Genomic DNA, 49,625 nt, shown 5'->3' with positions numbered 1-49,625 from the left:
AAAACATAAAACTTGTTGCGAAACCGCTAGGTCGTCCATCCGCAACGGCAGTGAAAAATCACATAAGACCGGGCGAAAGAAATCCAATAGAGGGAAAATTTGGCCAAGCAAAGACCAGATATGGCATGGACAATATAAAAGCCAAGCTGGCCAATACAAGTACTTCATGGATATCTACTATAGCCCTGGTGCTAAACCTGGTCCGGATGACCAGGCAGGCACCTGTATCCCTACTATTAAGGATACAAAATTGGCTAGCCTATCATGTAGTCAGGCTAGCCGGAAATTTCAGAATTAAAAATTATTATAATGTGTTAATGATCACCTAGCGGTGAGTTATTGAGCAGACTTTATTTATACAATAGTGTTAAAACCAGAAGTCGGTGCTGCGAAAAGCTGTAAATGATGTCCCTTAAGATTTTAGCAGCTCTGATGTACGGCCTCACTGAGCGCCTGCATCAGGTGAATATCTTTTTCAATGGCATTGCCCACCACAATCACATCAGCCCCCGCCTTACAGTTCGCCGCTGCTTTTTCCGGTGTCCGGATGCCGCCGCCTACGATCAGGGGTACCGCAATGCTGCCGGCCACGCGTCTGATCATATTTTCCTGAATCGGATTTTTAGCGCCGCTGCCGGCGTCCATATAAATTAATCTGAGCCCCAGCATTTCGCCGGCCATGGCCGTACAAAGCGCAATATTGTCCTTATCTGCCGGGATAGGCGCGGTATTGGCAATATAAGAAACGGAAGTGGGAGCCCCGCCATCTATGACCATATATCCCGTAGGCATTATTTCCAGGCCGCTGGAGCGGACCATGGCTGCACTGATGACATGCTGCCCTATTAACAGTTCCGGATTTCTTCCGGAAATAAGGGAAAGATAAAATAAAGCGTCCGCATATTTAGAGACCTGAGAAGGGGAACCAGGGAAAAGCACGACCGGGATATCACATCTGGATTTAATGCGCTGAATATTCTGATCCACCGTATTGACGACCACCAGACTGCCGCCAACAAAAAAATAATCCACACGGGCCTGCAGGGCATGATCCACAATCCGGTCAATATCAGCATCACTCATTTTATCCGGATCAATTAAAACGGCAAATGCTTTTTTGCCTGTTTTTTTCTGGTCCATAAATTTCTGGTATATCCCTGCCATATATGCTACTGAATTAATCGTTTAATAGGAAACTCCTGCAAAAATGCAGAAAAAATGCCAGAATTCACGCAAAAGCGCTGGTTTTCACCGGCAGAAGGATAAAACTAATCCATTGATATCCAATAAAGAGTAGTACACCCCAGGGTTCTTCGGATCAAAAAACGGGGTTTAATGTATCCTTATAAATTGGCCGGGTTAAAAAATTAAGCCCTCAATCTGGCAGTCGGCTATCCATATTCAATCCCAAATCCGTAATTTTGGCGCTCCCTTACCCTTTTTCGCAGACTATTCAATCATTTAAAAAGGGGGCAAAAGGCAATCATCTTAAATAGCGCTATGCAAAAAATCGGAATACTCGGAGGCGGTCAGCTGGGACGCATGTTACTACAGGCAGCCGCAGACTTTGTAGTTGAAACCTATGTACTGGAAAACGACCCCGGGTGCCCTGCCGCCCATCTGTGCCATCACTTTGTGAAAGGAGATATCCAGAGTTTTGACGATGTCTATCATTTTGGCAAAGGACTGGACGCCCTCACCATAGAAATCGAGGCGGTGAATGTAGATGCCCTGGAAGCCCTGGAAAAAGAAGGAGTCCGGGTCTATCCTAAACCTTCCGCCATCCGTACCATTAAAAACAAGATTCTTCAGAAGACTTTCTATAAAGAAAACGAGATTCCCTCTCCCGCCTTTATTATCACACAAAATAAGGCTGAGGCGCAGTCCAGAACCGATTTACTGCCCGCAGTGCATAAACTGGGGGAAGGCGGCTATGATGGCAGAGGCGTAGAAGTACTCCATAAGCAGAGCGATTTAGAAAGAGCTTTTGACCAGCCGGCCGTTATGGAGACCATGGTGGAAATAGAAAAAGAAATCGCTATTACCGTGGCTAAAAACGACGCCGGACAGCTGACTTTATTCCCTGCCGTAGAGATGCTTTTTGATCCTAAACTGAATTTACTGGATTTTCAGCTCTCTCCCGCCCGTATCGACAAACAGATCCTCTGGAAGGCAGAAGCCATGGCTCAGAAAGTAGTTGAAAAGCTGGACAGTCCGGGACTTTTTGCCGTAGAGCTCTTTATTGACCGCAAAGGGAATGTCTGGGTCAATGAAACAGCTCCCAGAGTGCACAACAGCGGACATCATACCATTGAGGCCAATTATTGCAGTCAGTACCATATGTTATTAAGGATTCTGATGCAATTGCCACTGGGTAACACCCAGCCCATTATCCCTTCCTCCATTGTCAATATTCTGGGTGCACCGGGTTATACCGGTGATGCCATTTATGAGGGGCTGGAAGAAGTGCTGAAAATGGACAACGTCTTTATTCATCTGTATGGCAAAAAAACGACAAAGCCCGGCCGAAAAATGGGCCATGTGACCATATTAAGCCAGGAGCCGCAGGAGCTGATTTTTAAAGCCAATAAAATCAAAAACACTTTAAAAGTTATTGCATAACTACGCTTAAGGCGTATGCGCCAGCTTAAATCAGAATGCCGCCTCTTATCCGCAACTTGCGAAAAGGGCGGCATTTTTATTCATGGGTTGTTTAAAACTGATAGGCGACCGCCAGCAGTCCGTATAACTGACTGCTATAAGAGCTGCCATAGGGCTTAGCAAATTTATCCCATCTGAATTCAGGGAAAACGCTAAAATCCCCTTCTGTAAATTTAAGGGTAGCAGTACCCGACCAAACGTGGGTACCCAGCATGGCGGGGCTCAGCGCCTTGGTGTCGGTAAAATACTCTTCCCTTAATGCCAGCTGTAGATGATCCGTTAAGTGGTAATTCAGATAGAGCGCCTGTCCCCACCAGTTTTTCCAACCGGTGTCCCCGCCCGGCAACACCTCCGACTCTTTTTTCCTGAAACAGACGGAGCCGTTCCAGCCAAGGCTGATGTTATAAATGGCCGGAAGACAGATCACTGCGTCTAGCTGCTGAATCTTTGAACTGTCTATCTGCTTACCTCCTGAATAGTTGAGCGCCAGGATCAGCCCATTTTCCTTTTCAAAACTGTAGCGTGCAATCAAGGTCTTTGCATGCGTAGCCTGATCAGGGGTGACCCGGTAATCGGTTGGATTACTGATGCCCGCCATCAGGTGGTGATTGCCGGCGCTGTACTCCGCCTTCAGGCCGGTGTTGGAAAAAGGCCCGGTGGAAAACAGATAAGACATACTATAGTTGGCATTCAGGGCAGGATCCAGCACCTCATAACCAATATGTGTGGCCCAGGTACCTGCCGAAAACCTAAGGCCTGTCACCGGTTCATAATAGACATAGGCCTGTTTGATGGCGGCTCTCGCGCCCTGGTCCGTATAAGAGAAGTCCTCCGCCCTGGGTCCGAAGCCCAGGTCCACCACTACTCCTGACTTTTTATACTGATAGGCCAGTTGCACGCTGGCCATGCCCAACTGAAAGCTTTGATTTTTGGACGTAAAACTTGTGGTCGCATTTTTAGTCCCCCTGAATACATTTTTGTAATAAACATCCAGGTTTCCGTTCAGCGTTAAAGACTGATACCGGTCCTTGTAAATCTGACCATTGGGATGACCTTCCGTCAGGCTGTCTATTACGCTATCCTGGGCATTCACCCAGCTGGAGCAAAACATTGCGGCCGCTAAGAACAGTGGCTTGATCTTCATAAGATAAACGATTTAAAAGTTATAAATAATGTCAATCCCTATTTATCCTTCCCCTCAAAAATTATCTTATAACACAAAATAGTATTGAAATGAGATGTAGATACCAGGCGCTCAGGCAATCTGAAAATTTAAATCAAAAAAGGCCTTTTCATGTCCAAGTAGAAAAGGCCTTATGGTAGAAATATTAGTACGAAGAATCTTTAAATAAATCCGTTCAGACTAGGCAGTAAACGCTTCCTGCTCGTAAGTATAATTAGCGGCAGCCACTGGAAGGTCCAGGTATTTTTCATTATGCTGCGATGCATCCAGACCTAATTCTTCCTCTTCTTCACTGACGCGCAAGGGCAGGATGAAGTTGATGAATTTAAAAATGCCATAAGACATACCAAAGCTGAAGACCACCACGATGGCCATACCCGCCAGCTGGGTCATAAAAAAAGAAGCGTTACCAAAGAAAAGTCCGTTGGCGCCGGCCGGGTTTACCGCCTTAGAGGCAAAAACACCGGTCAGCAGCATCCCCACGATGCCACCGATACCATGGCAAGGAAACACATCCAGCACATCATCCAGCGTGGATTTTGTTTTATAATACACGGCCACATTAGAAACCACGGCCGATAATACACCGATAAATATGGAGCTGGCAATAGACACAAAACCAGCCCCAGGAGTAATTGCCACCAGTCCCACAACGGCACCGATGCAAAAACCAAGTACAGAAGGTTTTTTACCTTTTAATACATCAAAGAACATCCAGGAAAGTCCGGCAGCGGCAGCAGCCGTATTGGTGGTTGCAAATGCGGATACCGCAAGACCGTTAGCGGCCAGGGCGGATCCCGCGTTAAATCCGAACCACCCGAACCATAACAGACTGGTTCCTATGAGCACATAAGGAATATTGGCCGGAGCGGTCTCAATATTTTCCAGATGAGATTTTCTGCGTTTCAAAACGATGGCACCTGCCAGTGCTGCGCAACCGGCTGAGATATGTACCACGGTACCGCCGGCAAAGTCCAGCACACCCATTTTGGCCAGAAAGCCATCCGGATTCCAGCACCAGTGCGCCAGCGGACAGTAAACCAAAAGGCTGAATAATACGATAAATAAGATATAAGCCGTAAAACGGATCCTTTCTGCAACGGCTCCTACCACCAGACCCGGGGTAATGATGGCGAACATCAGCTGAAACAAGGCAAAAAGCATCAGTGGGATGGTGGGTGCACCGACCCAGGGTGCGCCGGAAGCCACATGATCAAAAAAGAGAAAAGTCGTCGGATCGCCGATTACCCCGCCCATGGAATGACCAAAAGCCAGGCTGAACCCAACAACAATCCACAGAACACCGACTACTCCGGCAGCCACCACACTTTTAATCATGGTGGACAAAATATTTTTGCGGTTCACCATTCCGCCGTAAAAAAGAGACAGTCCGGGTGTCATTAAAAAGACCAGTGCGGTTGCGACCAGTATCCAGGCTATATCAGCAGCGTTATAAACAGAGGTTCCGTCAAACATAGAAGATTCCGGAACAAATAAGGAAAGCAGGGCCACAATGGCCAGCACCGTAAAAGGCGCCCATTTTTTAAAATTAAAATTTGTAATCATTGGTGTCTATTTTAAATTATATTTTTATATATCTGTTTAGATAAAACAAATTTATATAGTTTTTTCAATACAATTTTATATTTAAAGTATATATTTTTTATTACTATTTATATACAATTATCCTGCAAAGCCGCTGCTATTCAGCGTTTGACCAATACTTAACGTTCGTTAATAGCTTTATTACCAATTATAATCTATTTTTTATCATATAAAAATATCCGCCAAAAAGGGATTTTTGTCGAAGAAACCGGAATATTTTTATCATATTTGTTTTTATTTAATATTCATAAAATATGTCTCCAAGTTCGAAAAATGACCCCATTTTGAGGGCAACTTTGCAAACCTGACCCTAAATTCACCCTCCAGTCGGAGGGGCAAACCGCCCAAAATCCGGCGCTCCCGATTTTTGGGCCGCCCTTAGCAATTAATTTAAAAAGGAGCAGGCCAGCATTCAAAAACGAATCTTATCTTTACGCCCATAAATTCATCCGGCACATAAGCACATAAAACGGCATCCCTTGAGTATCACTATCTATACAAATAAACTGGTCAAATCCTATCGCAACAGAACGGTGGTGGATCAGGTATCTGTTCAGGTCACCCAGGGAGAAATCGTGGGGCTGCTGGGACCTAATGGAGCCGGCAAGACCACCTCTTTTTATATGGTCGTCGGCTTGATTAAACCCGATGAAGGAACTGTTTTCCTTAATGATCAGGAGATTACAAAGCTTCCCATGTATAAAAGGGCTCAGATGGGCATCGGCTACCTCCCTCAGGAAGCTTCTGTCTTCAGAAAACTCAGTGTGGAGGATAATATCATGGCCGTGCTCGAGATGACCAGACTCTCCAAGGCAGAAAGAGCCGCCAAACTTGAGGACTTATTAGATGAGTTCAACCTGCATCATGTGCGTAAAAACAACGGAGACAGCCTGAGCGGCGGAGAGAGAAGACGGACGGAAATTGCCCGCGCTCTGGCGGTGGACCCTAAATTTATCTTATTGGATGAGCCCTTTGCCGGGGTTGACCCCATTGCGGTGGAAGATATTCAGGCAGTGGTGGCCAAGCTTAAATATAAAAACATCGGTATTCTGATTACTGACCACAACGTAAATGAGACGCTCTCTATCTGTGACCGGGCCTATTTACTGATTGAGGGTAAGATATATAAGCACGGAACAGCGGAAGAACTGGCTGATGATGAAAAGGTTAGAAGCCTTTACCTGGGAACCAACTTTGAACTCAAAAGAAAAGACTGGATTCTGGATATGGGTAAACAGGCAAAAAAAGATGCCCGGGACAAGCTCCAGACGCCGGCTTCGCAATCAGATATGGCAGAGTAGTCCCGCGGCAGAAAATCCGGTCTGCCTCCCTTGCAATGCAAACAAAGCGCAGGACACCCCTGCTGCTTTATATTATATATACATTAATTATTGGATAGCCGGACAGCCGGCCTCCTTTCAGAATCCCTCAGGATAGATCCGGATAAATTAATATTTGGATTGAATCCCAATATTATACTACCTTTGCGGTGTAAAGAACGGAGGATGAAGGGAACGGCTAACGTTCCCTTCTGTTATTTTCAAAATAAACGTTATGTCAGAAGGACTTATATTTGATCAGGTGGAGGCTTTTCTGGATGAGATTTTAGCAGCAGAAACCACTTATTTTAAAGTAAGATTCAAAGTAAAACCCACCAATAATTATAAGATTTATATTGACGGCGACCAGGGCATTACCATTGATCAGTGTATTAAATTTAACCGGGCCCTGTATAAGAAAATAGAGGAAGCGGGACTTTATCCGGAAGGAGATTTCTCTTTAGAGGTATCTTCACCGGGTGTAGATGAACCGCTGGCAGATATCCGGCAGTATAAAAAGAATATAGGACGCAAAGTAGAAGTTACTTTGCTGGATGAAAGAAAGCTGGAAGGTATTTTGAAAGAGGTTGGAGAGGACAGCTTTTCTATAGAAGAAACAAAAGGAAAAGGCAAAAAAGCTGTAACGGAAGTTATAGCCCTGCCGTTTAAAGATATAAAAACAACAATTGTTCAAATTCAGTTTTAAAAAGCGGGGGTATTCCCGGCTTAAAATGGTATAATATGGCAAGTATTAATCTGATCGAAGCGTTTCAGGAATTTAAGGACGCGGAAAACATTGACCGTCCGACCATGATGAAAGTGGTTGAGGATGTCTTTAAAACACTGCTTCGAAAAAAATATGTAAGTGATGAGAACTTTGACGTGATCGTCAATGCAGAACAGGGTGACCTGGAAATCTTCAGAAGACGTATGATCGTTGAAGACGGAGAGGTGGAAGATCCCCTGGCAGAAATTGCTTACAGTGAAGCCATTAAAATTGAACCGGACTTTGAAGTCGGTGAAGAACTGATTGAATCCGTGGATTTATTTGACTTTGGTCGCCGGGCTATTCTGGCCGCTAAGCAGACCCTGGCCAGCCGTATCGGTGATTTAAAGAAAAATCTGCTGGTACAGCAATACGAAGGCCGTCTGGGAGAAATGATTAACGCAGAAGTGTATCAGGTGTGGAGAAAGGAGGTATTACTGCTGGATGATGATGGCAATGAACTGATTTTGCCAAAATCCGAACAGATACCGCAGGATTTCTTTAAGAAAGGCGAAAACACCCGCGCCGTCATCAGCCGCGTGGACGTTAAAAACAATACACCGGTTATTATCTTAAGCCGTACCAATCCGGTTTTCCTGGAAAAACTCATGGAAATGGAAGTTCCGGAAATCGCTGAAGGACTGATTACCATTAAAAAGATTGTCAGAGAACCCGGCGAAAGAGCGAAAGTAGCCGTTGAAAGCTATGATGACAGAATCGATCCGGTAGGTGCCTGCGTCGGTATGAAAGGCAGCCGTATCCACGGGATCGTCCGCGAACTGAAAAATGAAAATATTGATGTGATTAATTTCACCACCAATACCCAGTTACTGATTCAGCGTTCACTTACGCCCGCTAAAATCAGTTATATGGAGCTGGACAATGAGAAAAAGCGTGCAGAAGTATATCTGCAGGCAGACCAGGTATCCCTGGCCATTGGCCGCCGTGGAGTGAACATCAAACTGGCCTGTGAACTCACAGGATATAATATAGATGTATACCGTGAAAACGAAGAAACCGAAGAATTTGATATTGACCTTGTTGAATTCTCCGATGAAATCGATATGTGGATCATCGATGAATTAAAACGTGTAGGTTGTGATACTGCCCGCAGTGTACTGGCCCTTACACCGGAAGAGCTTGAAAGAAGAACCGACCTGGAAAAAGAAACCATCCAGGACATCAGGCGAATCCTCGAAGAAGAATTTGAAAAAGAGTAGATAGGGCTACCCACTGGTAAGCGCCAGCCGTCAACTTCCTTATCTACGACTAAAAGAAAATATGGCAGAATTGAAATTACCAAGATTATTGGCAGCCGCCAAGGAGTTTAACATTGGGCAGGAAACGCTCATAGAATTTCTTGACAGCAAAGGATTTAACAAGGACGAACTCAAACCCACGGCCAAATTGACCGAGGAGCAATATGCTGCCCTTCAGCGTGAGTTTCAGAGTGATAAACTGGCTAAAGACAAAGCTGATAAAATTGAGATTCCTAAAAGTACAGTAGCTACCCAGGCAGAAAAAGAAAAGAAGAAAAAGGAAGAAGCAGAAGCAACGCAGCCTGCGGCTGAGCAAAAAGAAGTACCCCACACAACCGGACCGGTTGCACCGCCTGCACCTGAAGTGCAGCCAGAGACTGCTGCCCCTGAAATCAGCGCACCGGAACCTCCGGCGACTCCGTCACAACCTGCCCCGGAAGCATTACCGGCAGCCGAGCCTAAGGCTACGCCTGCTGCTGCGGCTCCTGAAGCGGAAGCAAAAGCGCCGCAGACGCCTGAACCGGCCCCTGAGACCAGTGAAGCCACTTCTGCTGCGGTCAGCCCGCAGCCAGAACCGGAAAACGAACCGCCGGCTAAAGCAAAGACCCCGGAAATCGAAGGTCTTAAAATTATAGATAAAATAGATCTTTCTGCCATCGACTCTTCTACCCGCCCTAAAAAGGCGGCTCCTAAAAAGGAAGAGAAACATAAAAAACCAGAGCAGAAAGTGGAGCCTAAACAGGCCCCTAAAACGGAACATAAAACAGAAAAACCGGCAGCAGCAGCCTTCGCACCCAAAGCGCCTATAGCAGCGCCTCAGCCGGCACCGCAGCCGGCACCGCAGCCTAAACCGGAAGCAGAGGAAAACAAAGCCCCTGTCATTGAAAATATCCGTGCAGCTAAACTGGAAGGGCCTAAAATCTTAGGGAAGATCCAGCTGCCGGTAGATTCTGACACTCGTCCTAAACCCAATAAGGATAGTGGCCGTAAACGCAAGCGTATCCCTCTGGAAAACAAAAGACCTGCCAGTGCAGGTGATACCAACCAGGGTGGCGGTCATAACCGCGGCGGACAGGGTAACCGCCCGGGGCAGGGACATAACAATAACCGTCCGGGTCAGCATGGAGCGCCTCATGGCGGTAATAATAAACCCGGCAACCGCCCCAGATATACACCTCATACAGAGGCTGAAAAAGAAATCGACCAGAAACGTATCCAGGAGAAAATCAAGGAAACACAGGCTAAACTGGCCGGTTCCGGAGGTTCTAAGGCTAAAAGCAAGGCAAAACACCGCAGAGAAAAACGCCAGGAAATGGCCGAAGCGATGGAAGCCGCTGCAGCCAGACAGGATACCCGCTTACAGGTAACAGAATTTATTACCGTGAGCGACCTGGCCAATCTGATGGATGTCAGCTTTACCGATATCATCAGTAAATGTATGGGCCTGGGCATCATGGTATCTATCAACCAGCGTCTGGACGCGGAAGTCATTGAACTGGTAGCGGAAGAATTTGGTTTTGAAGTAGACTTTATCGGTCTGGATGATGTCAATGAGGAAGAGCAGCAGCAGGATACGGACGCACCGGAAGATCTGTTGCCGCGTAATCCGATTGTGACCATCATGGGTCACGTTGACCATGGTAAGACCTCACTGCTGGATTATATCAGAAGAACCAAAGTGGCCAGCGGCGAAGCCGGTGGTATCACGCAGCATATCGGAGCCTACGTCGTTAATGTAGGAGACAACAAAATTACCTTCCTGGATACTCCGGGTCACGAGGCCTTTACCGCCATGCGTGCCAGAGGTGCCAAGGTAACGGATATCGCGGTTATTGTGGTCGCTGCCGATGACGCAGTAATGCCACAGACCAAGGAAGCCATCAGCCATGCGCAGGCAGCTGGTGTGCCGATGATCTTTGCGATCAACAAAATCGATAAAGACGGCGCCAATCCGCAGAAAATCTATGAACAACTCTCCCAGATGAATATCCTGGTTGAGGAATGGGGCGGTAAGTTCCAGAGTCAGGAGATTTCTGCCAAACAGGGATTAAACGTGGACGCTTTACTGGAAAAAATCCTGCTGGAAGCGGAAGTACTGGAACTCAAGGCCAATCCAAACAGAGAAGCCAGCGGTTCTATCGTGGAAGCTTCCCTGGATAAAGGCCGCGGTTATGTAGCCACCTTACTGGTACAGAACGGAACCCTGCGTCAGGGAGACCTGGTGGTGGCCGGTCAGTATTACGGAAGAATGAAAGCCATGTTCAATGAGCTGAACCAGCGTATTGAAGAAGCCGGACCTTCCACACCGGTACAGGTCTTAGGTCTGAACGGCGCACCGCAGGCCGGTGAAAAAATCAAGGTGTATCAGGATGAGTCCGAGGCCAAGGATATTGCCAATAAAAGAGCACAGATCATGCGTGAACAGGGACTCAGAACCCGTAAGCATATCACGCTCGATGAAATTGGTCGTCGTCTGGCACTGGGTAACTTTAAAGAACTCAACATTATCATCAAAGGTGACGTGGACGGTTCCGTGGAAGCCCTCAGTGACTCCCTGCAAAAACTCTCTACGGAAGAAATCGTGGTTACCGTGGTACACAAGGCCGTGGGTCAGATTTCTGAGAGCGACGTACTGCTGGCAACAGCTTCTGATGCCATCGTACTTGGCTTTAATGTCCGTGCCTCTTCTCAGGCAGCCCGCCTTGCAGATGAGGAAGGCGTGGAAATCAAGACCTACTCCATTATCTATAACGCGATTGAAGAAATCAAGAGCGCCATGGAAGGGATGCTTGAACCCAAGATTCAGGAAAAAGAAGTCGCCACCGTTGAAATCAGAGAAGTTTATAAGTTCGACAAAGCCACCGTTGCCGGTTGTTATGTGCTGGAAGGAAAGATCAAAAGAGACCACAAAATCCGGTTATTCCGCGACGGGATCCTCGTTTATCCCAGACAGGAAGGAGCTTACTCCGAACTGGGCAGCTTAAAACGCTTCAAAGACGATGTCAAAGAAGTGGCACAGGGTTACGAGTGCGGTCTGACCATGAAGAACTTTACCGATATTCAGGTAGGCGACAATATCGTAGCCTACGAACAAGAGGAAATCAAGCGTACACTCTAATAACCACCGCTTTATAATTATTTAAAGCACTGCGGTTATCCGGAAGTAAACCTTATATTTTTCAAGGGCTAAATTGTTTTTAATTAAAATAATTTAGCCCTTTTATTTATCCTCATTTCAAATTAAATACATTTTGTTAAAACCCGCTACCACTGGTTTTAACTGCCTTCAAATCACTATTTTTGAGACCGCGGTAGCCATCTCTGGCCTGCGAAACTTTTAGATAATCATTGGTAATGCAAAAAAAAATGATCAAAAAGGGATTGACCCTGGCTGCTATGGCGCTTAGCCTTGCGGGCATCACAAAGGCCCAGCAAGCCCCTTCCAATAAAGTAGTAGCAGATAAGATTATCGCACAGGTAGGCGACGATATCGTCCTGCAGTCTGATATTCAGGAAGGTGTCAACCAATACAGGAGCAACCCGGAATTTACAAACCTGCCACCGGATCTGGAATGTCATATCCTTAAAACGCAGGTGATGATGAAGGCCCTGGCTATCCAGGCACAAAGAGACTCCCTGCCTTTCTCTGATGACGAGGTCACGCAGGCCTTTCAGAGTAAGATCCAGATGTACCTGCAGCAGTTCGGTTCCAGAGAAAGACTCGAACAGGCAGCCGGTAAAACCATTGAACAGATGCGGCAGGAATGGACCCCGGATTTAAAACAGACCTTGCTGGCGCAGAAGATGCAGCGCTCTATTGCCCAGGACGTTACCATTACCCCGGTTGAAGTAGAAGCCTACTATAATCAGATTCCTAAAGACAGCTTAAAATTCTATGAGAGCCAGTTTGAGGCCAGCCAGATCATCATCTATCCTCAACCCAATGAAGATGTAATCGCTTATATAAAAAATGAACTGGAAGACTGGAAAAAGCAGGTGGAAGATAAAAAAGCCAATTTTGCGGCCCTGGCTAAACTTTATTCCGACGAACCCGCTGCCAAGCAGACCGGAGGTCAGCTGAGCATCAACCGTCAGGACGATAAAGGCCGTATTGATCCGGACTTCATGAACGCTGCCTTCCGCTTAAGAGAAGGACAGATTTCTCCCGTTATCAAAAGTCAGATGGGCTATCATATTATTCAGATGGTGAGTAGAGCGGGCAATGATGCCATCGTGCGTCATATCATTAAGATCCCGCCGGTAACCGATGAAGAAGTGCAGATTATTCAAAAAAGAATGGACAGCATTAAAGACCTTTTATCCACTGGTAAAATGACCTTCCCGGAAGCCTTTAACCGCTATAATGAGGATAAAGATGCAAAATACAATGCGGGTGCCATCTACGGTTATGATAACTATAGCCCGGTCACCTCTTTTACCATCGACCAGTTGCAGGATAAAGACCTGGCTAAACTCTTACCGACCATGAAGGTAGGCGACTTCTCTGATCCGCAGGTATTTACCGATCAGACAGGCCGTCAAGGCGTCAGAATTATCTACCTGCGTGTACGTAGCGAGCCGCACAGAGAAAACATCAAGGACGACTATGACAAAATCGCACAGCGTGCGCTGGCCGTTAAAAAACAGGACGCACTGGATGACTGGCTGACCAAACACATGAAAGACTTTTATATCCAGATTGACCCTTCATTCGCGCATTGTCCGGAACTGGCCCAATGGATGAAGAGCACCAACGAAAAAGTAGAACACTACTCTTCCATGGAACTGAAAAACTAAATCCCGTCAGGGTGGATCTTAACCCGCCTCGGGATAACATTCAAGAAATAAGAACCTCATAACCGTGGCCTCAGCTGGTATTCTCTAAGCTGAGGCCACTATTTTTTTAAGTTTTGTCTTAATTTTGAATCCATTAGACAAAGAAAGTTTCCGCAGTACACGGCTTTGGTTCACCTGGTATTCCATGCAGCAAAAAAATCAACACATACCGCTAAGGCCTCCCCAAAGGCAAAAAAAGCGCCTGGTACCGCCTGCTTTGAGCACTGCCCTGCTGTGGACGGGAATGGCTGCATGCTGCATGTTTTACGCCGGCCCCCTGTATGGTCAGTCCGCTGCCCCGACGCCGAACCCGAAAACAAACCAACAAACAAACCAACAAACAAGCCTGGGCGCCCGCCGGCTCAGCCAGATCAGTTTTGTGCTGCACCGCATGGAGCGGCAGCAGCAGATGGCCACGGAAGACCCCGTGTTTTTAGCCGGCAGCTACCCTTCCTATATTCATCACAGAAGACACTACAAGGAGAAAAAAAAGGACATCACGATATTTTATAATATCCTGATAGACATGACGCTCAAAAAGGTAAGGCCCGGGCTTCCCGATAGCCTCAAAGTAGTTATAGACACTTTGCTTACCCGTTCCGCTGAGCTCTATCCAAGATTTTACAATCAGGGGCGGGGAAGCTATAATTTCTGGCTCCGCGACTCGAGCTACCGCTTTCCTTACTCCTGGTGGATACCGCTGATTAAAAAAGACGGCGCGGTACCCGACGACATGGATGACAGCGTACTGTCCAGATTTGTGGACCCTAAAGGCGGTAAAGACAGCCTGGAAAAACTCCACCAGGTACTGCAGGGGTATGTACGGCGCCCGGGGCAGCCGCTGCGCTCGGCGCCCCGGTCCTACCGGCATTTCTACACCTATTCAACCTGGTTTGGCCGGAAATTCCCGGTAGTCATGGACGCCGTGGTACTGAGTAATATCCTGAGTTTTGTCAGCCACTACCAGTTAAAGTGGACCCCGGCCGACACTTCGGCCCTGCAACTGATTGTACAGACGATTCGATCCGGGGATTATATAAACCGCCCCCTGGCCATCGCACCTTATTACGGTAAAACGGCTATTTTACTCTATCACTACGCCAGGCTGATGGCTGAAAAGCCTTTGCCGGACCTGGAAGCGCTCAGACCGGCACTCGAAAAAACCTGCCACCGCCTGTTGGATAAGCCCTCCGGTGCTTTTATGGAAAAGATCATTACGGCAAATGCGCTATACCTGCTCAGTAATGCGCCTGCCAGCGCAGCCCGGCAAAGCGCTGCTGCCCCTTATTCACTACCGGTCCCGGTCCCGCCAGCGCTAGCGCTTCCAGACACCGCTCACTGGGAACCAGCCGTTGAACACAGTGATTTTGCCTATTTTATCGGCAATATCCCCTCCTATATGTCCAGAACCCTGCAGTCGGTCCTGATACCGGTAAATGCGCTGATGTATTATCACTACTGTCCTGCTTTTAATGACGTGCTGGTACTGCAATACCTGACCCTCAGTAAAAACTAAGTCCCTTCAAATAGTTGTTACTTTTCTAGAGCCGTGTGAATCAGAAACTTATGAAGACCTGCCCGCCATTCGGTTCCCCGCTTTTATATCCGCATAAATAGGCAGGGGCGGGGCGGCTGTTTTTCCCAACTTTTGTTATAAATTTGCGTGGCATTTCAATTACAATTTTTCTTAAAGATCCCAATGGAAATTACCGTACAACACGCCCAGGAGCTGCGATTAACCGCAGAAGAATTTGAGTTAATCAAGCAAAAATTAGGTCGTACTCCCAACTTTACCGAGCTCTGTATATTCAGTGCCATGTGGAGTGAACACTGTAGTTATAAAAACTCTATTAAATGGCTGAAGACCCTGCCCAGAGAAGGTGGCAGGATGCTGGTGGCAGCAGGTGAAGAAAATGCAGGCCTGATGGATATGGGTGGCGGATACGGTGTGGTCTTTAAAATTGAAAGTCATAACCATCCCAGTGCCATTGAACCTTTCCAGGGGGCAGCCACGGGAGTAGGCGGTATCCAGCGTGATATCTTTACCATGGGAGCAAGACCCATTGCTTCTTTAAACTCTCTGCGTTTCGGGAACTTAAAAGATAAAAAAACACAGCGCCTCATGGCAGGCATCGTTCACGGCATTGGCCATTACGGCAACTGCTTTGGCGTTCCCACCGTTGCCGGTGAAGTCTATTTCGAGGACTGTTACCATACCAATCCGCTGGTCAACGCGATGAGCGTTGGTATCGTGGATACCAAAAGAACCGTCAGTGCCACAGCCGAAGGAAAAGGCAATCCTATTTTCTTCGTCGGCAGTGCCACGGGTAAAGACGGTATTGGCGGGGCCAGTTTCGCTTCGGCCAATATTACAGAGGAAAGCACAGAGGAATTGCCGGCCGTACAGGTGGGCGATCCTTTCCAGGAGAAAAAACTGCTGGAAGCCTGTCTGGAAGTCCTGAAAACAGACGCTGTCGTAGGGATGCAGGATATGGGCGCCGCAGGTATTATCTGCTCCACCGCAGAAATGAGTGCCAAGGGCGGTGTAGGGATGCACATTGATCTGGAAAAAGTACCGACCCGTCAGAAAAACATGAAAGCCTGGGAACTGCTGTTAAGCGAAAGCCAGGAAAGAATGCTTTTAGTAGCGCACAAAGGCCAGGAAAGCAAGATTATTGAAGTTTTTGAAAAATGGGATCTGCCCTGCAGTGAAATCGGCTATGTCACAGATGACGGTCAGTTAAAATTTTATATGAATGGAGAGCTGGAAGCAGATGTTCCGGCTGAAGAGCTGGTACTGGGCGGCGGTGCCCCTCAGTATGAGCGGGAATATACCCGTCCTGCCTATCTGGATAAGATAAGCGCCTTTGATCAGCAAAGCATTGAAGATCTGGCTGATAACAATGCCCTGAAGCAGGGTGCGGAGCAGCTGATTCAGCTACCCAATATTGCCAGCAAAAGATGGATCACGGTTCAATATGACTCCATGGTGGGTACAGCCAATACGCAGACCAATGCACCCAGCGATGCAGCGGTGGTATTAGCCAAAGGCACAGGCAAAGCCCTGGCTGTCACCACAGACTGTAACAGCCGCTATGTATATGCCGATCCATTTGTTGGCGCTGAGATCGCCGTGGCCGAAGCCGCCAGAAACATTGTCTGCTCCGGAGGCGAGCCGATCGGAGTGACCAACTGTCTGAACTTCGGCAATCCCTATGATCCGGAAGTGTACTATCAGTTTGTAAAAGCGGTTCAGGGTATGGGAGAAGCCTGTAGGAAGTTCAACACGCCGGTTACGGGTGGTAACGTCAGCTTCTATAACCAGAACCCTACAGGGCCGGTCTACCCTACCCCTACCATCGGTATGGTCGGGATCCTGGACGATATTAATAATAAAATGAGCCTGGACTATAAAAAAGCAGGCGATAAAATTTATCTGATCGGCCGCCCCAAAAATGATATCGGCTCCTCAGAATACCTGCACAAGCTGCATAAAGTAGAGTTCTCTAATGTCCCTGCTTTTGATCTGGAGGAAGAATATAACCTGCAGCAGGCCGTAGCGGCACTGATCAAAGAAAAATTAGTAGCGAGTGCGCATGACATCAGCGAGGGTGGCCTCATGATTACCCTGCTGGAAAAAGGCTTTAACCGCAATCTGGGCTTTGATGTCAGCGCAACTACGGATATCAGACAGGATGCCTTCTGGTTCGGGGAAGCGCAGAGCAGGGTCGTTGTCAGCGTCCCCGCGGCTGCAGCTGAGGCTCTGGAAGCCGCACTGAAAGTGGCATCCGTTGACTTCAGCCTGCTGGGTACCGTTACGGATGCAGCGGTCACGGTGGATGGACACGCCTGGGGTGATATCCGGGAATGGAAAGAAAAATATGACACCGCTATTGAAAAGATGATCGCAGAAAACTAAAGCTTCTTTTCCGGCTCAAAATTATAGCTGTTTTAAAAGCCTTTCCGGTCTTCGGAAAGGCTTTTTTATGCGTTCATTGTCAAACAAATAGGCTTCCGGTAAATGTTCCTGATATCGACAACCTTTTTCCAGAATCTGTAAATAGATTCGTCCTGCATACTCCATCTTTGTTTACATAAAAACATGGAATATGTGCGACTTTAACAACCTGAGTTCATCAGAAAACGGCTTCATCCTGCGTTGCAGACAATGCGGCTATTATCAGATCGGTTTTGCCGGGGTGATGCTGTCTTTAAATATAGAGGATTACACCAAGTTCTGTCAGTTGATTGAGCATCTGGCGACTAAACAGGTGCCTGTAGAGAAATGGAGTGCCCGTCACATTGTAATCCCTACGCCTTATTACGGGGTCAACATGCTGCTGTGCAAGCATGAGATTGACGATTTGTCTCAGTTAATCAGCAAGGCTGACAGTGAACAGCTAGCGCAATCCATGATGGCCATGCTTACCCATGGCTGATACCTTATTAAGTCCAGGTAGAGGCCTGAAACGGCGTCTGCTTCATTTTTAAAGGTTCCCTGGTTGGCTGCTTTAGACATTGTCCTGTTTGCCGCTGACAACTGATAAAATATCTGGCTGACCCGGCCCTTAAAAAAGGATGAGCTGTCAATATCAACCATTGACCCTTCATCTTTTAAGCAGCGCCTTTGCTTCTTACCTGGCACCAATTGGTGGTAAAATAACATCAACCGTTTTTCTCTTTTCATTCACCATTTGTTTATCCGGTCCTGTTACCTTTTGTGTAGCCGGGCCGGCTTTTTTATTCCAGGAAGCCGTTATCTTTGAAAGTCTTTATCGGTAGTTTTCCGATGAGTATATTTAAAACGATGACCCGTTATCTGTCTGCTATGCTGATTCACTTATTTGCAGGACATGGCTACGGCCTTCCGGCAAACGCCGTTCGCTTTATGGCGGCCTGTTTTGCGCTGCTCAGCTGGCTGAGTCTGATCTTACAGTGGACACTGATGTATGACCGGCTTGAACCCGGTATAGGCAGGGCTGTCGCCCGTTTCTTTGGCTATTTTACCATTTTGTCCAATACCCTGGTAGCCGCGAGCTTTACCCTTTGGGCCGTCTATCCGGTGGTTATCATCACGGAGCCCTGGCTGGCACTGCTGTCAACGGCTCTTTGCGTCTATATTATTATTGTGGCCGTGATCTACCATCTCTTGCTTAGAAAAGAGTTTCCTTTAACGGGGCTTGACCGGCTGGCAAATGGCATGCTGCACAGCTGGCTGCCGGCGCTTTATGTTATCTCATGGAGTATGCGCTTGCCCCATGGGCTGGTATCTTACTGGCAGGCAGGCTACTATTTGATTTTCCCGGTGCTCTACCTGGGTTATATTGTTTGGCTGGGCCGTAAAACGGGTCATTACCCCTATCCCTTTGTCAATGTAACAAAGATCGGCTATCCCCGGCTCTGGCTGAATGCCTTTTTTATCGCGCTGGCCTTTGCGGCCTGCTCGCTGTTACTGATCTTTTTAAAAAGCTAAAGGGCGATCACTGCCTTACCGGTAGTCATACGCCCTTCGCTTTTTCCACTTTAATATCAAAAGTCGGGATCTAATACCTGCTTCCCGCAAATGAACACTTCTTTTTTATCTATACCGGCCTGGCATGCTGTCCGGCTTTGTTTACAGTAGCTCCCGGTACATGTTTCCGGCGGCTCACTGGTAGCTTTTATACGTCACCTTTGCCTCAGACAGTTCCTGCTGACTGATAGAAGGAATCTGATGGGTCTTCAGCTTATGGCTGACCATTTCTGCTATTTTCTCGGCATCTGCTTTACTGGTAAAGCCGTTTTGACCTGCAACACCCGGAACATTGTATTGTTTGATATAGAGCTTGTCTCCTGTATAGATTTCATAGCCCCAGAGGGTATCCGAATTCTTCTCAGTAACAGGGAGCTCCACGGCTTTTACATGCAGACTTAAGGTGTCTCCTGTAAAGGTCGGAGCCGAAGCCACGGTCTTTTGACCGGACGGCTGCGCTGGGACCGCAGCGTTTACGGCGCTGTCTTTGACAGCGCCGGAGCCAGTTGTGCTGGTGCCCTGGCAACTGCCCAGCAGAAAGACTGCCGAGGCTACCACCAAAGTACGGCCGAGATGTCTTAACCCTACGTCTTTTAAAAGCCTGTCACTGAATTGTATCATTTATTAGCCCTCTTACCTTTAACTCAATTAGTCGTTTGCTTCGTAAGTCTCGCTAGGCAGGAACTCGTCGAAATTATCGAAAGGCTGTCCGGTATTGATACCGGTGCCGACAAATGCGCGACCATCTACTGCGAAGGCAACAGCTCCACGGCGGCTGGCTCTTGTACTTTCATAAGGCGTTCTGCGCGTCCAGCGGTCAGTGGCAAAATTATAGCACCATGTCTTGTTGACATAGCTGCCATTATCCACACTCTGACCCGTTGTAAGGAAACCTCTGTCTCCGATAACAAAAGCAACACCGTTGGTGCGAACGATATCGGTATAATCATCATCAAAGTCATCATCCGTAGCGGTGGTGATTTTATTGAGTTCTGTCCAGCTGTCTGTAGACGGGGAGAATTTCCAGAAATCGGTAGCCGCCTGTCCGCTGCTATTGGTACCGCCGACAACATAAGCCTCCTCATTATAAACGAAGCACATGGCTCCTACGCGCTTGTCTCCACCCAGGGAGATATCAGAAGCCCAACTGTTGGTCGTGGGGTTATAAGCATACATGTCTTTATAGTAGGTTCCGTCCCATCCGCAGGTGATATACCCTTTGCTGCCAATAGCAAAGCCTACGGCTCTGGATCTGGCCGCACCGGCAAAATCAGCCTTCCTGGTCCAGGTATTGGCGGAAGGATCAAATTCATAAAAATCGTTATAATAGTTGCCATTGCCATCTGTTCCGGTCCCTACATATCCCTTACCGCTGATGGCGAAAGCTACGGCAGAGTGTCTGCCGCTACTCATGGAAGCTACCTGCGTCCAGGAATTGGTACTGGGGTCATAACGCCAGAAATCACTTAATAGTTTGTTGTTTCCGTCCAGGCCAGTTCCTATATAACCATAGTCTCCAATGGTGAAGGCTACGGCAAAGGATCTTGCAACACCATCCAGCGTGGAGCGAGTTACCCAGTTTCCGTCCTCTTCGTCATCCGAACTGGTGGATTTTGTACATGCTGTACTGAGCATAAGGCAGATCCCTAAAAGCAGGAACAGTCTATTTTTTTTCATAAATACCTTTTTTACAATTTGTTTAGCTGTGAAAGTATCAGTTATAAGGAGGTTCAAATCGTTAAAATGGACTCAAAACGTCTATTTATGGACGAACCGCCCCAATTTATCTACCAGTAACGAATCTTAATCTATGAATGGAGCTGAATTATCTTATTTAACTGCTCGCGGAACCCGTCGCTGATAGGCAGCTCATGCTGGCCGATCATAACACTGCTCTTATGGATCATCTCAATATGTGCCACTGAAATAATATAGGAACGGTGTACGCGCACAAAATGGGTCGCCGGCAGCTTTTCTTCAAATGATTTAAGGTTCTGCAGGGTAATGATGGGTTTGTCTTTTTGTTTAATGTAGATTTTGGAATAATCTTTCATGCCTTCGATAAACAAAATATCCTCAAAATTGATCTTCATGAGTTTATATTCTGTCCTGACGAAAAGAAAATTATGACCGGAAGCCTTTTCCGCAAGGGCGGTCTCTTCCAGCTTTTTGCGTACTTTCTGGATGACCGTCAGAAACTGCCCATAGGCGATGGGTTTCTCTAAAAAACCTACGACGTCATACTGATAGCCCTGCACGGCAAACTGCTGGTAAGCCGTTGTCAGAATCACCATCGGCTTACGGGTCAGGTGTTTTAAAAAGTCCATCCCGTTTAAATCCGGCATCTGCACATCCAGGAAGACCAGCTCTGCATCTGATTGTTCTACAAAGGCTAAGGCCTGTGTGGCACTGACAAAACTGGCCTCCAGTGTCGTCTCCGGGGTCCGCTCAATAAAATCCTTGAGGATCTCAATAGCCAGCGGTTCGTCGTCAATGATAATACACTTAATCATACAGGTCCTTTTTTATTTTGTTTAATGAAATATGCAAATTCACATTATAGCGCTGATCAATCTGCTGGATTTTCAGGGTATAATAATTCCCGTACAGTAGTTTAAGCCGCTCTCTGACGTTGGTCAGTCCAATGCCGCCTTCTGCCTCGGGTCCGATTTCCTTATGCTCCACAACCGGGTTATCTACTTCTAAAAAGAGTTCATCGCCTTTGACGGCCAGCTGAATACTGATTCTGGAGGGAGCCAGATAGCTCACCCCGTGTTTAAAAGCGTTTTCTATAAAAGGCAGTAAGAGCATGGGTTCAATAAAATGGGTCGCCTGCACCCCTTCCGCCTTGAAGGAGATATCGATAAAGTCCGGCATCCTTAAACGCTGCAGGGCGATGTAATTCTCAATATAATCTACTTCTTTTTGCAACTGAACGGCCGCAGCATTGGTATCGTAGATCATATAACGCATTATATAAGAAAGCTTGAGTATGGAGGTCGACACCTTAGACTCTTCCTTATAAGACAGTGCGTACAGACTGTTGAGCACATTAAAGAGAAAATGCGGGTTAATCTGACTTTTTAATAGCCTGAGTTCAGCGCCCAGTTTTTCCTTTTCCAGGGTTTCTTTCTCCTTTTCCGTTTTAGACCAGACAAAGGACAGCTTCCAGAAAGAGCCGACCAGTAAGAGTAACAAGGAAGTGGTGAAGGAACGGCGAAGGACCATAAAAAATGCAAAGCCGTCCATCCCATTCAGCCAGGGCAGCTGCTGATGCATGGCATCAGGATACATCGCATCCCTGTTTTTGCGGTTACCTCCCTGGGGCAATATGACCGGTCTGGGCGGTAGTCCGTATTTTTTGATAAAAGCGCTGTCGGCGAGTTTATCCTCTGAGATTACCAGGCCACTGCCTTTTTCAGGCTTCTGTTCTCCCTGCATCATTACGCGGCCCGAGGGGTCTCTCTGCCCCTCCTCTATACGAAAATCATCTTCAGGACCGCCCGGCCGGCCGTCACGAGGGAAGATCATTTCATGGCGCACAAACCTGGGAGGCCTTAGCGGCTGAAAGGCTCTCTCGGTCAGCAGCTGCTGACAAAAGACGATGAGCAGCAAGATGGCAACGCCGGTAAAATACTTGGTTTTCAGCCCTTTAATCAGGTATTTAGGAACCAGGTAATTGACATTGACATAAAACAGTAATACGAAAAAGATATTGTCAATGAGCTGCCGCTGGAAAAAGTGCGGATCCATGATCCTTACATTATATAAGTGTAAGGGGAACAGAAAAAACATCACCCACAGCACAATCTGTCCCGCGATAGACAGGGTCCTGGACCCTAATAAAAATGTTTTAAACTTATGCAATAGGTTTAGTCTAAGTTATTTATTAATAATTTTGCTGTCCGTCCATGTCTGCCTTTGCTCAAAGCCGGTAACGACGCCGCTTCGACCCACATACACTGTCTGACACTACAAAGGAACGGGTGTTATCTGAGAAATGCGGTTAAAAATTTGGGAATTTTTTCCCCTGTAAATCAAGCCACAACAGCGTTTGGAACTAGTCGACACATTCAGGCTATTCGTCTATGAATTTTACCCGTTCATACACACTAACACCTTTCTAACACATAATGCAACTAACATTGCCGCTCATTATTTTTTGACCGACTTATGTCTTTTTTTCAAAAAACAGGTGCTGTCCGCATCTGGCAACTCATAGGGACCACAGCAATTATTGCAACAGCGATCACATCGGGTTGTACCAAAAAAGACATTCAATACGGAGGTCAGTTTGTGGATGGCCAATACACGCAGATTATACAACTCGATACCCTGACACCGACTTTATCTACTGTCTATACCGACAGTTTTGCCACCGGTGATCTGGGAACCGCCCTGATCGGTTCTATTTCCGATTCAGCGGTGGGTGATTTATCACTGAGTTCTTATTTTGAACTGGCACCGCCCACCTACAGCGGGACGGCCACCACTTATGATAATGCCACGCTGGATTCTGTCTGCCTTTATATGAAACTGGATTCCGGTAAATATGCCGGAGACACCACCCTGCCTTTTAAAGTGGCTGTCTATCAGTTAAAAGAACAGATCACAACGGGTACGGACGAGACTTTATATAACCACGATTCATTTTTAGCTGAGTCTGCTCCGCTGGCTACCGGCTCCAAAATACTGCGCCCAGATTTACCGACGGCTGACACGATGAGTATCAGGATGTCCGATGCGCTGGGTCAGGAGCTGCTGGATCTGCTTATCAATAAAAATACGGCGATTCAATCCTCCAGTCAGTTCCTGCCTTATTTTAAAGGGCTTAAGATCACTCAGGACGGTCAAAATAAAATTGCCTACGGCTTTAAAGACAGTATTGAGCTGCGTGTTTATTATAAAACACCCGGCTTACCGGAAGCCACCAAAGGCATCGCCAAATTTACGCTCAATGATGCCACCCATCAGTTCAATCATATCGACATTACCCGTAAAGGAAGCATTGCATCGGCAGGCATCGGCGTTAACAACAAAGTGGTCAGCAGTGACAGTTCCGGTCATAATTCTATCTTACAGACCCTGGCCGGTTATATGATCAAACTGCAGTTCCCCTCCATTCAGTCCTTAGTGCAAAATGCAGGGTTTCTCAAAGTGATATCGGCCCAGCTTTATCTGCAGCCTACCGATCAGAATCAGAAGCGTGACTTTGAACTACCGCCAACCCTTAATTTATTTTCTACGGATTTAAATAACAGTTTTGGCAGTCAGCTGACGGATAACTCCGGCAATGCACTTACCGGCAACCTGATCATAGACTACCAGAACACTTCAGGGCTCGGCACCTATTATTCCTTTGATATTACCAGTTATTTGTCAACACTTATGAGTGACAATACAGCGAACTCCCTTAAAAAAGGATTGCTGCTCACCGGACCTTACAGTACCCGCTATAACAGTTTCAACCGGCTGCAGCTGGGCGATGCCAGCAGCAGTAAAGGCAAGGCCTCCCTCAAAATTCAATACTTATCAGTACAATAATGACGGTTAAATCCATAACATACAAATCTATTTTGTTTCCCTGCCTGTCGGCCCTTTGCCTTTCTGTCGGGCAAAAGCTGCATGCACAGACCAACACATCCGTCTATTCAATGCTGGGTATTGGTAATATCCGCACCGATAATTATGATTATGGAAGCGGTATGGGCGGTGCCACACAGTCTTTAAGAGACGGACGATATATTCTGGAATCCAATCCGGCTGCTCTGCCCTTTTTAGATGATCATTTCTTTGCGATAGAATTAAACGGGACTTTCCAGTCTATCAATTATACCGGTAATGCGATAAAAACACCCATCAGATCCAATCAGTCTCAGTTCCAGCGGTTCGCCATGGCAACGAAGTTCACCAAATGGTGGGGCGGCGCCTGGGGGCTTAAGCAGTACAGCAGCAGCAATTATAGTCTGTACGGAGAGAAAAACATCATCGGTACCAGCGATTATATTACGACATACTACGAAGGGACCGGCGGCTTAAACGAAGTGTATTTCTCCAACGGGTGGCGCCTGGGTAATAACTTCTCCCTGGGTTTAAAGAGTTCCTATATATTCGGCAATATGACGCAGACAGAATATATGTATACCGCTAATTATATCGGGACACAGCTGAATACCGCTAACCGGCTTTTTTATCAGGGCTTTAATTTCACCGGAGGTCTACAGTATCAGGGTAATATCTCAGATAAGATCAGACTGGGCCTGGGCGTGACAGCCACTAAAAAAACAACACTTACAGGCGACCGGTCTCTGTCTATGAGTTCCGGGGATCCGGATAACGGCGCCCCTACAAATATTATTGCTGATTCTTCCCTGGGCAATACAAAGTTCAGCCTCCCGGATCAGTTTGGCGGGGGTATTTCTCTTACCTACGACCGGACTTTTACCCTGGCCTCGGACTATCGCTACGGAAAATGGGAAGACGTCGGCAATTCTACCAATGGATATAACTATGGGTACAACAACAGCTCACAGCTTTCTTTTGGGTTGAGCTACTCCCCCAGAAAGGTATTCATGTACAACGGACAATATGTAGAAATGGAGAAGTACCGGCTGCAGGCGGGGGCTTACTTCAATACAGATTATGTAAACATGTACGGACAGCAGATCCTGGATAAAGGCGTAACTTTAGGCCTAGGCGTATTTTCCAGAAGGTCCAGTCTGAGTTATCTCATCAATTTTCAGTATGGCTCAAGAGGCACCACTGTGAATAATCTGATTAAAGAAAACTATTTTAAACTTGGCGTCACTTTATCCTACAGAGATCTCTGGAAAAAACGCCGGTATAACTAAAGTAATAAAACGAATTAAGAGGCCAGGTGCCGGCTCCGGGTAAATCCCCATAAGGACGGCATCATAAGCGCTTTAAAGAGTCTCCGGGTTTTCTAAGCGGCCCGGCGAGAAAATAAGATGTAATGCGGGGGGGTATTCTTACTCCCCCTATTCTTTTTATATAAGCCTGCAATATAGGTGCAAAAAATAAAAGGGCACCTATTAAGACGCCCTTTTTTTACAATAATTTGCTAATTCTATATTAAATCATCCGGTTCATCGATATTTTATGCCGATTAGTCGGCTTCTGCAATCACTTCCTTCACCTCAGGAATCATTCTTTTCATCATGCCTTCGATGCCTGCTTTCAGGGTAATCATGGAGGAAGGGCAGCCGCTGCAGCTTCCCTGCAGCATCAGATTGACGATGCCCTGGTTATAACTCTTGTACTGAATGGCTCCGCCATCCATTTCAACGGCCGGGCGTACGTAGTTATCCAGTAATTCTTTGATTCTTTTCACGACATCATCATCGTCGGCTTCGATTTTATTGGAAGATTCAGGGACGATTTTAGAGACTTCATCCTCATTGATAATGGTTCCGCCATTCTCAATGTAATCCTTTAAAAACTGTTTCACCTGTGGAATCACTTCCTGCCAGTCTTCCACATCGTTTGTTTTGGTCAGCGTCACAAAATTGCTGGCGATAAACACACTTTTAATAAAAGGAAAGCTAAACAGTTCCTTGGCTAAAGGAGAAGGGCCGGCCATTGTTTCATCCTGAAAATCAATACTTTTTCCGGGATAGAGCAATTTATTGGCTACAAACTTCATGGTCGCCGGATTGGGCGTCATTTCTGTGTAAATACTGATAATGGGATTACCTGTCTTTATCATGATGGATCATTTAAAAATTCTACTGCAAAGATACTACAATTCAGATGGTCCTGTCATTAAAATTCCTCAGAATTACGTTAATAAGCCCCTGTATTCAACAATTTACAGTTGTATGACAAAGCCTTTCCTTTAGGAAAGTAGGCCGGGTAACGCCCCCTTTTTTTACTGAAAAACCGAAAACCGGAACCCTTAAACCGCATTTTGCGACGAATGCCCTTTGCGCTGAGTTACCCTATTACCTAAGGCCGTCCGCCGGTTTTTACTATACCAGAGATGCAAAATCCTTGATTAAAGCGTAGTTTTGCAGCGCCAGGTAGCCTTTACGCATGCTACCTGGCAAATCCCAACGCCTCATGACAGATAAAAATGAACAGCCTGGAAATACAGCACGCAGGGTACATCCCGAAGAGCTCTCTATTGAAGATTTTGACTATCCACTGCCCGACAGCCGGATAGCCAAATATCCACTGACGACCAGAGATCAAAGTAAATTATTGATATTCAACAAGAATAATCAAAAAGACATTACAGAAAGGATCTACCGTGACCTGGATGAAGAGTTACCAAAGGGGAGTCTTCTGGTTTTTAATAATACCAAAGTGGTGGAAGCCCGGCTGCTGTTTAAAAAACAGACAGGCAGCACCATTGAGCTGTTTTGTCTGGAGCCTGCTGGTAATTACCCCGATATTACCACCGCCATGCTCAGCCGGGGCGAAGTATTATGGAAATGCCTGGTTGGGGGCGCTAAAAAATGGAAATCCGGACCGCTTACACTGGAAGTAGCCGGTCCTCATCCCGCTAACACGGTTACCGTCACCGCAAATAAGATTGAAAAACAAGGCGATAGCTTTATTATTCAACTTAACTGGACACCGGTTGAGCTCAGTTTTGCAGAGATCCTTCATCTAAGCGGACAATTACCACTGCCCCCCTATCTGAACCGGGCTACAGAAGCCCAGGACCTGGAAACCTATCAAACGGTCTATGCCAAACAGGACGGCTCGGTTGCAGCCCCGACTGCCGGTCTGCATTTTACAAAAGATTTATTAAAAAGGCTGGCAGATAAGGGTATTAAGGAAGCCTTTGTGACCTTGCATGTAGGTGCCGGCACTTTTAAACCCGTCAAGGCGGACAAAATGAAAGATCATGAAATGCATGCTGAGTTTATGGAAATTCCCTGCACTTTCATAGAGACTTTATTACAGCAGGCAAAACTTAAACCCGAAGCAAAAATACTGGCCGTGGGCACCACCTCTCTCAGGACACTGGAAAGCCTGTACTGGATGGGAGTCAAGTTATTAACCGCTCAGAAAGATCCATATATTATCTCTCAATGGGAGCCCTATCAGCTGGAACAAGGCATCTCCCTGGTGGACAGTCTGGCAGCGCTATGGCAGGCCTTACAAAATGACGGTAAATCTGCCTTAATTACGCATACCCAGATTATCATTGCCCCCGGTTATAACCTTAGAGTGGCAGACGCCATACTGACCAACTTTCACCAGCCCCACTCCACCCTGCTGCTGCTGATTGCCGCCGTGGTAGGGAATCACTGGAAAAGCATTTATGAATATGCCCTGGGGCATGATTTCAGGTTTTTAAGTTATGGGGATGGCAGCCTGCTCTGGCAGGTAAAGCCCTGAGGTGGAGATAGTCTGGAAAATCAATCAAAATAATTAATCAGCTGGCGCTGGCAGCCAAAATTTGAAAAAAAAAATTGAGTGGCTTCGTTAGATAATGAGCAACATTCGCAATAAACAAGATATTATTGCCCTTCTTAAAGCAAATGCAATAAAAATTAAGGGCTATGGTGTAGAGCGCCTGAGGCTATTTGGTTCATTTTCAAGGGATACAGCTAACAATCAAAGTGATATAGATCTGCTAATTGATTTTAACCCAGCAGAGAAAACTTTTGACAATTTCATGGATCTGTCTTTCTTTCTAGAAGATTTGTTTAAAAGAAAGGTGGAAATAGTAACCCCACAATCCCTCAATAAGTTTATCGGTCCGCATATCATAAAAAGTGCTGAAAATGTTACCCTCTAATCTGGAATGATGAAAAAGTATTGAAACTGAAGCTCAATTTATTTGATTCAACAATAAGCAAGGAGAAGGATATCGAGGTATCCCTGTGCTTTCAACTAGAAAAAAGTTTTTTGGATGCGACCCAATTGTCATAACTTTGTAACCTGATAATTAAAATTTATTCAAAAGTATTCCTGCATGGACAATCAAAATCTTTCAGAGAACAGGGTAGTATATGATTTTCAAAGCTATCATACACCCGTTACACGTGCAATTTATATCGGTGTATTCTTAGGTTTCGTAACTGCTATCTTAAATATTGCTTACTGGTCTATCTATGTGAACGTAACTGCACTGGGTATGTCTTCCTATATCGTGAACGTACAGACCATCAGTTTTGGTTCCATCCTGCCACTGGTTACTTTTGGTATCCTCTGGGCTACTTTCAATCACTATTTAGGCAAAGCCGGTTCTCTGATAACCATCATTTTATTTGCAGTGGCTACACTGTGGTTAATCTTTGTCGTTGCAGGCGGTGATTATGGTACCAATCCGACTACGCAGCATCAGTTTAAAGAGCTGGTTATTCCGATTCTGGCCATCATTGGTATTGCCGGTTGTATCGCTTACCCTATCTGCTTTAAAAGCAAGAAGGTAGAAGATATGATGCTCTAATTACCCATCAACAAAGAAGCGTCTGTGACAATGACCGTCACAATCATAAAATACTAAAAAAGGGACGTCCGGTTACGGAACGTCCCTTTTTTTAAAGCCATAACACGGGCGTCTGGCCTGCTTAAAAAACAGAAAAATGCGCCCTATATACCACGATGAATCCTACCCCCTCAGTCATGCCTGACCATTTTACAAAGGCGGCCTTTTCTAACCCGCCCAAAAACAGCCTCCTGTATGTTTTGATTCTGGTGCTGTTTATGGGGTGTAATCAGCCTAAAGCTAACGGAGAAAATCAAGCTACCGGCCAAAGCGCTGTCCAAACGGAGGTGCCCCAAGCATCAAACAACAATGGCTCCAGTACCATTAAGGTCGTTAACTGGAATATAGAATGGCTGGGATCTGCTTCTAACGGACCTAAGGATAAAGCCCTGCAATTGGCAAATGCCATTAAAATCCTGCAATATCTTAAAGCAGATATGTATTGCCTATGTGAGATTGTGGACCCTCAGTCCCTGAAAAGCCTGACAGCAGGGCTGGGAGGTGAGTACAGTTACGCACTATCAGATTATGCAGCCGGCGCTCGCAGCAAAACGGACCCAGGTTATGCCAACAGCCAGAAACTGGCTTTTATCTATAATAACCAGGTATTTAAAAATGTACAGACCAGCGGATATTTAAGAAACAATGCCAGGATTGGTTATTATTTTGCTTCCGGCAGATATCCGTTTGAGCTGGATGCCACTGTGCATACCGCCCAGACAGTGCAAAAGCTGTCCTTTTTAATCATCCACGCTAAATCAGGAGCAGACCTATCCAGTTATGAAAGAAGGTTAAATGCAGCCACCGGCTTAAAGGCTGCGCTGGATCAGGATAAAGCCGGTCAGTCTTTTATGTTGCTGGGAGATTTTAATGATCATTTAGACGGCTCCATTACGGCAGGCAAGCCTTCACCCTATGACTGTTTTGTGAAAGATCCCGCCTATCAGGCGCTCACTTTACCGCTGTCGCAACAGCGTTCCACCCTGGATTATTCTGGGGTCATCGACCAGCAGATTATCTCCGGCGCCCTTTATCCGTTTTATAAATCCGGCTCTGCCCGTATCAGAACAGACATCATCCGTGTCGTCCCGGATTTTAAAAAAGGTCATACCTCTGATCATTACCCGGTCTCAAGTGAGTTTATATTTAGCGGACAGAACATGGCCGGTAAGCAGCCAGGGACAGACAGTCATACGGCTAAAGAAATGGCCCCCACGGATCTTCCCCCTGCACCTGAAACCAAGGAGACGGCCCCGCCGCAAAACCTACAGCTCAGGATTTTTGCCGCAGCCGTTAAAACCGGCAGTATCTTAGTTACCGCCTCCCAGAAATCAAATAATATTCAGTTTATCCTTTATAATAAAAGGCAGCATAAGGTGCTGAGTGTGCATAGAAAGTATATTCTTAAAGGAGATACCTTTAAGTTAAAAACGCCGAGTCTGTATGCGGGAGACTATACCCTGGTCATCTTTTCTGACCACGGCAGGCAGGTCATTGCCTTTACGGTTAAATAGCCGTTGCCTTTCAATTAAATTTAAGCAGAGAGCTCCTTAGCGGCCGCTTTGAGCTTCCATTTTGCGCCATAACCTTAATACTGCTTTTGCCGAGGACTTGAGTCCCGGGGCGCCGCCGGCAAAGTGATATTCAATGATCGCTTTGACTTCCGGTCTTATATCAGCAATATGACAACCGATCTGACCTAAAATATGCAGGGCAAAGGCTCTTATGGCAACGGGCTGCGCAGGGTCTTCCACAAAATTAAAACAGTGGTAGGCCAGTTTGTCGAATCTGTCCGGATGCAGCTGCGTATCTCGCAGTATTCTTAAGGTATTGCGAAGCACGCCCTTGGGGAGTGCAGGCTTTTCCAGTATGTCTACAACGGCTTTCTGGTGCTCCCGGGTCCAGTCCGGTCTTAACTTTGCCGCATGGCTGAAACACCAGGCCGCTCTTGCAGCCAGCTCTGGCTCTTCCGATCCCATTAATGCCAATAAGGATGCAAAAGCATCCGCTTCTGCCGACACCTGCCTGGCCAGTTGTTCCATCTCCGGCTTTTGTAAATGCACAGGCGCCAGTAATGTTTTTGCTATTTGCATGGCAGATCATTTTTAATAGCGAGCGAAAAACCCCGGCCGGATTAACGGCTTTTACCAAAGATACCTGTTTATTCAGATATCAACTGCTTCATGGCCCGGATCTCCTGCTCGTCAACGATCAGGCTGTTTAAAGTCTCCTGCATGGAAGGCACGGTAAATTCCATCTTAGAAAGGGCGGTCCTTCGGGCACTGGAATGAAATTCCCTGGCACCTGCATCTTTCAGCATGCCTATGGTAGCACTTCTGACTCCGCTGCCAGGTAAAATAATAATCTGATCACCGGCCGCTTTGATCAACTTTTTGATCAAATCAATACCCTCCACCACGCTTGGATGCTGGCCGCTGGTCAGAATCCTGGTACAGCCGCATTTAATTAAGTCCTGCATGACAGTCAAGGGGTCTTTGGCCCGGTCAAAAGCCCGGTGAAAAGTAATTTCCAGGGGATAGCTCAACTCTACCAGCCGACTGGTCCGCTCCATATCGACGGTGCCGTCCCTGTTCAGCAGCCCTGTTACCGCACCTTTAAAACCCAGTTCTTTACAAAGCAGTACATCCTTTTTGATGACCTCATAGCTTGGTTCATCATAGAGAAAATCCCCGCCTCTGGGTCTTATTATCGGGAATGCCGGTATCCCTACTTTTTCTATCACTGTCTTTAACGTACCATAAGAAGGAGTCGTTCCGCCCTCCTTAGGGTTTTCACAAAGCTCCAGCCGGTCAGCACCGGCTTTTTCTGCCAGCAGCGCAGACTGAATATTAAAAACAGCCACTTCTAATAACATAAGTCAAACAGGGTTTTAAATAAATATCTGGGTTAACAGGCAGCAAATTACAAAATTAAAATATAGAGGGGTCTTGCTAAAACTATAAAACCCGTTACAAATAAATGCAACGGGTTTTATCGAATATTCTTGGAACTCTTAAGTGAGAACTGAATTATTTTACTTCTACTTCAGCGCCAGCTTCTTTCAGTTTAGCTGCGATATCATCTGCTTCTGCTTTAGAAACACCTTCTTTGACTGCTTTAGGAGCGCCATCAACGATTTCTTTAGCTTCTTTCAGACCTAAGCCAGTGATTTCTTTAACCACTTTAACTACACCTAATTTGCTAGCACCACCGCTAACCAGAACTACGTCGAAAGCAGTTTTTTCTTCAGCTGCAGCTTCACCTGCACCACCACCAGAAACAACTACTGCTGCAGCAGCCGGTTCGATACCATACTCAGATTTCAGGAAATCTGCTAATTCCTGAACTTCTTTCACTGTTAAGCCTACTAATTGCTCGGCTAATGCTTTTACTTCTGCCATTTTGTTTTCAATTTTTTCCGCTTTCATTGCCTTTAAGCGCTCCAGCGGAGGGTTTTAAAAAAATTATTAAATATGATCAGCCCGCAGGGGCTCATCAAAAAGTTTACTGAAAGTGGTTAGGTACAACCACTTTCAGGGAATGTACATTATTCTGCTGCGGGAGCTTCAGGTGCTTCAGGAGCAGTGGCTTCTGCGGCCGGAGCAGCTGCTTCAGCTTCAGCAGGCGCATCTGCTTTGTTTTCCTGATTCTGTAAAGCTGCAACAACACGCTGGATAGGAGCCTGCAGTAAAGCAATAACATCTCCGATAAGTTCTTCGCGAGTCTTGATCTTGGTTAATGTATCCAGGTTCTTATCACCGCTGTAGATTTCACCGTTGATGAAAGCTGCTTTTAATTCAGGTTTTTCTTTTTTGCCTTCTTTACGGAAGCTGCTGATAATAACGGCCGGTTCTTTAGGGTTCTCAGAGAACATCAGCGCGGTTACGTTATTCAGAGATTCGTAAACACCCGCATATTTTTCTGCGTCAATAGCTTCCAGTGCTTTTTTAATCAGTGTGTTTTTAGCCACTTTCATTTCAACATTTTTGTTGAAACAAGCCCGGCGTAAAGTACCGATTTGTTCTACGGTTAAAGATTCCGTATTGGTTACGTAGAAGTTATTATATTGACTGAACTTTTCTTTTAAAAGTTCAATTACTTCATTTTTTTGATCTTTGGTCATTTTCAAAAATTTTTGATGTTTGTAAACTAATCTTGCTTACAGAATTAGTTTTGAACAGATTTAGTATCTACTGCGATGCCAGGTCCCATAGTGGCAGCCAGGCTGACACCTTTAACGTATACACCTTTTGCTGCAGTGGGTTTCAGTTTAATCAGGGCATTGATCAGTTCCTGACCATTCTGAGCGATCTTTTCTGCAGTGAAAGAAATACGACCAATGGAAGCGTGTACAATACCGGCTTTATCTACTTTAAAGGCAATTTTACCACCTTTAACGTCGTTTACAGCGGCTGCAACATCATTGGTTACGGTACCGGTTTTAGGGTTAGGCATCAGGTTACGAGGACCTAAGATCTTACCTAAACGACCGATTTTAGGCATTACGGATGGAGTAGCGATGATTACATCAACGTCAGTCCAACCGCCATCAATTTTTTGGATAAATTCGTCCAGACCAACAAAGTCAGCACCTGCTTCAGTAGCAGCAGCTTCTTTATCCGGTGTACAAAGAACCAGCACGCGTTTTGTTTTACCAGTTCCGTGCGGAAGAGTTACCGTACCGCGAACCTGCTGATCTGCTTTCTTAGGATCAACACCCAGACGGATGTGCAGATCCACAGAACTATCAAATTTTGTTGTATTGGTTTCTTTAACCAATGCAGAAGCTTCTGCCAGTGAATAGAACTTATTGCTATCGACTTTCGCTTCCGCTACTTTTCTTTTTTTAGTAATTTTTGCCATTACAAATGAGTTTTAAGGATAAGAATTAATTTTCCCACGGAGCGGAACCTTCAATAGTAAGACCCATGCTACGTGCAGTGCCGGCAACCATTTTCATGGCGCTTTCAATGGTGAAACAGTTCAGGTCAGGCATCTTGTCCTGTGCGATGGCCTCAACTTGTGCCCATGTCACTTTTCCAACTTTGTTACGATTGCTTTCCTTAGAACCCTTTTTGATTTTGGCCGCTTCCAATAACTGGATAGAAGCTGGAGCTGTTTTGATGACAAAATCAAAAGACTTGTCAGAATAAACAGTGATTAAAACCGGAAGCACTTTACCGGGTTTGTCCTGAGTTCTAGCATTGAACTGCTTACAGAACTCCATAATGTTCACCCCTTTAGAACCCAGAGCAGGTCCTACTGGAGGAGCAGGATTGGCTTGTCCGCCTTTTACCTGCAACTTTACGAAACCAGAGATTTCTTTTGCCATTGTAATACTTTTTTTGGTGATAACGTCCTCGCAAAATGCTCAGACTCCCAATATGCCATTCTCAAAAAAGAACTATTTGGGGCTGCAAAGGTAAAATAAAATTTGGGATATTATGCAAAAACTGGCTAAAAAACCTTTAAAATAAAGAGTTTCAAGCGTTTATCGGGCTAAAAAAAGCCGTTTTGGGCAATTTTAGCTGTAAATGAGATAACAAAAGTAAAGATTTTGCCTCAGGAATATTGTAATTTTGCCCCGAAAATCAATCAACCATCATTATTGAAGCCTTTAAGATGAACTTTTATACCAGAAAACTAATCAAACCAGGTGATTTAAACTCCAATAACACCCTTTTTGGCGGTACGCTCTTAAAATGGATCGATGAAGAGGCCGCAATTTATGCCATTATCCAGCTGGGTACCGGCAACTGCGTTACCAAATTCATGTCTGAGATCGACTTTGTCAGCTCTCCCAGACAGGGAGACATCATAGAACTGGGCATTAAAGCCACCAAGTTCGGGACTACTTCTCTGACCTTGGCCTGTCAGGTCAGAAATAAAATCGATCATTCCATAATTCTCACCATTGATAAAATTGTATTTGTTACGGTGGACGCTTCCGGAAAGCCGGTGCCTCATGGCAAAAGCGCCATCACCTATACCGATCCGAGGTTAAAGGAAGAGTAATAGACAGCCGGTATCTGCCATAATTTCCATGCAGGTCTGCCTCCGGGATATATAATGGGCATCCGAAAATTTATCTGAAGTCTCGGGGCAAAGCATTATCGCTGACTTTTATTATAGTTAGCAGGGCCGGGCTACTGGCCCGGCACAAATAAAGCATGCTGGCTGCCCGTCTGAAAATCCCGCCAAATCTTCCCAATAGCGGAATCCATGGCGGCACCTGTAAGGCCGGTATAAGGATATAAGTTGTTAACTGCCTGTCTGCAGGCGGCGCTCAGATGCTGAGCGGCTTTACTTACCTCCATTGATCGTTGCAGGTATTTCTTATCCCCGGATAACTCCGGAACCGTCATATGCGTATTTACATAGTTTTCCAGCTTTTCTACCGCCCTGAAAAGCTGAGCTCTTGCCTGCTGCCACTGCCGCCAATGCATTTTATATACTTTTTGGGCGGCACCCATCCACCCGGGCTGTTTAGAGACCAGCCCACTAAAGGGATGTATAACGTCTTTTCTGGCAGCCCATAGCCCGGCTACCTCTTCCATATAATGCAGGGCCATCCCTGAAAAGTTTGCTGCAATAGTGGCCTCGGCGAGTGCGCCAAAAGGCAACCGGTACAAGGACGCCTTTACAACAGGATGGTCGGGATCAATATCAAAAAAGTAAAGGCCGGACTGCTCATGACAGGCCACCTGAAAAGATTCGCTGGCAGAAGCTATCAGACCAATGGTTTTCCAGGTCTGTTGGATGTTTACGGCGCGGGGAGGTAACATTATAGCGCGCACCTTATTTTCTGCAGGTAAAAATACATTGGCGGTATAATAACTCGCATGCGGTGCTCCCGTGGCATATTGCCACTGCCCCCGAATCTGCCACTGGCCATTTTGCAGCTCCTCGGCCACTCCCCCGACCGCACCGCTGCCGGCAAGGCAGGCTTTTTTAGGAGAGAAAATGCGTTTTGCCACCACGGGATCCAGATATCCTCCGAACCAGCCGGCACCACTGCAAAGGGTAAACACCCAGCCTGCACTTCCCTCCGCCCAGCCAATGGCCTCTTCAAAAGCCACGACGGTGGATAAAGACCACTCTAGGCCGCCGTATTTTCTAGGCACCAGGGCCTTGAACCAGCCTTCCTCATAAAAAAGCCGCAGTTGCCTTCCGGTCAGCCGGCCAAGTTTTTCCGCCTCAGGAGCCTGTTCACGTAAAAGGGTAATCCACTCCTTTTTCAGATGCATCCCGGGATGGTTGGCAACAGATGGTTCTTTCATAATCTTTATGTTCTATTGACGCGCTGATCAGCTTTCTTTAAGTCCACAAAGATAATCCATCTTCAGATCTAATGAGTTACCCCGGGTTTTGAGATCAGATTGGCCAGTAATTTATAGGCGTCCGGCCGCCCGTTACTCAAAGGGACCGTTAATTCCAAAAAGCAGTTAACCTCGGTTCCTTTTGCTTTTTTCGGTAAGACTCCGCCGTCCCCGGCAGTAACCGTACCGGGAAGCTGACTGATGGTCAGCGGACTCAGAACAGCATTGCTACGTACGCTCAGCCAGAATGGCGAAGAGGTGGCAGCAGCGCTTGTAACCGTATTTTTATAAACACCTGCTCTGGACAAGACCCCCTCCCATCTGGTAAAAAAAGTGGCTGCCACCTGATTGGGACTGTTTAAAACAGCGGGCAGACTGTCCAGCCCTTTTTTCATCTGACCGGCAATCTGGTCTCCTGCAATCAACATATGATGAGAGAGCTTCTCTGCAACGGGCAATACCTGTTGCAAAACCGGATCCGGATCCAGGTTTAAAATCCTGCCACCCTCCTTTAGATAAGCACTGAGTAAATATTTCAATCCGTTCAGGGTCACGCTGTCCGTGGGCAACGCCTCAGCCGCACCTGACAGCACAATACAGTCCAGCTTTCTGAGGCTGTCTGTAATGACCGTAGGGACGTAGCCACTGGTTAAGTCTGTTTCATCAGCCAGAGCCGCCAGCCGGGCAAAGCCCGGACTTTGCACCTCATAGCCTAACTGCTCAAAAGCATTTTCAAAAGCATCGCCTTGCAGTCCATTCACATACAACAGGTGACTGCCTGTTGTATGAATGGTATCCTTCACCACGATGCTCTGACTATGATAGTTATAAATTCTGGCAGGCTGGTAAGGATAGCCTACCGTTTTGATATTGGAAGCGAAGCCCTGGACACCTTCCGGCAGTTTCAATAAAACCGTTGGTTTTAATATAGGAGTACGGGGATTCAGCAGCGCAATCACTTTGGGACTGAGAAAAGTACTTAATTTTTGACGCGCTCCTTTTTGGGGCGTGAGTAACTCTGCCTCCTGATAGATCATAGAGGCCGTATCAGAATTTATTTTCTGTCCATTGACAACAGCTGTAATCCCTACCTGCCTGATTTTAAATAATGCGACCTGGGTGGTATCATCAAAAAGCGTCTGCACTTCCATATGCATGAATTTCTGACCGGTGCCCTGACGGTTCCGAAGGACAGAGGTTAAAACAACGGTAGGCGTCAAGGTCACAAGTAATGGTTCTTTGGTATAAAACGGCTGCACTTCCTCCCCTGCCATGCGGTCAAAATTCCGGTACATTACAGGCACTTCATAATACAGCGTATCCCCCTGAAATAAGACGCATGCCAGGACATGATAACTGGCCGTATCTGAAAGCCTGCCCTGCATCACGGAATCAATCTGATAACTGCCGTCACTGTTAAGGGATTTATTAAGCCAGAACGGCTGATAGGCCTCCTGCAGCAAGGGCAAGTGCAGACTCGTGTCAAGAACCGACTGCTCATGCCGGTTGAATGAAGCATCCGGACCGGATGGTATATTCAGCCTGCCGGTCAGACCTGGCACCTGCACCCATAACAGGGCGGCTGCATTAAGCGGGAGCCGCCCGTTTAATGCAGCCCTAATCCTTAAGTGAAAATTCTGCCCTAATATTCCATAAGGCTGATCTGTCGTTGCCTTCAGGGATAAGCCGGCCATATACTTTTCAATACCCCTTAAGCGGTCCTCTATCCATAACATATCCGGCCAATACGCCACGGGACTATTTTGCATCCGGGGCAGATCCTTCAGGCAAGAAGCGATAACAGGGGTGATCAGGCTGTCTGCCCTGCCGCTCTGGATTAAATCATGCAGGCTGTCTATTACCAGGCGGAGTTGTTGCAGGTTGCTGGCATTATACTTTTCAAAGCCTTTTTGGCGGAGCGCTTCATTTAACCTGGGCCAGAGGCCGGGTTGCAGCGCGTCTTTTGGCGCTCCCTGATCCTGATTTACAAAAGCGCCTTCATCCAGCCATGATTGCAAAGCCTGTGCGCTGGATAAAGCGCCGGACAAAGCACTGGACTTACCACTATTATCCTGAAAGTCATCCGGCAGCCGCCATAATCTAATCACCCTTTGACCTCCGGGCTTGCCATACAGCGCCGGGTATTCAACAGGCAGCATAAGTCCCGGATTATTTAACAGGCTGTCCGGATATACCGAGCGGTAGGAAAGCTGGCTTTTGATGGCAAGCCTCGTGAAAGAAAGACCATTTACCGGATCCGCACCTGTTGTATTTATCTGCAAAGAGGTGGCCGTATCCAAATTAAGCGCTCTGGTTAGATTTTGTCTGGGAGCCGCTGATGTTAAAGCGAGCAATGTATCCGCCGCATCCGACGTATCGGCCGCAACTGGCCTAGCCTGCCAGGGTGACTGTCCCTTTCCTGTCACCGGGATATCCGCCAGGCGGCAGGGAACAGTAAAAGCGGGCAGGGATTTCTGCAAGGCAGCGCTGAGCCGTCCTGAGGCTACCTCACAGGCCATAGCGGTGACGCTGTCCATCCAACGGTTAAACCCGTTTGCAGCAGGATGCATACTGTCTGCCACTTCATGGCGGGCAATCAGTATATCCGGCCTGTATTTACGGATAACGGTTGCCAGATCTATAATCAAACGGTCCGTAGCAAGTGTTGCATTGATACTGGCTGTGTCCCTTGCCCCCAGATCTTTGCAGGAACTGACAAAGGGTTTAAAGCCTGCCAGCTTTGCCGCATTTTCCATTTCTGCCACATGGATCACGCCCAGGTCAATGCCTTTTTCCGGGCCGTTATAGTTAGGCATACCTTCTCCCCTGCTCATCCAGAAAACCGCCGTCTGCAGATGGTAGCGCTTACTTGCTGCAATCAGTAACCGCGTATTTTCCTGACTGGGTAAAAAACTGATGTACAGTAATTTCCCCCCTTGCCGGAGTTCTTTTAATTGATCTGCTACCTGTGCTTTTTGGGACAGCGACTGGGCAGCCGCCACCTGGCAAATGGCCATCATCCAGGCAATCCACAGGCAGCACGAGGCTAACCGCCTCCCATTTGGGCGTATATGCGTTTGAAAAAAATAAATCATCGTCAGAAGTTTATAACTATTTACAGCAATGTACTAATTTTTTAGTTGTACACCTAATAAAATAATTATAGCAGATTTTAGGATGGATGCCGGAGAAGCTATCATTTTTACAAACAAGGACCGGTCACGGGATAACGTTCAATCGTTATCCGGTGACCGGTCCTTACCGCTTTATTTATCCTACAGCGTTATCAGTTGGATAACCTGCTTTATAATTTACCTTTTTTGATTTCGTCTACCACCTCGCCGTTTAATAATGCTGAAGTATCTCCCAGATTATCCACGTCATTTTCTGCAATTTTTCTCAGGATGCGTCGCATGATCTTACCACTGCGGGTCTTAGGCAATCCGGTAACAAACTGGATTTTATCGGGTTTAGAGATCGGCCCGATAATACGGGTAACGGTAGCTGTAATATCTTTTCTGATCAGATTCTCATCATCCGCATTATGCGTGCCGTTATAAATAACGAATGCATAGATACCCTGCCCTTTAATATCATGCGGATAACCCACGACAGCGCTCTCTACGACCCCCGCGTGTAAGTTAATGGCATTTTCTACTTCCGCGGTACCGATACGGTGTCCGCTGACATTCAGCACATCATCCACACGGCCGGTAATCTTATAGTTGCCGTCTTCATCCCGCATAGCGCCGTCTCCTGTAAAGTAATGGCCCGGATAGGCAGAGAAATAAGTCTGTTTACAGCGTTCATGATCACCCCAGGTGGTTCTTATAATGGAAGGCCATGGGAACTTCATACAAAGATTACCCTGTCCCGGTCCTTCAATCTCATTGCCTTTCTCATCCATAATGCAAGGCTGTACACCCGGTAAGGGCAAGGTAGCCCAGCTGGGCTTATCCGGCGTAACACCGGCTAAATTGGAAATCAGAATACCTCCGTTTTCTGTTTGCCACCAGGTATCTACAATCGGGCATCTGCCTTTGCCTATTTTCTCATGATACCAGTTCCAGGCTTCCACATTAATGGGTTCGCCAACAGAACCTAATACCTTTAAAGTAGACAGATCTTTACCTTGTAAGGGCTCATCCCCATAGCTCATCAGACTGCGGATAGCAGTCGGAGCAGTATACAGGGTATTGACACGGTGTTTATCCACCAGATCCCAGAAACGGCCGGCGTCCGGATAAGTCGGTATACCTTCAAACATCACGGTGGTGGCACCTGCACTCAGTGGTCCGTATACGATATAACTGTGTCCGGTAATCCAGCCGATATCCGCTGTACAGAAATAAACGTCGCCCTGTTTGTAATTAAACACATTGACAAAGGTATAGTTGGTGTATACCATATAACCCGCGCAGGTATGCACGACTCCTTTGGGCTTACCGGTAGAACCGGATGTATATAAGATAAACAACGGATCCTCGGCGTCCATTTCTTCAGCCGTGGCCGGTGCCATACCCAGGGTCTCCACCTTTTTAATTTCATCTTCCCACCACACATCTCTGCCTTTGAGCATGGAGACCGGTGTGCGGGTTCTTGTACAGACAATCACTTTTTCAATAAAGTTTACACTTTCCAGGGCATCATCAATTAAAGATTTTAAAGGGATATCCTTATTGCCTCTGAATGCGCCGTCGCAGGTAATAATATATTTTGCATTGGCATTGACCAGCCTGTCCGCAATGCTTTTAGCAGAAAAGCCCCCGAATATAACCGAATGAATGGCGCCGATTCTGGCGCAGGCCAGAACAGCGATCGCCAGTTCAGGGATCATCCCCATATACAGGCAAATCGTATCTCCTTTTTTTACCCCGTTATTTTTAAGCACATTGGCAAACTGCGTCACTTTCTGATATAAATCATTGTAGGTCAGAACACGGTGGTGTTCATCCGGGCTATTAGGTTCCCAGATAATGGCTGGTTTATTCCCTAGTTTTTCCAGATGCCGGTCCAGGCAGTTTTCTGTAATATTTAATTTAGCTCCCTTAAACCATTCAACTTTGTATTCGTTGAAATCCCAGTCCAGCACTTTGTCCCATTTTCTGCGCCATTTAAAATTACTGGCTATATCAGCCCAAAAGTTTTGGGGCTGCTGAACGCTGCGGGCATACATTTCCTTGTATTGCTCAAATGAATTAATTTGATACGGGTAAGACATAATCACATTTTTTAAGAAAGATTCTGATTTTTAAGAGGATAATATTACAATATTTTTCCCATATCCTAAAAGATATTTAGGGGCAATTTCTGGGGATTACCGGAGAAAACAGGTGCGTTTTACCGTGTTTTAGCGAAGTTTAAGCCAATTTCCTGCCGTTAAACCGCTAAGGAAATTATTTAGGCGGGAAGCGGTTGATTACATCAATATGTATGACAAATTAAATCATTTTCCGGCGCGAAACAACCTTTTAAACCAACCGGCCGCAGTCCGTCTTCGGCTTTCAGGCGCTTATCCAAGGCCAATAAAACAGGCCCGCCTATTATAAAGAATAAAGGGCGGGCCTGAAATGATATGATAAGGTAATGCGGTCTTTGCTTTTATTCAGATTTAAAGTAAGAGACAATGATATCGCTCTGCTCTGTACTGCTCATCCCTAACGCTGCGGCGGCGGCGTCACTCACCCGGTAGCTTAAGCCGGCATTTTCTTTTACATTGCCCAGATTCCAGAGCACCTTGGCATAAATAGTCTTACCCTTCGTCTGAACCTTCACCAGGGTGCCCGGCGCTACTTCATTCATCAGTATAAAATATTTGCCGTCTTTCCAACCGCTTGCGGACTGAAATATCCCGGCTACTCCCTTGGTAATCAATTCGGTTCCTCCTGACTGGCTTTTATAAGCCACTGCAAATGCGCCCTGGCTGCCGCTGGCTTCGCTGGAGATGGCAACAGTCGCAGGCGGCGCCTGATCTCTTTGCTTGTCCGGGGTAAAAGCAGACGGATCCGTATCGGTCACAGCTGCGTTGGCATCCTGATTATCCTGACCGCCAGTCTCGGTAGTGATAACCGGAACTGTGGTGGTCGTTTCAGGAGTTTCAGTGGTTGTAGAGGTTGATGTAACCACCGGATCACTGACAGGGCCTGCGCCCTGAGAGACTTTTAAGGTCTGCCCTACCTGTATATTATTACCGGTTATATTATTCCAGTCTCGTAATTGATTGACGGTAACGCCGTATTTTTTACTTAACTGGTATAATGTCTCGCCTTTTTCAACGATATGTGTTTTTGCAACGCCTGCGGCAACGACCGTCTCACCCGCACCGGGAATTTTGACTTTTTCTCCCACAAACAGCTTACTGTCTGTATTCATGCCATTTAAGCGCATGATATCTCCTACCGTAGTGCCGTATTTTTTAGCCAGTCCAGACAAGGTTTCTCCGTCCTTGATTTCATGGACGGTCTGCACGCTCTGTGCCTTAGCAGTTAAAGTACCGGTTGTCAAAAAGATACCTGCTGCTATTATATAAATACCGAATTTTTTCATGTTTAACTTTATCAACGATTTTCTTTTCTAAATAATCTTGTGTTAGCGGCTTTAAAATTGCCTAATTTCTATGAGAAAAAATGTTAATCTTTTAATCGCATCGTGCTCAATGCTTTAATCCTTCAGAATCCGCCAATTCCTGGGATAATAATTATTCACCCGACCGGGCAGGATCTTCATCCAGCCTAGACCTATGCCTTCATAAAGGGCTAAATACCATCCGGTAAGGACACCCTCTGTTTCCAGGTCAGGAGGTTGGCTTTTCAGGTATTGCAAACTTTGTGCCCTATCCATCTCAAAGCCAGCTATAGCGGGATTTACCCAGAGACTGACCGCCAGATCATGAGCAGGCACAAGCCCCTTGCCCTTTATCTGTCCGATTGCGACACCGGCCTTTTTCAAAAATAGATTTTTTTGCAATACCCCGAGGTCTGCCATCCATTTATTTTCAATGGCCAAAATGTCTGCTGCCTGTTTAAAATAATATACATCCAGGTGCGGCTTCATCCATTCTTTTAAAAGTGCCTGCTCTTTAGCGGCTATGGCTGGTACGGTTTCACCATATCCGTAGCTGGGCAGCTCGCCGGTCGTTTTTTTAAAAAGGCTGATAAAAAAGCCTTCACTTCTGACCTGATCGGGGAAAAACTTATAGCCGACCGGCGTTTTGCCCCCGGGTCCTTTTAGTTTACCCGAGACGGCTGCAATGCCTTTAGGCAGGTCTTTCAGTATAATATTTTCAAGCTGCATGGAAGTGCTCAGAAAATCCATTATATCCTCATCTTCCTGTCTGGAATAAGAACAGGTGGAATAAATCAACAGCCCGCCCTGTTTTAGCGCCGGTAATACATCTGAGAGTATCTGCTGTTGCCTTTTACTACATAGCTCAACAAGCTGCTCGGTCCACTGCTCTACGGCTACCTGATCCTTTCTTAAAAGACCGCTGCCGCTGCAGGGCGCATCTACCACTATCACATCAAAATAACCTTGGAGTCTTTGAAAATGGCTGGGATCATTGCAACTGACGACCACATTACCCGTACCCCACTTAGTGACATTCTCCGTGAGTACGGCGGCCCGGTTTTTCATGATCTCATTGGAGACAATCAAACCGTTTTTAAAATAAGACGCCAGTAAAGTCGATTTTCCACCCGGTGCGGCACACAGATCCAGCACTTTTACGCGCTGGCCGGGATCCGCCGTTTGTCTTAAAGCTTCCCAGAGAAACTGGCTGCCCGGCTCCTGGACATAATAAAGCCCACCGTGAAACAGAGGATCATGGGTAAAAGAAGGCCTTTTCTCCAAATAGTAGCCATAAGGATTCCAGGGAATTCTTTGTGCAGCCGCGGGCAGTGAACCTTTATAGCTGCCTAGTTTTAAAGGATTATACCGGATAGAGGTATTAGGGATCTGGTTTTCATGGGCATCGATAAATGCCTCTTTATGAAAACCCTCACTCCCTTCCAGGGACTCTATCAGGCCGTCTGGTATTGATAAGGACACGTTAATTATCTATTATTGGCTTCAAAAATAAGAAACTAAGCGAGGATTTCGTTTTGAAATCTTTACAGGCTGGCTTACCTTTAACGTTCAGTGACATTTTTTTAATCTTAAAACATAAATACTTATGCGCAAGTTATTTGTCATCCCTGCCTTTTTATTGGTTGCAATGGTAGCCTGTAATTCCGGTACGGAACAAAAAGCCAATACAGACACCACAGCGACTACAGAACATCAAATGGATATGAGCACACCGGAACAGGTAGCTCCGTTACCAGCAATTCCGGCTGGAGCCAAGGTCTATTTTAAAAATGTAAAAGATGGTCAGACCGTCTCTTCTCCTTTAAAACTTGAGTTTGGCGTAGATAATATGACGGTTGCCAAAAAATCACCGGACGGCCAGATTGCTGAAGGTATAGGACATCACCACCTGCTCATAGACAGTGGCGATTCTATCCCAAGCGGAACTGTTATTCCGGACGATAGCACACATATTCATTATGGTGGTGGTCAGACGGAAGCGACCGTTAACCTGACACCAGGTAAACACACCCTGACCCTGCAGTTTGGTGACGCCATCCACCGCTCTTACGGCGGCGCACTGGCTAACACAATAACTGTGAACGTCAAGTAAAACCAGTTTAGCACTTAAAAAACATAAGGATGCCCTCGCGGCAACCTTGGAGATACCGGCGCTTTTGATGCTACGCATCTGAGCGCCGTTTTTTTGAAATGGCAGGCATCTAGGTGAATTCATTCCATGTAAGGTGATGCATACTTTGCAGTTTGATTTGGTTGCAGCCCTTTTTTATACTGGTATCTCCTTATTTATGGGTGCAAGTTAGCCAATCGTCTTTCCCAAAAAATACCCTTCAAAGGGTATTTTAGACTTCTGGCATTTTGTTATCTTTATCGAAATGCCAGAGCGATGCGCAATTTTTCAACCTTTATACTGCTTTTTTTTATTTTTCACAGCTCAAATCCGAAAGCGCAATTCATTAAAACGGATACTTTGACGGTATTCACCTATGGACAGGAACAGGGACTCTCACAACTCAATGCCTTATCACTGGGAATTGACAACCTCGGTTACCTGTGGATCGGCACGGAAAATGGCCTGAACCGTTTTAACGCCTATACCATGAAAACTTATATGGCATCCGAGGGTCCAGGCGCATTAATAGACGACCATATCCGGGGGCTTTACTTTGCCAATGACACACTTTGGCTGGCAACCGATTCTCATTCACTGGTCGCTTATCTGCCCAAAGAGAACAAATTCATTAATTTTTTAGACCAGCTCGATTTCAGCCTGCACCCTTACACCAGATACACCAACCTGTTGTGTCCGGTCAACAGTCGATTTTTATTACTGGGTACCAATGGCAACTGCCTTCTGTTTGACAGAGGCAGTAAAAAATTCACCATTCTTCCTTTACCTAAAGCTGCTAAAAATGACTATATCACCTCCGCCTGTCCCCTAAGTCCTGAGCTATTTATTATCGGCACTAATAACCATGGCCCAATGATCCTGGATATCTCAACAAAAAGAATACACACAGATCATGCCTTTGTGCAATTAGAACATTCAACCATCAACAGCGTATATCTTTTTTCTTCAAGGTACCTGATATCTACAGAACGCAACTTATACTGGTTCGATCCTAAGAGTTACAAACTTCTTCCGGCGTTCCAGAATGAAAATCTGCCAGAGATCACTTCCATCCAGGACTGGGCAGTCGCTTTAGCGGGAAATGACTCTGAACAGGTGGCAAAAAAAACTGCTTTTCTGGCGGCTACTAATCACGGATATATACTCAATCAGGACGGTCAGCTAACAAAAGTGGTCTTTCAGGACTTACAAAAAAATACGCTCTCCGCCGAAGTATCCAAAGTCCGAAAAGATACCCAGGGAGGAATCTGGATGGGCACCAATGGCCGTGGTGTTTTTTATTATCACCCAAAGTTCAAAAAATTCACCCCTTTAAGGATCAAGGCAGCCAATGCTCCAAGAACTGATTTTATCAGCATTTTCAATTTCCTTCGTGTGGATGACCTGTTGTGGATGGCCACAGAATTCGGCTTTGCCAGCTACGATTTGAAAAGCAAAAAGTATACATATTATCCCAGTGGCTGTCTGGAATATACACTGGCCAGAGATGCCAGAGGACAAATCTGGGGTGGCGGATTTGGACAGGGTCTGGTAAAATATAACACTAACAAAGATCGGTTTGACCAGATTACCGTCCCTATAGGTGATAAAGATGTCATTCAGATAACGCCAATCGATCTGGACCACATATGGATCCACACCTGGTCTAACGGCATTTTTGAATTGGACCTGAATAATTATAAGGTAATAAAGCTTGCCATCGCCAAAAACATTTTAATCAGATCCAGAACCAGTTATCAGGACCGGATGCACAATATCTGGATTGGCAGCGATGAAGGCATCTATCGTATTCATGGCAGTTCCGTAAAAAAATTTGGAGGCTTGTCCAATAAGCGTGTCTTTGGCATAACCCAGGATCCGGCCGGCAATATCTGGGTCGGCACTGCCAAAGGCCTAAATCGAATCGATAGTAAAACCGACAGCATCTCATCTTATACCAAATCCTCCGGATTACCCAATGACTTTATTTATGGCGTACTCAGCGACCAACAGGGTAATATCTGGTGTTCTACCAACTATGGTTTATCTCAGTTTGATCCGGTAACAAAACATTTCAGGAATTATACACAAACCGATGGCCTGCAGAACAATGAATTCAACGGGAAGGCCGCTTATCAGGACCAAGAGGGCAACCTGTATTTCGGGGGAATGGATGGATTTAATATATTTAATCCCTCCTCTATTTTTACCAATACAAAGGTTGGCAATACCGTAATTGAAGATGTTCAGGTTTTTGGCAAATCTCTGGGTAAAAACCTTCCTTACATAAAATCACTGGTTCTTGCCCATGACCAGAATGTAATCAGTTTTGAATATACGGCACTCAATTATCTTTGGTCTGCAAAGAACCTTTATCAATTCATGCTAGAGGGCTTTGACAGAGACTGGCGCAGCGAGACCGAATTCAGAACGACTACCTATACCAATCTGGACCCTGGTTCATACGTATTTAAAGTTCGTAGTACGAATAATGACGGCGTGTGGGGGCCTGCCACTTCACTTTACGTCCTAATCAAAGGGCCATGGTATCGCAGCCTCTGGTTTAAAATACTGGCAGGAGCTTTATTACTTTTGATCTTAATTGCTGTTTTTCAATATAGAAATTACCAGCAAAAACAAGTCAATAAAAAGCTTCTCCGAATGGTTACTGACCGGACTCAGGCTTTACAGAAAATCAATCAGGAGTTGAATCAGTCTTTGGAACTTTCCGAAAAACAGAAGGAAAACATTACGTTTTTGATGCGGGAACTCAATCACAGGGTCAAAAACAACCTGCAAATTATCACCAGTCTGATAGACATTCAGGATTTAAGCAGCTCCAGCCCCAGCGCCAAAAGTAAACTTAAACTGTTACAAAGCAGAATTTTTACAGTATCCAGAATTCATGATATCCTGACCAATACGGAAGAAAAGGAAGAAATCAGAATAGATCATTTCCTAGCACAACTTGCGGCAGAAATCATTGCGTTTTCCGGCAAAAAAATCCGTTTGCGCCCTTTGCTGTCCCAAGTTAAATACAGTGTGGAGAAACTCACCTATCTGGGGCTCATCCTTAATGAACTGATCACCAATTCATTGAAACATGCCTTTAAAGAAGTATCTGAACCTGAAATCACCCTACAACTTATTGAACATGAAACGGGTGTTCTGTTTGTGTATAAAGATAATGGACCAGGATTTAAAGCGTCCTGCTTGCCTCCCGATGATAAGCCTGACAATGAAACAATAGGTGTCAATCTGATTAAATTTCTGGTAAAAGAACTCAAAGGCGTATTAGATTTAAGTCGATCTGAGCAGGCAGAGATCAGCCTGTTATTCTCCAATCAAAACAAAACAAATGGCCTGTAAAATACTTATTGTAGAGGATGAATCTATCATTGCGCACGGCATTAAAATGCATCTGGATAATAACGGATATGATTGTGATATAGCCTTAAACCCAGATGACGCCATTACACTGGTACATTCAGAACTATATACATCGATCATCTGCGATATCAACCTGAAAGATAAAATCACAGGAATCAGCTTCGTCAGAACGTACGTGGATCCCAATACTCCGGTGGTATTTTTGACAGCGTACAACGATCTGCAGACAATGAAGGAGGCGGAACTGGCTTCCCCTTTTGCGTATGTCACCAAGCCCTTTGACAAAGATCATCTTTTAATCACGCTGAACCTGGCCATCGCCAACTGCCGAAAGAAATTCCTACATGAGCTGCCAGAGGAAATTAATATTGAACAAATCACGATTAGCGCTCGGGAAATCGATATCATCAGGCTCCTTGCAAAAAGTAAGACTACCCTTGAAATTTCTCAACAACTTTTTATCAGCCCGCAGACAGTGGCAACCCACCGTAAAAACATCCTTCGTAAAACCGGGGTAAAAAGTATGATCGAACTCGTTTCCCTCGCTATTGAGAAAGGATGGATATAATAACAGAAAAAGAGTATTTCCCTTTACTTTCACGAACTTTTGTTCGG

The 49,625-nt window shown here is 46.1% G+C and carries 40 protein-coding genes; 21 read left to right on the top strand and 19 right to left on the bottom strand.

Annotation, left to right across the window (positions count from 1 at the left end; translation table 11 throughout):
• Nucleotides 1-329, top strand: a 329-nt coding sequence (locus tag BLU80_RS07330; RefSeq protein ID WP_211481787.1) for a transposase, incomplete at its 5' end; no start/stop codon positions are given.
• A 91-nt stretch (nucleotides 330-420) separates the two neighbouring features.
• Here the strand turns inward: BLU80_RS07330 and BLU80_RS07325 are convergent.
• Nucleotides 421-1,164, bottom strand: a complete 744-nt coding sequence (locus BLU80_RS07325; RefSeq protein ID WP_091395828.1) for a phosphoglycerol geranylgeranyltransferase — start codon at nucleotides 1,162-1,164, stop codon at nucleotides 421-423.
• 336 nt (nucleotides 1,165-1,500) lie between these two features.
• On the opposite strand from BLU80_RS07325, the gene BLU80_RS07320 reads away from it, so the two are divergent.
• Nucleotides 1,501-2,622 (top strand): 5-(carboxyamino)imidazole ribonucleotide synthase, encoded by a 1,122-nt coding sequence (locus BLU80_RS07320; protein WP_091395825.1) that lies wholly within the window; start codon nucleotides 1,501-1,503, stop codon nucleotides 2,620-2,622.
• A 91-nt stretch (nucleotides 2,623-2,713) separates the two neighbouring features.
• On the opposite strand, the gene BLU80_RS07315 is transcribed toward BLU80_RS07320, so the two are convergent.
• Together BLU80_RS07315 and BLU80_RS07310 are read right to left on the bottom strand one after the other, a co-directional pair.
• The gene (locus BLU80_RS07315) at nucleotides 2,714-3,805 is read right to left on the bottom strand and encodes an outer membrane beta-barrel protein (protein WP_091395822.1); all 1,092 of its coding nucleotides are present in this window, start codon (nucleotides 3,803-3,805) and stop codon (nucleotides 2,714-2,716) included.
• 219 nt (nucleotides 3,806-4,024) lie between these two features.
• A complete protein-coding gene (locus BLU80_RS07310) occupies nucleotides 4,025-5,410 on the bottom strand; it encodes an ammonium transporter (protein ID WP_091395819.1) in 1,386 nt (461 codons plus the stop codon).
• Nucleotides 5,411-5,928: 518 nt separating this feature from the next.
• Between BLU80_RS07310 and lptB the strand changes: the two genes are divergently transcribed.
• The 9 genes from lptB to BLU80_RS07260 all read left to right on the top strand — a co-directional run bounded on the left by lptB (nucleotide 5,929) and on the right by BLU80_RS07260 (nucleotide 19,102).
• A complete protein-coding gene (gene lptB, locus BLU80_RS07305; RefSeq protein ID WP_091395815.1) occupies nucleotides 5,929-6,750 on the top strand; it encodes an LPS export ABC transporter ATP-binding protein in 822 nt (273 codons plus the stop codon).
• A 253-nt stretch (nucleotides 6,751-7,003) separates the two neighbouring features.
• Nucleotides 7,004-7,474, top strand: a complete 471-nt coding sequence (locus BLU80_RS07300) for a ribosome maturation factor RimP (RefSeq protein WP_091395811.1) — start codon at nucleotides 7,004-7,006, stop codon at nucleotides 7,472-7,474.
• 35 nt (nucleotides 7,475-7,509) lie between these two features.
• Nucleotides 7,510-8,754, top strand: a complete 1,245-nt coding sequence (nusA, locus tag BLU80_RS07295; RefSeq protein ID WP_091395808.1) for a transcription termination factor NusA — start codon at nucleotides 7,510-7,512, stop codon at nucleotides 8,752-8,754.
• A 61-nt stretch (nucleotides 8,755-8,815) separates the two neighbouring features.
• Nucleotides 8,816-11,911, top strand: a complete 3,096-nt coding sequence (gene infB, locus BLU80_RS07290; RefSeq protein WP_091395803.1) for a translation initiation factor IF-2 — start codon at nucleotides 8,816-8,818, stop codon at nucleotides 11,909-11,911.
• A gap of 236 nt (nucleotides 11,912-12,147) precedes the next feature.
• Nucleotides 12,148-13,590, top strand: coding sequence for a peptidylprolyl isomerase (locus BLU80_RS07285; protein ID WP_091395800.1), 1,443 nt, complete (start codon nucleotides 12,148-12,150; stop codon nucleotides 13,588-13,590).
• A 124-nt stretch (nucleotides 13,591-13,714) separates the two neighbouring features.
• The gene (locus tag BLU80_RS07280) at nucleotides 13,715-15,145 is read left to right on the top strand and encodes a hypothetical protein (RefSeq protein ID WP_091395797.1); all 1,431 of its coding nucleotides are present in this window, start codon (nucleotides 13,715-13,717) and stop codon (nucleotides 15,143-15,145) included.
• A 183-nt stretch (nucleotides 15,146-15,328) separates the two neighbouring features.
• Nucleotides 15,329-17,548 (top strand): phosphoribosylformylglycinamidine synthase subunit PurL, encoded by a 2,220-nt coding sequence (gene purL / locus BLU80_RS07275; RefSeq protein ID WP_091395793.1) that lies wholly within the window; start codon nucleotides 15,329-15,331, stop codon nucleotides 17,546-17,548.
• Between the two features lie 190 nt (nucleotides 17,549-17,738).
• Nucleotides 17,739-18,068: a DUF6686 family protein gene (locus BLU80_RS07270; RefSeq protein WP_091395790.1), complete on the top strand. Its 330-nt coding sequence runs from the start codon at nucleotides 17,739-17,741 to the stop codon at nucleotides 18,066-18,068.
• A gap of 350 nt (nucleotides 18,069-18,418) precedes the next feature.
• On the top strand, nucleotides 18,419-19,102 hold the full coding sequence (locus tag BLU80_RS07260) for a Pr6Pr family membrane protein (protein WP_139188104.1): 684 nt from the start codon (nucleotides 18,419-18,421) through the stop codon (nucleotides 19,100-19,102).
• Between the two features lie 174 nt (nucleotides 19,103-19,276).
• On the opposite strand, the gene BLU80_RS07255 is transcribed toward BLU80_RS07260, so the two are convergent.
• From BLU80_RS07255 to BLU80_RS07240, 4 genes are all read right to left on the bottom strand, one after another.
• Entirely contained in the window at nucleotides 19,277-19,762 is a 486-nt protein-coding gene (locus BLU80_RS07255; protein ID WP_091395780.1) for a DUF4907 domain-containing protein, read from the bottom strand.
• Nucleotides 19,763-19,789: 27 nt separating this feature from the next.
• The gene (locus BLU80_RS07250) at nucleotides 19,790-20,818 is read right to left on the bottom strand and encodes a Kelch repeat-containing protein (RefSeq protein ID WP_091395776.1); all 1,029 of its coding nucleotides are present in this window, start codon (nucleotides 20,816-20,818) and stop codon (nucleotides 19,790-19,792) included.
• Between the two features lie 131 nt (nucleotides 20,819-20,949).
• Entirely contained in the window at nucleotides 20,950-21,654 is a 705-nt protein-coding gene (locus BLU80_RS07245; protein WP_091395773.1) for a LytR/AlgR family response regulator transcription factor, read from the bottom strand.
• A complete protein-coding gene (locus BLU80_RS07240) occupies nucleotides 21,647-23,008 on the bottom strand; it encodes a sensor histidine kinase (RefSeq protein WP_091395770.1) in 1,362 nt (453 codons plus the stop codon). The genes BLU80_RS07245 and BLU80_RS07240 overlap by 8 nt, the downstream gene beginning before the upstream one ends.
• A gap of 306 nt (nucleotides 23,009-23,314) precedes the next feature.
• Here BLU80_RS07240 and BLU80_RS07235 point away from each other — a divergent pair, with 306 nt between their 5' ends.
• On the top strand, nucleotides 23,315-24,685 hold the full coding sequence (locus BLU80_RS07235) for a DUF4270 family protein (RefSeq protein ID WP_091395767.1): 1,371 nt from the start codon (nucleotides 23,315-23,317) through the stop codon (nucleotides 24,683-24,685).
• Complete coding sequence (locus BLU80_RS07230; protein WP_091395764.1) at nucleotides 24,685-25,992, top strand: BamG family beta-barrel-assembly machinery protein; 1,308 nt, start codon at nucleotides 24,685-24,687, stop codon at nucleotides 25,990-25,992. The genes BLU80_RS07235 and BLU80_RS07230 overlap by 1 nt, the downstream gene beginning before the upstream one ends.
• Before the next feature lie 275 nt (nucleotides 25,993-26,267).
• Here the strand turns inward: BLU80_RS07230 and BLU80_RS07225 are convergent, their stop codons facing one another.
• Nucleotides 26,268-26,867, bottom strand: a complete 600-nt coding sequence (locus BLU80_RS07225) for a NifU family protein (RefSeq protein ID WP_091395761.1) — start codon at nucleotides 26,865-26,867, stop codon at nucleotides 26,268-26,270.
• A gap of 353 nt (nucleotides 26,868-27,220) precedes the next feature.
• On the opposite strand from BLU80_RS07225, the gene BLU80_RS07220 reads away from it, so the two are divergent.
• The 4 genes from BLU80_RS07220 to BLU80_RS07205 all read left to right on the top strand — a co-directional run bounded on the left by BLU80_RS07220 (nucleotide 27,221) and on the right by BLU80_RS07205 (nucleotide 31,120).
• Entirely contained in the window at nucleotides 27,221-28,510 is a 1,290-nt protein-coding gene (locus tag BLU80_RS07220; protein ID WP_091395892.1) for an S-adenosylmethionine:tRNA ribosyltransferase-isomerase, read from the top strand.
• A gap of 94 nt (nucleotides 28,511-28,604) precedes the next feature.
• A complete protein-coding gene (locus tag BLU80_RS07215) occupies nucleotides 28,605-28,913 on the top strand; it encodes a nucleotidyltransferase family protein (RefSeq protein WP_091395757.1) in 309 nt (102 codons plus the stop codon).
• Nucleotides 28,914-29,090: 177 nt separating this feature from the next.
• Entirely contained in the window at nucleotides 29,091-29,567 is a 477-nt protein-coding gene (locus tag BLU80_RS07210) for a hypothetical protein (RefSeq protein ID WP_091395754.1), read from the top strand.
• 155 nt (nucleotides 29,568-29,722) lie between these two features.
• A complete protein-coding gene (locus tag BLU80_RS07205) occupies nucleotides 29,723-31,120 on the top strand; it encodes an endonuclease/exonuclease/phosphatase family protein (protein ID WP_091395751.1) in 1,398 nt (465 codons plus the stop codon).
• Between the two features lie 36 nt (nucleotides 31,121-31,156).
• Here the strand turns inward: BLU80_RS07205 and BLU80_RS07200 are convergent, their stop codons facing one another.
• The 6 genes from BLU80_RS07200 to rplK form a co-directional block, all read right to left on the bottom strand.
• On the bottom strand, nucleotides 31,157-31,699 hold the full coding sequence (locus BLU80_RS07200; RefSeq protein WP_091395748.1) for a hypothetical protein: 543 nt from the start codon (nucleotides 31,697-31,699) through the stop codon (nucleotides 31,157-31,159).
• Between the two features lie 68 nt (nucleotides 31,700-31,767).
• Entirely contained in the window at nucleotides 31,768-32,481 is a 714-nt protein-coding gene (locus BLU80_RS07195; protein ID WP_091395746.1) for a copper homeostasis protein CutC, read from the bottom strand.
• Between the two features lie 154 nt (nucleotides 32,482-32,635).
• Nucleotides 32,636-33,034 (bottom strand): 50S ribosomal protein L7/L12, encoded by a 399-nt coding sequence (gene rplL / locus BLU80_RS07190; protein WP_449371658.1) that lies wholly within the window; start codon nucleotides 33,032-33,034, stop codon nucleotides 32,636-32,638.
• 119 nt (nucleotides 33,035-33,153) lie between these two features.
• A complete protein-coding gene (rplJ, locus tag BLU80_RS07185) occupies nucleotides 33,154-33,729 on the bottom strand; it encodes a 50S ribosomal protein L10 (RefSeq protein WP_091395743.1) in 576 nt (191 codons plus the stop codon).
• Between the two features lie 44 nt (nucleotides 33,730-33,773).
• Nucleotides 33,774-34,469 carry a 50S ribosomal protein L1 gene (gene rplA, locus BLU80_RS07180; RefSeq protein WP_091395740.1) on the bottom strand — a complete coding sequence of 232 codons (696 nt, stop codon included), beginning with the start codon at nucleotides 34,467-34,469 and terminating at the stop codon, nucleotides 33,774-33,776.
• Nucleotides 34,470-34,494: 25 nt separating this feature from the next.
• A complete protein-coding gene (rplK, locus tag BLU80_RS07175; RefSeq protein ID WP_091395737.1) occupies nucleotides 34,495-34,938 on the bottom strand; it encodes a 50S ribosomal protein L11 in 444 nt (147 codons plus the stop codon).
• Between the two features lie 290 nt (nucleotides 34,939-35,228).
• Between rplK and BLU80_RS07170 the strand changes: the two genes are divergently transcribed.
• Nucleotides 35,229-35,621, top strand: a complete 393-nt coding sequence (locus tag BLU80_RS07170; protein WP_091395734.1) for an acyl-CoA thioesterase — start codon at nucleotides 35,229-35,231, stop codon at nucleotides 35,619-35,621.
• 131 nt (nucleotides 35,622-35,752) lie between these two features.
• Here the strand turns inward: BLU80_RS07170 and BLU80_RS07165 are convergent, their stop codons facing one another.
• The 5 genes from BLU80_RS07165 to BLU80_RS07145 all read right to left on the bottom strand — a co-directional run bounded on the left by BLU80_RS07165 (nucleotide 35,753) and on the right by BLU80_RS07145 (nucleotide 44,971).
• Nucleotides 35,753-36,886 carry an acyl-CoA dehydrogenase family protein gene (locus tag BLU80_RS07165; protein WP_091395731.1) on the bottom strand — a complete coding sequence of 378 codons (1,134 nt, stop codon included), beginning with the start codon at nucleotides 36,884-36,886 and terminating at the stop codon, nucleotides 35,753-35,755.
• Nucleotides 36,887-36,954: 68 nt separating this feature from the next.
• Entirely contained in the window at nucleotides 36,955-40,020 is a 3,066-nt protein-coding gene (locus BLU80_RS07160) for a PIG-L family deacetylase (protein WP_091395728.1), read from the bottom strand.
• Between the two features lie 209 nt (nucleotides 40,021-40,229).
• Nucleotides 40,230-42,146, bottom strand: coding sequence for an acetate--CoA ligase (acs, locus tag BLU80_RS07155; protein ID WP_091395725.1), 1,917 nt, complete (start codon nucleotides 42,144-42,146; stop codon nucleotides 40,230-40,232).
• Nucleotides 42,147-42,526: 380 nt separating this feature from the next.
• Nucleotides 42,527-43,471, bottom strand: a complete 945-nt coding sequence (locus BLU80_RS07150) for a LysM peptidoglycan-binding domain-containing protein (RefSeq protein ID WP_091395721.1) — start codon at nucleotides 43,469-43,471, stop codon at nucleotides 42,527-42,529.
• A gap of 114 nt (nucleotides 43,472-43,585) precedes the next feature.
• Nucleotides 43,586-44,971, bottom strand: coding sequence for a methyltransferase RsmF C-terminal domain-like protein (locus BLU80_RS07145; RefSeq protein ID WP_091395718.1), 1,386 nt, complete (start codon nucleotides 44,969-44,971; stop codon nucleotides 43,586-43,588).
• Nucleotides 44,972-45,095: 124 nt separating this feature from the next.
• On the opposite strand from BLU80_RS07145, the gene BLU80_RS07140 reads away from it, so the two are divergent.
• From BLU80_RS07140 to BLU80_RS07130, 3 genes are all read left to right on the top strand, one after another.
• A complete protein-coding gene (locus tag BLU80_RS07140) occupies nucleotides 45,096-45,602 on the top strand; it encodes a DUF4399 domain-containing protein (RefSeq protein WP_211481786.1) in 507 nt (168 codons plus the stop codon).
• 378 nt (nucleotides 45,603-45,980) lie between these two features.
• Nucleotides 45,981-48,989 (top strand): ligand-binding sensor domain-containing protein, encoded by a 3,009-nt coding sequence (locus tag BLU80_RS07135; protein WP_170831173.1) that lies wholly within the window; start codon nucleotides 45,981-45,983, stop codon nucleotides 48,987-48,989.
• A complete protein-coding gene (locus BLU80_RS07130; RefSeq protein WP_091395710.1) occupies nucleotides 48,979-49,578 on the top strand; it encodes a response regulator transcription factor in 600 nt (199 codons plus the stop codon). The genes BLU80_RS07135 and BLU80_RS07130 overlap by 11 nt, the downstream gene beginning before the upstream one ends.
• Nucleotides 49,579-49,625 lie beyond the last annotated feature (47 nt).

This window comes from Arachidicoccus rhizosphaerae, assembly GCF_900107765.1.
Taxonomy (GTDB): Bacteria; Bacteroidota; Bacteroidia; order Chitinophagales; family Chitinophagaceae; genus Arachidicoccus; species Arachidicoccus rhizosphaerae.
The sequence above is the reverse complement of the archived record's forward strand: the minus strand, read 5'-3'. Positions and strand labels throughout refer to the sequence as shown.

Excerpts from the sequence above, each read along its gene's own strand:
- rplA (WP_091395740.1), bottom strand. The coding sequence starts at position 34,469 with ATGGCAAAAATTACTAAAAAAAGAAAAGTAGCGGAAGCGAAAGTCGAT.
- BLU80_RS07260 (WP_139188104.1), top strand. The coding sequence starts at position 18,419 with ATGAGTATATTTAAAACGATGACCCGTTATCTGTCTGCTATGCTGATT.
- BLU80_RS07165 (WP_091395731.1), bottom strand. The coding sequence starts at position 36,886 with ATGAAAGAACCATCTGTTGCCAACCATCCCGGGATGCATCTGAAAAAG.
- BLU80_RS07310 (WP_091395819.1), bottom strand. The coding sequence starts at position 5,410 with ATGATTACAAATTTTAATTTTAAAAAATGGGCGCCTTTTACGGTGCTG.
- BLU80_RS07130 (WP_091395710.1), top strand. The coding sequence starts at position 48,979 with ATGGCCTGTAAAATACTTATTGTAGAGGATGAATCTATCATTGCGCAC.
- rplL (WP_449371658.1), bottom strand. The coding sequence starts at position 33,034 with ATGAAAGCGGAAAAAATTGAAAACAAAATGGCAGAAGTAAAAGCATTA.
- rplK (WP_091395737.1), bottom strand. The coding sequence starts at position 34,938 with ATGGCAAAAGAAATCTCTGGTTTCGTAAAGTTGCAGGTAAAAGGCGGA.
- BLU80_RS07245 (WP_091395773.1), bottom strand. The coding sequence starts at position 21,654 with ATGATTAAGTGTATTATCATTGACGACGAACCGCTGGCTATTGAGATC.
- purL (WP_091395793.1), top strand. The coding sequence starts at position 15,329 with ATGGAAATTACCGTACAACACGCCCAGGAGCTGCGATTAACCGCAGAA.
- BLU80_RS07220 (WP_091395892.1), top strand. The coding sequence starts at position 27,221 with ATGACAGATAAAAATGAACAGCCTGGAAATACAGCACGCAGGGTACAT.
- BLU80_RS07160 (WP_091395728.1), bottom strand. The coding sequence starts at position 40,020 with ATGATTTATTTTTTTCAAACGCATATACGCCCAAATGGGAGGCGGTTA.
- infB (WP_091395803.1), top strand. The coding sequence starts at position 8,816 with ATGGCAGAATTGAAATTACCAAGATTATTGGCAGCCGCCAAGGAGTTT.
- BLU80_RS07325 (WP_091395828.1), bottom strand. The coding sequence starts at position 1,164 with ATGGCAGGGATATACCAGAAATTTATGGACCAGAAAAAAACAGGCAAA.
- nusA (WP_091395808.1), top strand. The coding sequence starts at position 7,510 with ATGGCAAGTATTAATCTGATCGAAGCGTTTCAGGAATTTAAGGACGCG.
- BLU80_RS07255 (WP_091395780.1), bottom strand. The coding sequence starts at position 19,762 with ATGATACAATTCAGTGACAGGCTTTTAAAAGACGTAGGGTTAAGACAT.
- BLU80_RS07170 (WP_091395734.1), top strand. The coding sequence starts at position 35,229 with ATGAACTTTTATACCAGAAAACTAATCAAACCAGGTGATTTAAACTCC.
- BLU80_RS07140 (WP_211481786.1), top strand. The coding sequence starts at position 45,096 with ATGCGCAAGTTATTTGTCATCCCTGCCTTTTTATTGGTTGCAATGGTA.
- BLU80_RS07230 (WP_091395764.1), top strand. The coding sequence starts at position 24,685 with ATGACGGTTAAATCCATAACATACAAATCTATTTTGTTTCCCTGCCTG.
- BLU80_RS07200 (WP_091395748.1), bottom strand. The coding sequence starts at position 31,699 with ATGCAAATAGCAAAAACATTACTGGCGCCTGTGCATTTACAAAAGCCG.
- BLU80_RS07215 (WP_091395757.1), top strand. The coding sequence starts at position 28,605 with ATGAGCAACATTCGCAATAAACAAGATATTATTGCCCTTCTTAAAGCA.
- rplJ (WP_091395743.1), bottom strand. The coding sequence starts at position 33,729 with ATGACCAAAGATCAAAAAAATGAAGTAATTGAACTTTTAAAAGAAAAG.
- BLU80_RS07235 (WP_091395767.1), top strand. The coding sequence starts at position 23,315 with ATGTCTTTTTTTCAAAAAACAGGTGCTGTCCGCATCTGGCAACTCATA.
- BLU80_RS07225 (WP_091395761.1), bottom strand. The coding sequence starts at position 26,867 with ATGATAAAGACAGGTAATCCCATTATCAGTATTTACACAGAAATGACG.
- BLU80_RS07270 (WP_091395790.1), top strand. The coding sequence starts at position 17,739 with ATGTGCGACTTTAACAACCTGAGTTCATCAGAAAACGGCTTCATCCTG.
- BLU80_RS07315 (WP_091395822.1), bottom strand. The coding sequence starts at position 3,805 with ATGAAGATCAAGCCACTGTTCTTAGCGGCCGCAATGTTTTGCTCCAGC.
- BLU80_RS07205 (WP_091395751.1), top strand. The coding sequence starts at position 29,723 with ATGAATCCTACCCCCTCAGTCATGCCTGACCATTTTACAAAGGCGGCC.
- BLU80_RS07285 (WP_091395800.1), top strand. The coding sequence starts at position 12,148 with ATGCAAAAAAAAATGATCAAAAAGGGATTGACCCTGGCTGCTATGGCG.
- BLU80_RS07300 (WP_091395811.1), top strand. The coding sequence starts at position 7,004 with ATGTCAGAAGGACTTATATTTGATCAGGTGGAGGCTTTTCTGGATGAG.
- BLU80_RS07195 (WP_091395746.1), bottom strand. The coding sequence starts at position 32,481 with ATGTTATTAGAAGTGGCTGTTTTTAATATTCAGTCTGCGCTGCTGGCA.
- acs (WP_091395725.1), bottom strand. The coding sequence starts at position 42,146 with ATGTCTTACCCGTATCAAATTAATTCATTTGAGCAATACAAGGAAATG.
- BLU80_RS07320 (WP_091395825.1), top strand. The coding sequence starts at position 1,501 with ATGCAAAAAATCGGAATACTCGGAGGCGGTCAGCTGGGACGCATGTTA.
- BLU80_RS07250 (WP_091395776.1), bottom strand. The coding sequence starts at position 20,818 with ATGAAAAAAAATAGACTGTTCCTGCTTTTAGGGATCTGCCTTATGCTC.
- BLU80_RS07150 (WP_091395721.1), bottom strand. The coding sequence starts at position 43,471 with ATGAAAAAATTCGGTATTTATATAATAGCAGCAGGTATCTTTTTGACA.
- BLU80_RS07210 (WP_091395754.1), top strand. The coding sequence starts at position 29,091 with ATGGACAATCAAAATCTTTCAGAGAACAGGGTAGTATATGATTTTCAA.